This window comes from Mycobacterium sp., from assembly GCF_036273375.1.
GTDB lineage: Bacteria > Actinomycetota > Actinomycetes > Mycobacteriales > Mycobacteriaceae > Mycobacterium.
The window spans coordinates 1-54,496 of sequence record NZ_DASUHS010000092.1; the positions used below are offsets into that span (position 1 = coordinate 1).

General features: G+C 67.6%; 60 protein-coding genes and 1 riboswitch (1 of these 61 cut by a window edge). Of the genes, 35 read left to right on the forward strand and 25 right to left on the reverse strand.

What is annotated here, in order from left to right:
- From VFW69_RS08115 to pspM, 4 genes are all read left to right on the forward strand, one after another.
- The coding region (locus VFW69_RS08115; protein ID WP_526499965.1) for a CDP-alcohol phosphatidyltransferase family protein at positions 1-371 on the forward strand (371 nt) is incomplete at its 5' end.
- A 115-nt stretch (positions 372-486) separates the two neighbouring features.
- Positions 487-813 (forward strand): transcriptional regulator ClgR, encoded by a 327-nt coding sequence (gene clgR / locus VFW69_RS08120; RefSeq protein WP_067350162.1) that lies wholly within the window; start codon positions 487-489, stop codon positions 811-813.
- Positions 814-947: 134 nt separating this feature from the next.
- Entirely contained in the window at positions 948-1,775 is an 828-nt protein-coding gene (pspA, locus tag VFW69_RS08125; protein ID WP_526499967.1) for a phage shock protein PspA, read from the forward strand.
- A gap of 10 nt (positions 1,776-1,785) precedes the next feature.
- On the forward strand, positions 1,786-2,589 hold the full coding sequence (gene pspM / locus VFW69_RS08130; protein WP_526499969.1) for a phage shock envelope stress response protein PspM: 804 nt from the start codon (positions 1,786-1,788) through the stop codon (positions 2,587-2,589).
- 48 nt (positions 2,590-2,637) lie between these two features.
- Here pspM and VFW69_RS08135 read toward each other — a convergent pair whose 3' ends face one another.
- Entirely contained in the window at positions 2,638-3,069 is a 432-nt protein-coding gene (locus VFW69_RS08135; RefSeq protein ID WP_526499971.1) for a limonene-1,2-epoxide hydrolase family protein, read from the reverse strand.
- Positions 3,070-3,119: 50 nt separating this feature from the next.
- Between VFW69_RS08135 and VFW69_RS08140 the strand changes: the two genes are divergently transcribed.
- Genes VFW69_RS08140 through VFW69_RS08150 form a run of 3 tightly spaced genes read left to right on the forward strand, consistent with a single transcriptional unit; the run spans position 3,120 to position 4,849 of the window.
- Positions 3,120-4,286, forward strand: coding sequence for a glycosyltransferase (locus tag VFW69_RS08140; RefSeq protein ID WP_526499973.1), 1,167 nt, complete (start codon positions 3,120-3,122; stop codon positions 4,284-4,286).
- A gap of 47 nt (positions 4,287-4,333) precedes the next feature.
- Positions 4,334-4,606: a hypothetical protein gene (locus VFW69_RS08145; protein ID WP_526499975.1), complete on the forward strand. Its 273-nt coding sequence runs from the start codon at positions 4,334-4,336 to the stop codon at positions 4,604-4,606.
- A 48-nt stretch (positions 4,607-4,654) separates the two neighbouring features.
- The gene (locus tag VFW69_RS08150; protein WP_526499977.1) at positions 4,655-4,849 is read left to right on the forward strand and encodes a DUF3046 domain-containing protein; all 195 of its coding nucleotides are present in this window, start codon (positions 4,655-4,657) and stop codon (positions 4,847-4,849) included.
- Between the two features lie 10 nt (positions 4,850-4,859).
- Here the strand turns inward: VFW69_RS08150 and VFW69_RS08155 are convergent, their stop codons facing one another.
- Both VFW69_RS08155 and VFW69_RS08160 read right to left on the reverse strand, forming a co-directional pair.
- The gene (locus VFW69_RS08155; protein ID WP_526499979.1) at positions 4,860-5,486 is read right to left on the reverse strand and encodes a flavodoxin family protein; all 627 of its coding nucleotides are present in this window, start codon (positions 5,484-5,486) and stop codon (positions 4,860-4,862) included.
- 58 nt (positions 5,487-5,544) lie between these two features.
- Positions 5,545-6,210 carry a (2Fe-2S)-binding protein gene (locus tag VFW69_RS08160; protein ID WP_526499981.1) on the reverse strand — a complete coding sequence of 222 codons (666 nt, stop codon included), beginning with the start codon at positions 6,208-6,210 and terminating at the stop codon, positions 5,545-5,547.
- A gap of 54 nt (positions 6,211-6,264) precedes the next feature.
- Positions 6,265-6,409: riboswitch (cobalamin riboswitch) on the reverse strand.
- Between the two features lie 165 nt (positions 6,410-6,574).
- On the opposite strand from VFW69_RS08160, the gene recA reads away from it, so the two are divergent.
- The 4 genes from recA (at position 6,575) to VFW69_RS08180 (ending at position 10,325) form a co-directional block, all read left to right on the forward strand.
- Positions 6,575-7,615, forward strand: a complete 1,041-nt coding sequence (recA, locus tag VFW69_RS08165) for a recombinase RecA (RefSeq protein WP_526499983.1) — start codon at positions 6,575-6,577, stop codon at positions 7,613-7,615.
- Positions 7,581-8,102 carry a recombination regulator RecX gene (gene recX / locus VFW69_RS08170; protein WP_526499985.1) on the forward strand — a complete coding sequence of 174 codons (522 nt, stop codon included), beginning with the start codon at positions 7,581-7,583 and terminating at the stop codon, positions 8,100-8,102. Before recA ends, recX begins: the two co-directional genes overlap by 35 nt.
- A gap of 61 nt (positions 8,103-8,163) precedes the next feature.
- Positions 8,164-9,696: a tRNA (N6-isopentenyl adenosine(37)-C2)-methylthiotransferase MiaB gene (gene miaB / locus VFW69_RS08175; protein ID WP_526500140.1), complete on the forward strand. Its 1,533-nt coding sequence runs from the start codon at positions 8,164-8,166 to the stop codon at positions 9,694-9,696.
- Between the two features lie 8 nt (positions 9,697-9,704).
- The gene (locus VFW69_RS08180; RefSeq protein ID WP_526500142.1) at positions 9,705-10,325 is read left to right on the forward strand and encodes an Rv2732c family membrane protein; all 621 of its coding nucleotides are present in this window, start codon (positions 9,705-9,707) and stop codon (positions 10,323-10,325) included.
- Between the two features lie 6 nt (positions 10,326-10,331).
- Here VFW69_RS08180 and VFW69_RS08185 read toward each other — a convergent pair whose 3' ends face one another.
- Entirely contained in the window at positions 10,332-11,660 is a 1,329-nt protein-coding gene (locus VFW69_RS08185; RefSeq protein WP_526499987.1) for a DUF349 domain-containing protein, read from the reverse strand.
- A 614-nt stretch (positions 11,661-12,274) separates the two neighbouring features.
- Between VFW69_RS08185 and VFW69_RS08190 the strand changes: the two genes are divergently transcribed.
- From VFW69_RS08190 to VFW69_RS08220, 7 genes are all read left to right on the forward strand, one after another.
- Complete coding sequence (locus tag VFW69_RS08190; protein ID WP_526499989.1) at positions 12,275-13,252, forward strand: DMT family transporter; 978 nt, start codon at positions 12,275-12,277, stop codon at positions 13,250-13,252.
- A 75-nt stretch (positions 13,253-13,327) separates the two neighbouring features.
- Positions 13,328-14,020 (forward strand): class III extradiol ring-cleavage dioxygenase family protein, encoded by a 693-nt coding sequence (locus VFW69_RS08195; RefSeq protein ID WP_526499991.1) that lies wholly within the window; start codon positions 13,328-13,330, stop codon positions 14,018-14,020.
- Between the two features lie 8 nt (positions 14,021-14,028).
- Positions 14,029-14,988: a tRNA (adenosine(37)-N6)-dimethylallyltransferase MiaA gene (gene miaA / locus VFW69_RS08200; RefSeq protein ID WP_526500144.1), complete on the forward strand. Its 960-nt coding sequence runs from the start codon at positions 14,029-14,031 to the stop codon at positions 14,986-14,988.
- Between the two features lie 4 nt (positions 14,989-14,992).
- Positions 14,993-15,865, forward strand: a complete 873-nt coding sequence (dapF, locus tag VFW69_RS08205) for a diaminopimelate epimerase (RefSeq protein ID WP_526499993.1) — start codon at positions 14,993-14,995, stop codon at positions 15,863-15,865.
- 46 nt (positions 15,866-15,911) lie between these two features.
- Positions 15,912-17,351: a GTPase HflX gene (hflX, locus tag VFW69_RS08210; RefSeq protein ID WP_526499995.1), complete on the forward strand. Its 1,440-nt coding sequence runs from the start codon at positions 15,912-15,914 to the stop codon at positions 17,349-17,351.
- A gap of 143 nt (positions 17,352-17,494) precedes the next feature.
- Positions 17,495-18,655 carry an acyl-CoA dehydrogenase family protein gene (locus tag VFW69_RS08215; protein ID WP_526499997.1) on the forward strand — a complete coding sequence of 387 codons (1,161 nt, stop codon included), beginning with the start codon at positions 17,495-17,497 and terminating at the stop codon, positions 18,653-18,655.
- Positions 18,656-19,314: 659 nt separating this feature from the next.
- Positions 19,315-21,483, forward strand: coding sequence for an LGFP repeat-containing protein (locus tag VFW69_RS08220; RefSeq protein WP_526499999.1), 2,169 nt, complete (start codon positions 19,315-19,317; stop codon positions 21,481-21,483).
- Positions 21,484-21,500: 17 nt separating this feature from the next.
- Here VFW69_RS08220 and lexA read toward each other — a convergent pair whose 3' ends face one another.
- The gene (gene lexA / locus VFW69_RS08225; RefSeq protein WP_526500001.1) at positions 21,501-22,199 is read right to left on the reverse strand and encodes a transcriptional repressor LexA; all 699 of its coding nucleotides are present in this window, start codon (positions 22,197-22,199) and stop codon (positions 21,501-21,503) included.
- Between the two features lie 291 nt (positions 22,200-22,490).
- Between lexA and VFW69_RS08230 the strand changes: the two genes are divergently transcribed.
- The 3 genes from VFW69_RS08230 to VFW69_RS08240 all read left to right on the forward strand — a co-directional run bounded on the left by VFW69_RS08230 (position 22,491) and on the right by VFW69_RS08240 (position 24,138).
- Positions 22,491-22,985, forward strand: a complete 495-nt coding sequence (locus tag VFW69_RS08230) for a LysM peptidoglycan-binding domain-containing protein (protein WP_526500003.1) — start codon at positions 22,491-22,493, stop codon at positions 22,983-22,985.
- 148 nt (positions 22,986-23,133) lie between these two features.
- Complete coding sequence (gene nrdR, locus VFW69_RS08235) at positions 23,134-23,598, forward strand: transcriptional regulator NrdR (RefSeq protein WP_526500005.1); 465 nt, start codon at positions 23,134-23,136, stop codon at positions 23,596-23,598.
- 54 nt (positions 23,599-23,652) lie between these two features.
- Positions 23,653-24,138 (forward strand): peroxynitrite isomerase, encoded by a 486-nt coding sequence (locus tag VFW69_RS08240; protein WP_526500007.1) that lies wholly within the window; start codon positions 23,653-23,655, stop codon positions 24,136-24,138.
- Positions 24,139-24,159: 21 nt separating this feature from the next.
- Here the strand turns inward: VFW69_RS08240 and VFW69_RS08245 are convergent, their stop codons facing one another.
- From VFW69_RS08245 to VFW69_RS08255, 3 genes are all read right to left on the reverse strand, one after another.
- Positions 24,160-24,846 carry a PhzF family protein gene (locus VFW69_RS08245; protein WP_526500009.1) on the reverse strand — a complete coding sequence of 229 codons (687 nt, stop codon included), beginning with the start codon at positions 24,844-24,846 and terminating at the stop codon, positions 24,160-24,162.
- A 45-nt stretch (positions 24,847-24,891) separates the two neighbouring features.
- A complete protein-coding gene (locus VFW69_RS08250; RefSeq protein WP_526500011.1) occupies positions 24,892-25,923 on the reverse strand; it encodes an alpha/beta fold hydrolase in 1,032 nt (343 codons plus the stop codon).
- 64 nt (positions 25,924-25,987) lie between these two features.
- On the reverse strand, positions 25,988-26,959 hold the full coding sequence (locus VFW69_RS08255) for a proteasome assembly chaperone family protein (RefSeq protein WP_526500013.1): 972 nt from the start codon (positions 26,957-26,959) through the stop codon (positions 25,988-25,990).
- A 231-nt stretch (positions 26,960-27,190) separates the two neighbouring features.
- Between VFW69_RS08255 and VFW69_RS08260 the strand changes: the two genes are divergently transcribed.
- Positions 27,191-28,027, forward strand: coding sequence for a trypsin-like serine peptidase (locus tag VFW69_RS08260; protein ID WP_526500015.1), 837 nt, complete (start codon positions 27,191-27,193; stop codon positions 28,025-28,027).
- Between the two features lie 51 nt (positions 28,028-28,078).
- Here the strand turns inward: VFW69_RS08260 and sthA are convergent, their stop codons facing one another.
- Positions 28,079-29,494, reverse strand: coding sequence for a Si-specific NAD(P)(+) transhydrogenase (sthA, locus tag VFW69_RS08265; protein ID WP_526500017.1), 1,416 nt, complete (start codon positions 29,492-29,494; stop codon positions 28,079-28,081).
- Positions 29,495-29,607: 113 nt separating this feature from the next.
- Here sthA and VFW69_RS08270 point away from each other — a divergent pair, with 113 nt between their 5' ends.
- Complete coding sequence (locus VFW69_RS08270; RefSeq protein WP_526500019.1) at positions 29,608-30,666, forward strand: DUF4192 family protein; 1,059 nt, start codon at positions 29,608-29,610, stop codon at positions 30,664-30,666.
- 20 nt (positions 30,667-30,686) lie between these two features.
- Here VFW69_RS08270 and VFW69_RS08275 read toward each other — a convergent pair whose 3' ends face one another.
- The 3 genes from VFW69_RS08275 to VFW69_RS08285 all read right to left on the reverse strand — a co-directional run bounded on the left by VFW69_RS08275 (position 30,687) and on the right by VFW69_RS08285 (position 33,051).
- Complete coding sequence (locus VFW69_RS08275) at positions 30,687-31,376, reverse strand: iron-dependent transcriptional repressor DtxR (RefSeq protein WP_526500021.1); 690 nt, start codon at positions 31,374-31,376, stop codon at positions 30,687-30,689.
- A gap of 130 nt (positions 31,377-31,506) precedes the next feature.
- A complete protein-coding gene (sigB, locus tag VFW69_RS08280) occupies positions 31,507-32,466 on the reverse strand; it encodes a sigma-70 family RNA polymerase sigma factor SigB (protein WP_526500023.1) in 960 nt (319 codons plus the stop codon).
- Between the two features lie 168 nt (positions 32,467-32,634).
- The gene (locus VFW69_RS08285; RefSeq protein WP_526500025.1) at positions 32,635-33,051 is read right to left on the reverse strand and encodes a DUF3099 domain-containing protein; all 417 of its coding nucleotides are present in this window, start codon (positions 33,049-33,051) and stop codon (positions 32,635-32,637) included.
- Positions 33,052-33,127: 76 nt separating this feature from the next.
- Between VFW69_RS08285 and VFW69_RS08290 the strand changes: the two genes are divergently transcribed.
- On the forward strand, positions 33,128-33,367 hold the full coding sequence (locus VFW69_RS08290) for a DUF3039 domain-containing protein (protein WP_064879665.1): 240 nt from the start codon (positions 33,128-33,130) through the stop codon (positions 33,365-33,367).
- On the opposite strand, the gene VFW69_RS08295 is transcribed toward VFW69_RS08290, so the two are convergent.
- Entirely contained in the window at positions 33,368-34,372 is a 1,005-nt protein-coding gene (locus VFW69_RS08295) for a YhjD/YihY/BrkB family envelope integrity protein (protein WP_526500028.1), read from the reverse strand.
- Between the two features lie 66 nt (positions 34,373-34,438).
- Positions 34,439-34,624, reverse strand: coding sequence for a DUF7455 domain-containing protein (locus VFW69_RS08300; protein ID WP_067346704.1), 186 nt, complete (start codon positions 34,622-34,624; stop codon positions 34,439-34,441).
- A gap of 132 nt (positions 34,625-34,756) precedes the next feature.
- Between VFW69_RS08300 and VFW69_RS08305 the strand changes: the two genes are divergently transcribed.
- On the forward strand, positions 34,757-35,128 hold the full coding sequence (locus VFW69_RS08305; protein WP_526500030.1) for a DUF952 domain-containing protein: 372 nt from the start codon (positions 34,757-34,759) through the stop codon (positions 35,126-35,128).
- On the opposite strand, the gene VFW69_RS08310 is transcribed toward VFW69_RS08305, so the two are convergent.
- The 3 genes from VFW69_RS08310 to ppgK form a co-directional block, all read right to left on the reverse strand.
- Positions 35,071-35,490 carry a RidA family protein gene (locus VFW69_RS08310; RefSeq protein ID WP_526500032.1) on the reverse strand — a complete coding sequence of 140 codons (420 nt, stop codon included), beginning with the start codon at positions 35,488-35,490 and terminating at the stop codon, positions 35,071-35,073. The two genes, VFW69_RS08305 and VFW69_RS08310, sit on opposite strands and share 58 nt — an antisense overlap.
- A 136-nt stretch (positions 35,491-35,626) precedes the next feature.
- Positions 35,627-37,165 carry an RNA polymerase sigma factor gene (locus tag VFW69_RS08315; RefSeq protein WP_526500034.1) on the reverse strand — a complete coding sequence of 513 codons (1,539 nt, stop codon included), beginning with the start codon at positions 37,163-37,165 and terminating at the stop codon, positions 35,627-35,629.
- A gap of 176 nt (positions 37,166-37,341) precedes the next feature.
- Complete coding sequence (gene ppgK, locus VFW69_RS08320; protein WP_526500036.1) at positions 37,342-38,151, reverse strand: polyphosphate--glucose phosphotransferase; 810 nt, start codon at positions 38,149-38,151, stop codon at positions 37,342-37,344.
- Between the two features lie 101 nt (positions 38,152-38,252).
- Here ppgK and VFW69_RS08325 point away from each other — a divergent pair, with 101 nt between their 5' ends.
- Entirely contained in the window at positions 38,253-39,122 is an 870-nt protein-coding gene (locus tag VFW69_RS08325; protein ID WP_526500038.1) for an inositol monophosphatase family protein, read from the forward strand.
- Positions 39,123-39,131: 9 nt separating this feature from the next.
- On the opposite strand, the gene cei is transcribed toward VFW69_RS08325, so the two are convergent.
- Positions 39,132-39,782: an envelope integrity protein Cei gene (cei, locus tag VFW69_RS08330; protein WP_526500040.1), complete on the reverse strand. Its 651-nt coding sequence runs from the start codon at positions 39,780-39,782 to the stop codon at positions 39,132-39,134.
- Between the two features lie 181 nt (positions 39,783-39,963).
- On the opposite strand from cei, the gene VFW69_RS08335 reads away from it, so the two are divergent.
- The gene (locus VFW69_RS08335) at positions 39,964-40,266 is read left to right on the forward strand and encodes a DUF4193 domain-containing protein (RefSeq protein WP_036468275.1); all 303 of its coding nucleotides are present in this window, start codon (positions 39,964-39,966) and stop codon (positions 40,264-40,266) included.
- A gap of 9 nt (positions 40,267-40,275) precedes the next feature.
- Here the strand turns inward: VFW69_RS08335 and VFW69_RS08340 are convergent, their stop codons facing one another.
- Complete coding sequence (locus VFW69_RS08340) at positions 40,276-40,761, reverse strand: DUF3093 family protein (protein WP_526500044.1); 486 nt, start codon at positions 40,759-40,761, stop codon at positions 40,276-40,278.
- A gap of 25 nt (positions 40,762-40,786) precedes the next feature.
- Here VFW69_RS08340 and dut point away from each other — a divergent pair, with 25 nt between their 5' ends.
- Both dut and VFW69_RS08350 read left to right on the forward strand, forming a co-directional pair.
- The gene (dut, locus tag VFW69_RS08345) at positions 40,787-41,251 is read left to right on the forward strand and encodes a dUTP diphosphatase (protein WP_499980912.1); all 465 of its coding nucleotides are present in this window, start codon (positions 40,787-40,789) and stop codon (positions 41,249-41,251) included.
- On the forward strand, positions 41,248-42,024 hold the full coding sequence (locus tag VFW69_RS08350) for a DUF3710 domain-containing protein (RefSeq protein WP_526500046.1): 777 nt from the start codon (positions 41,248-41,250) through the stop codon (positions 42,022-42,024). The genes dut and VFW69_RS08350 overlap by 4 nt, the downstream gene beginning before the upstream one ends.
- 4 nt (positions 42,025-42,028) lie before the next feature.
- On the opposite strand, the gene VFW69_RS08355 is transcribed toward VFW69_RS08350, so the two are convergent.
- On the reverse strand, positions 42,029-42,727 hold the full coding sequence (locus VFW69_RS08355) for an alpha/beta hydrolase (RefSeq protein ID WP_526500048.1): 699 nt from the start codon (positions 42,725-42,727) through the stop codon (positions 42,029-42,031).
- A 139-nt stretch (positions 42,728-42,866) separates the two neighbouring features.
- Here VFW69_RS08355 and VFW69_RS08360 point away from each other — a divergent pair, with 139 nt between their 5' ends.
- The gene (locus tag VFW69_RS08360; protein ID WP_526500050.1) at positions 42,867-43,235 is read left to right on the forward strand and encodes an OB-fold nucleic acid binding domain-containing protein; all 369 of its coding nucleotides are present in this window, start codon (positions 42,867-42,869) and stop codon (positions 43,233-43,235) included.
- Between the two features lie 53 nt (positions 43,236-43,288).
- Entirely contained in the window at positions 43,289-43,945 is a 657-nt protein-coding gene (locus VFW69_RS08365) for a DUF3159 domain-containing protein (protein WP_526500146.1), read from the forward strand.
- On the opposite strand, the gene VFW69_RS08370 is transcribed toward VFW69_RS08365, so the two are convergent.
- Positions 43,946-44,623 (reverse strand): potassium channel family protein, encoded by a 678-nt coding sequence (locus tag VFW69_RS08370; RefSeq protein WP_526500052.1) that lies wholly within the window; start codon positions 44,621-44,623, stop codon positions 43,946-43,948.
- Between the two features lie 48 nt (positions 44,624-44,671).
- Positions 44,672-45,337, reverse strand: coding sequence for a potassium channel family protein (locus VFW69_RS08375; protein WP_112710436.1), 666 nt, complete (start codon positions 45,335-45,337; stop codon positions 44,672-44,674).
- A gap of 127 nt (positions 45,338-45,464) precedes the next feature.
- On the opposite strand from VFW69_RS08375, the gene VFW69_RS08380 reads away from it, so the two are divergent.
- The 4 genes from VFW69_RS08380 to dxs all read left to right on the forward strand — a co-directional run bounded on the left by VFW69_RS08380 (position 45,465) and on the right by dxs (position 52,356).
- Positions 45,465-47,459 carry an amino acid permease gene (locus VFW69_RS08380; protein WP_526500055.1) on the forward strand — a complete coding sequence of 665 codons (1,995 nt, stop codon included), beginning with the start codon at positions 45,465-45,467 and terminating at the stop codon, positions 47,457-47,459.
- 41 nt (positions 47,460-47,500) lie between these two features.
- Positions 47,501-48,679, forward strand: a complete 1,179-nt coding sequence (locus VFW69_RS08385; RefSeq protein ID WP_526500057.1) for a class I SAM-dependent RNA methyltransferase — start codon at positions 47,501-47,503, stop codon at positions 48,677-48,679.
- A gap of 227 nt (positions 48,680-48,906) precedes the next feature.
- A complete protein-coding gene (locus tag VFW69_RS08390; protein ID WP_526500059.1) occupies positions 48,907-50,379 on the forward strand; it encodes a cation:proton antiporter domain-containing protein in 1,473 nt (490 codons plus the stop codon).
- 51 nt (positions 50,380-50,430) lie between these two features.
- Positions 50,431-52,356: a 1-deoxy-D-xylulose-5-phosphate synthase gene (gene dxs, locus VFW69_RS08395; RefSeq protein ID WP_526500061.1), complete on the forward strand. Its 1,926-nt coding sequence runs from the start codon at positions 50,431-50,433 to the stop codon at positions 52,354-52,356.
- A 53-nt stretch (positions 52,357-52,409) separates the two neighbouring features.
- Here the strand turns inward: dxs and VFW69_RS08400 are convergent, their stop codons facing one another.
- The 3 genes from VFW69_RS08400 to VFW69_RS08410 all read right to left on the reverse strand — a co-directional run.
- A complete protein-coding gene (locus tag VFW69_RS08400; protein WP_526500063.1) occupies positions 52,410-53,711 on the reverse strand; it encodes an HRDC domain-containing protein in 1,302 nt (433 codons plus the stop codon).
- 1 nt (position 53,712) lies between these two features.
- Entirely contained in the window at positions 53,713-54,336 is a 624-nt protein-coding gene (locus VFW69_RS08405; protein WP_526500148.1) for a DUF3000 family protein, read from the reverse strand.
- 132 nt (positions 54,337-54,468) lie between these two features.
- A protein-coding gene (locus VFW69_RS08410; protein ID WP_526500065.1) for an enoyl-CoA hydratase/isomerase family protein crosses the window boundary here: on the reverse strand, positions 54,469-54,496 show its 3' portion. Its footprint extends 782 nt past the window's final position; 28 of the gene's 810 nt are visible here — the last part of the coding sequence; its start codon lies beyond the right edge, outside the window; the stop codon is at positions 54,469-54,471.

The window sequence follows — 54,496 nt, forward strand, 5'->3', positions numbered from 1 at the left end:
GCATGGCGACCGAATTCGGCGCGTTCGTCGATCCGATCGCGGACAAGACGCTGGTGGGGTCGGCGCTGATCGGGCTCTCGATGCTCGGTGAACTGCCGTGGTGGGTCACGGTGCTGATCCTGGCCCGCGAATTCGGGGTCACCGTGCTGCGGCTGGCCGTCATTCGGCGCGGCGTCATTCCGGCAAGCTGGGGCGGCAAACTCAAGACCGTCGTGCAGGTGTTGGCCATCGGATTGTTCGTCCTGCCCCTGGCGGGGCCGTTCCGGGTGGCCGCGGCGGTCGTGATGGGTGCGGCGATCGTGCTGACCGTTATCACGGGTATCGACTACGTCGTCTCGACCGTCCGGGAAATGCGCCGCACGCCCGGCTGATTCCGGCGCACCAATCGGGAACCAGACCACCGCCGTCGGCGTTCACCTAGTGAGCACCTGCCGGAGGCAAGCTGAGTACGTGCCGCGCAGGGCCGACTGGACGAAGGAGGGCGGGATGCCGCCATTGGTGCGCGAGGTCATCGGCGACGTGCTGCGCGAGGCCCGCACGACACAGGGCAGGACGCTGCGCGAGGTGTCCGATTCGGCGCGGGTGAGCCTCGGATACCTGTCCGAGGTGGAGCGCGGCCGCAAGGAGCCGTCCAGCGAGCTGCTGAACGCGATCTGCGACGCGCTGGACGTCCCGTTGTCGTCGGTTCTCACCCACGCCGGCGAGCGCATGGCCAGCGAGGAGCGGGCGGCCGTCGGCGCGCCCGCGGACGGGGCTGCCAGCACCAGCATCAAGGTCGTCATCCCGCCGGTGGCGTCGTTGGCGCTGGCCTGAGCGCCGGAGACCGATCCCGCCTAAGGGGTGGGGCGATCGGCGCCGACCCGTTAAATTGAGCGACAGGCGCAGAGCCCGTTCAGACCCATCCGGGGACGATCCGGATCCTCAAGAAGCGAAGGTGGAGCTAACTCATGGCCAATCCGTTCGTCAAGGCGTGGAAGTACCTCGCGGCACTGTTCAACGCCAAGATCGACGAGCACGCAGACCCCAAAGTGCAGATCCAGCAGGCCATCGAGGAAGCGCAACGCACGCATCAGGCGCTTACCCAGCAGGCCGCGCAGGTCATAGGCAATCAGCGCCAACTGGAGATGCGGCTCAACCGTCAGCTGGCGGACATCGAAAAGCTGCAGGTCAACGTGCGCCAGGCGTTGACGCTGGCCGACCAGGCCACCGCGGCCGGTGACGCCGCCAAGGCCACCGAGTACAACAACGCCGCCGAGGCGTTCGCCGCCCAGCTGGTCACTGGCGAGCAAAGCGTCGAAGACCTCAAAACACTGCACGACCAGGCGCTGAACGCGGCGGCACAGGCCAAGAAGGCCGTCGAGCAGAACTCCATGGTGCTGCAGCAGAAGATCGCCGAGCGCACCAAGCTGCTCAGCCAGCTCGAGCAGGCCAAGATGCAGGAGCAGGTGAGCGCTTCGCTGCAGTCGATGAGCGATCTCGCCGCCCCCGGCAACGTCCCCAGCCTCGACGAGGTGCGCGACAAGATCGAGCGGCGGTATGCCAACGCGATCGGAGCCGCCGAGCTCGCGCAGGGTTCGGTGCAGGGCCGGATGCTCGAGGTCGAACAGGCCGGCGTCCAGATGGCCGGCCATTCCCGGCTGGAGCAGATTCGCGCCTCGATGCGTGGTGAGGCCCTGCCGGCCGGCGGGACACCGGCCGGGGGGAGCACGCCCGCCACCCCTGCGCCCGCGGAAAGTGCAGGCGGCTCGGTCACCGAGAAGCCGCTTGGCCAGTAGTCGGAGTGTCGTGGCGGTGAAAGCGACACAGCCCTGGCGCGCGCTGCTGCACCGCGGGCTGGCCACCGCGGCCGACCTTTCCGACGTGGTGGCCCGCAGGATCAGCGCCGTCGCGGATCCGCGCGCACGCCAGCTGCGTCGCCGGCGCCGCGCGCTTCGGTGGGGCCTGATCTTCAGCGCCGGGTGTGTGTTCTGGGCGGCGGTGACGATGCTGCTCGCGGCCTGGGGATGGTTCGCATTGCTGCTGGAAGTCACAGGAGGCGTCGCGGTTTTGATGGCCATCCCGGCGACGCTGTTGCTGCTTCGCTATCGCTGGCTGCGGTCCGAGCCGTTGCCGACACCCCGGACCGCCGGGGTGCGCCGGCTGCCGCCGCCGGGTTCGGCGGCGCGCCCGGCGATGTACGCGCTGGGTGCGTCGGAGCGCGGATTTTCGTCGTTGGTGGCCGTGATGGAGCGGGGCGCGATGTTGCCGGTCGCCGAGATCCGCGACCTGACCGCGGCGGCCACCAGGACCTCGGCGGCCATGGCGTCCACCGCCGCGCAGGTGGTGTCGATGGAGCGGGCGGCGCAGGCCAGCGAGGAATCACGGTCGTATCTGGTGCCCACCATCAACGCGTTCACCGCACAGCTCAGCGCCGGCGTCCGCCAATACAACGAAATGGTCACCGCGGCAGCGCAATTGGTGTCCTCGGCGAACGGCGACGGATCCGCCGCGTCGCAGCAGTATCGCGCCGAGTTGGCCGGTGCGACGGATCGCCTGGTCGGTTGGGCGCAGGCGTTCGACGAGCTCGGCGGCTTGCGCGGGACGGGCTAGGCGTCGGGCCTTTCGCCCGGCTCACCGCGTCTCCCGCGGATCACATTGCTAGAAGGTCGCTTTGAGCGACGGCAGCAGCAGCGCCGCCAGACCCCGCGCGGTCGCCTTGAGCATGTCGAAGAAGTCGAAGTAGTCCCGCCACAATGTGATTCGCCCGTTATCGACCTCGAACACGCCGCACACCCAGAACTGCAGGCGCAGCGGTCCGAAGATCAGCGCGTCGGTGCGTTCGGTGAGCACCGCGCCGCCGTCGGCCGCGATGCGATGGATCTTCACCTCGAAGGCGGCGCGGCCCTCCATCTGGCGAAACAGCTTCATGGCCCTGGCCCGGCCGTGGATGGTGGGCAGGCCGACGTTTTCGTAGACGAGATCGTCGGCCAGGGCGGCCTCGGCGGCGGCGTAATCCGCGTCCTGCAGGGCGTACAGGAATCCTTCGACCGTACGGGTGTTCGCAACGGTTGTGCCAGTTAGCTCGGTCATCTTGCCAGCGTAGGCGCGTGGCAATCGGGCGCTGTGGCAGGGTGAGCACGATGCGTGTCGCCGTGGTCGCCGGGCCCGATCCCGGGCATTCGTTCCCGGCCATTGCGCTGTGCCGGCGCTTCGCCGAGGCCGGCGATGAGCCCACGTTGTTCACCGGCGCCGAATGGCTCGACACCGCCCGGGGTGCCGGCATCGACGCCGTCGCGCTGGACGGGCTGGCGGCCACCGACGACGACATCGACGCCGGGGCCAGAATCCACCGTCGCGCCGCGCGGATGGCCGTGCTCAACGTGCCCGCGCTGCGCGAACTGGCGCCCGACCTGGTGGTGTCGGACGTCATCACCGCCGGCGGCGGCATGGCCGCCGAACTGCTGGGCATCCCGTGGATCGAACTCAACCCGCATCCGCTGTACCTGCCGTCGAAAGGACTGCCGCCGCTAGGCAGTGGGCTGGCACCGGGCACCGGCATCCGGGGTCGGCTGCGCGACGCCACGATGCGCGCGCTGACGGCGCGATCCGTGCGCACGGGCCTGCATCAGCGCGCGGACTCGCGCGTCGAGATCGGACTGCCGGCGCGCGATCCCGGGCCGCTGCGGCGACTGATCGCGACGCTGCCCGCGCTGGAAGTTCCCCGCCCCGACTGGCCCGCCGAGGCCGTCGTCGTCGGGCCGTTGCACTTCGAGCCGACCGACCGGATCCTCGAGGTCCCGGCCGGCTCGGGACCGGTGGTGGTCATTGCGCCGTCGACGGCCGTGATCGGGACCGAGGGCCTCGCCGAGGTCGCGTTGGCATGTTTGACGCCGGGGGAGACCCTGCCGGCGGGATCGCGCCTGTTGGTGTCGCGGCTGGACGGACCGGAACTGACGGTGCCGCCGTGGGCGACGGTCGGGCTGGGACGTCAGGACGAGTTGTTGGCGCATGCCGACCTGGTGATCTGCGGCGGCGGACACGGCATGGTGGCCAAGACGCTGCTGGCCGGCGTGCCGCTGGTGGTGGTGCCCGGCGGTGGCGACCAGTGGGAGATCGCCAACAGGGTGCTGCGCCAGGGCAGCGCGCGGCTGATCCGCCCGCTGACCGCCGACGCGCTGGTGACCGCCGTCGACGAGGTGCTGTCGTCGCCCCGCTACCGGGCGGCGGCGCAGACGGCCGCCGCCGGCATCGCCGACGTCGCCGATCCGGTCCGGGTGTGCCGCGACGCGCTCGCGGTGGCCGGATGATCCGCTGCGCCGTGCCGGCCGACTTATGCTTTCGCGGGAGGCACTCGATGAGGCTCATCACGACAATCGCCGCCGGCGCCCTGCTGGCGGGGGCGCTGGCCGGCGCGGCCGTCGCGAACGCCGACAGCCCCGAGGAACAGCAGGCATGCCAGTTGATGGACGATCCGGTCGCCGCCCAACAGGGACTCGCGCCGGCCGAATACGCCTTCATGCAGTTGCGCGCCACCATGTCGGCCCAACGCGCGCGTGACGTGATGTCGATTGCGGTGCAGGAGGACTGCCCCAACCACATCATCGACCTGCCGGCCAGCTGGAGGTAGCGGGCTTCGGCGGTGTCTGATGCACGCGGGCTGGGTATGTTGACTGGCGTGCGGCTAACGGAGTTTCACGAGCGGGTGGTCCTGCGCTTTGGCACCACCTACGGGTCCTCGGTCCTGGTGGATCACGTGCTGACCCGCTTCGACGGACGCACGGCTGCTCAAGCCATCGAGGCGGGAATCGAGCCCCGCGATGTCTGGCGGGCGTTGTGCGTGGACTTCGACGTGCCCCGGGAACAGTGGTGAGCGCAACGCACTACTCGTATGCCGGGTACGTGTTCTGCCGCAACACCGTGGCCAGGTGTACGGCATTGCGGACCGCGTTGCTGGTAGCGGATGCGACAGCATCCGGCACGTCGTCGAGGTCGGTGTAGTCCGTGCCCTGCATGGCCTCGCCGTTCCAATAGGTACATCCCTGCGCGGCGATCGAGAATCCAATGTCATTGAGCGCCTGAAACAGATCGGCGACGATCTTGTGCGCGCCGTCCTCGTTGCCCACGACCGCGGCCAGGGCCACCCTGCCCACCATCCGCGGCCTTCCCGCGTCGTCCGTGTCGGACAGCTCGGCGTCGAGGCGCTCCAGGACGCGCTGCGCCACGCTGGACATGTGACCGACCCAGGTGGGCGTCGACACAACGACGATGTCGGCCGCCTTGATTTTGTTCAACAGCGCCGGCCACTCATCACCGGGCCCCATGTCGGCTTCAACACCCGGCAGCAGGTTCAGGTCGACGCACCGCACCTTCTCACCCTCGACGCCCGCGCTTCGCAGCTGATCGAGCAACTGGTCGGCGAGCAGCTCGCTGCTGGACTGCGCCGGACTCTTCTTCAATGAGCAGACCAAGGCGATGGCGCGTACGGATTGCGTTGTGGCTGAGGACATGCTGGCCAGATACCCTGACACGACGACACCAAACGACGCCCGCTTCGTCCGCTCGGCCCTACCGCCGCGTCCGGTGCAGTCCGCAGTCGCCACATAAAGTGCCCCCGGGCAGACGATAGAAAAGACAGCAGCTGCGACGCCTGAAGGCCAGCTGCGGGCCGCTGAGGACACCTGATCCGGCCATCACGCCGGTGTCCAGCAGCAACCGGGTCGTCTGCACAATCGCCGGCTGCAGGTCTGGGCGCGCCGAAAGCAGCGCCTGCGCGGCTCCGACCAGCGCGGAGGCGACGTTGCCCGCGAGCAGGGCGGGTGCCAGCTTGACCGGTAGGGCGGCGGCGAGCGGCCGCATGTGTTCGGTCACCACGATGCGATACAGCACCTCGGGTACTGGCGAGGTGACGGGTTCTCCGACGGGTTGGGGCAGCCGTAGTTGTGGGCCGCCATCGGCGCGTTGCAGGTCTTGAAGGTCGGGCAGTACGCCGTGACCGATTGCGCACGCGAGCATCGGTGACCACAGCCGGGTGGCGTGGCCGAGGTGAACCAGCGAGGCGCCGATCCGCAGGTCGTTCGTGCGGTAGCGCCGGACGGTGGCGTCGATCAGGTCGGCGCAGCCGTCGGTGTAGGACCGTCCGACCGGACGCCATCCCATCGCGTCACCACCCACGGCTAGCGCGAAAAAGCCACCGTAGGAAGCTATTTCGGCTAGCTCGGTGGAGATGTCCATTGTTTCGCGACCGCCTCTTGGGAAAATCCGCCCCAGTTGTCGTGAGCCCCTCTCATGAAGCAAGCGCCGACGGAAAATATCTGGCTCTCTCGGATGGGACATGCCCAGCGGAGATCACAGGGGCTGGACCGCATCGGATTCGCACCGGTTTCCTCAGGCTCGCCCGGTGAAGGGAAGCCCCATCGACGCCTTTCGGTAGCCGATGCTGCCACAGAGGTGGCGCGCGGCGTGTCGAACTTGAATCGAACACCTGTTCGGCTACTGTGGTGAATGTTCGGCCAGTCAACTTGTCGGTGGCCTTCTCTAGTGTCACCGACAACCGACCGATACCGGTCAGACGAACACCGACTATAGGAGAGGCACCATGGCGCAAGCCCCCGACCGCGAGAAGGCTCTCGAACTGGCGATGGCCCAGATCGAAAAGAGCTACGGCAAAGGCTCAGTGATGCGTCTGGGCGACGAGACGCGTCAGCCGATCTCGATCATCCCGACCGGATCCATCGCACTGGACGTGGCCCTGGGCATCGGCGGGCTGCCCCGCGGCCGGGTCGTGGAGATCTACGGCCCGGAATCCTCGGGTAAGACCACCGTCGCCCTGCACGCGGTGGCCAACGCCCAGGCCGCCGGCGGCGTCGCCGCCTTCATCGACGCAGAGCACGCCCTGGACCCGGAGTACGCCAAGAAGCTCGGCGTGGACACCGACTCCCTGCTGGTCAGCCAGCCTGACACGGGGGAGCAGGCCCTCGAGATCGCCGACATGCTGATCCGCTCCGGCGCCCTGGACATCCTGGTCATCGACTCGGTGGCCGCGCTGGTGCCACGCGCCGAGCTCGAAGGCGAGATGGGCGACAGCCACGTCGGACTGCAGGCCCGGCTGATGAGCCAGGCCCTGCGGAAAATGACTGGCGCGCTGAATAATTCGGGCACCACCGCGATCTTCATCAATCAGCTGCGCGAGAAGATCGGGGTGATGTTCGGCAGCCCCGAAACCACAACGGGTGGAAAGGCTTTGAAGTTCTACGCGTCGGTGCGCATGGACGTGCGCCGGATCGAGACGCTCAAGGACGGCACCAACGCAGTCGGTAACCGGACCCGGGTCAAGATCGTCAAGAACAAGGTGGCGCCGCCCTTCAAGCAGGCCGAGTTCGACATCCTCTACGGCCAGGGGATCAGCCGGCAGGGCTCGCTGATCGACATGGGTGTGGAGCAGGGCTTCATTCGCAAGTCCGGTTCCTGGTTCACCTATGAAGGTGAGCAGCTCGGCCAGGGCAAGGAGAACGCCCGCACCTTCTTGATGGAAAACGACGAAGTCGCCAACGAGATCGAGAAGAAGATCAAGGAAAAGCTCGGTATTGGCGCGGTCATGACCGATGACGACGTCCTGCCCGCCCCCGTCGATTTCTGAGCCCTCCCGCGAAGAGCAGGCGCGGGCGCTGTGCCTGCGCCTGCTCACCGCGAGAGCGCGTACCCGGGCCGAGCTCCACGGCCAGCTGGCCAAACGCGGCTATCCCGACGACGTCAGTGAGCGGGTACTCGACCGGTTGGCCTCCGTCGGCTTGATCGACGACGCCGACTTCGCCCAGCAGTGGGTGCAGTCCCGCCGGGCGAACGCCGGGAAAAGCAAGCGTGCCTTGGCCGCCGAGCTGCACACCAAGGGTGTCGACAACGACGTGATCACCTCGGCGCTGGCCGGGATCGACGCCGGCGCCGAACGGGACCGGGCCGAGCAGTTGGTCCGGTCCAAGCTGCGCCGGGAGACCCTGAACGGCGACGACGCGCGGGTGACTCGCAGGCTGGTGGGAATGCTGGCGCGCCGTGGTTACGGCCAGAACTTGGCGTGCGAGGTCGTTTTCGCCGAGTTGGCCGCCGAGCGGGAGCGCCGCCGGGTCTAGGCCCTTGACGTGCGGTTTCCCGTGCGCCGACCCGTCGCCGTACCATGGCCCCGTGACTTCGATGGTGGCGCGCGACGCCGGGCCCGCAGACGCGGCGGCCCACGCCGTGTCCGCGCGTACCTACCAAGTCCGCACCTACGGCTGCCAGATGAACGTGCACGACTCGGAGCGGTTGGCGGGTCTGCTGGAAGCGGCCGGGTATCAGCGGGCCGCCGCGGGCGTCGACGCCGACGTGGTGGTGTTCAACACCTGCGCCGTCCGGGAGAACGCAGACAACAAGCTCTACGGCAACCTCAGCCACCTAGCTCCGCGCAAGCGCGGCAATCCCGAGATGCAGATCGCCGTCGGCGGCTGCCTGGCCCAAAAAGACCGGGACGCGTTGCTGCGCAAGGCACCCTGGGTGGACGTCATCTTCGGCACCCACAACATCGGGTCGCTGCCCACACTGCTGGAGCGCGCCCGGCACAACAAGGTCGCCCAGGTGGAAATCGCCGAGGCGCTGCGGGAGTTCCCGTCGTCACTGCCCAGCGCACGCGAATCCGCTTATGCCGCTTGGGTTTCCATCTCAGTCGGGTGCAACAACAGTTGCACGTTCTGCATCGTCCCGTCGTTGCGGGGCAAAGAGGTTGACCGCAGTCCGGACGACATCCTGGCCGAGGTCACCTCGCTGGTCGACGACGGCGTGCTCGAGGTCACGCTGCTGGGCCAGAACGTCAACGCCTATGGGGTGTCCTTCGCCGACCCGGCCCTACCCCGCGACCGCGGAGCCTTCGCCCGCCTGCTGCGGGCCTGCGGCGACATCGACGGGCTGGAACGGGTGCGGTTCACCTCGCCGCATCCGGCCGAATTCACCGACGACGTCATCGAGGCCATGGCGCAGACGCCGAATGTCTGCCCCGCCCTGCACATGCCGCTGCAGTCCGGATCCGACCGGGTGCTGCGCGCGATGCGACGGTCTTACCGCGCCGAGCGCTACCTCGGCATCATCGACCGCGTCCGGGCCGCCATGCCGCACGCCGCCATCACCACCGACCTGATCGTCGGTTTTCCCGGAGAGACCGAAGAGGACTTCGCCGCCACGCTCGACGTGGTGCGCCGGGCCCGGTTCTCGGCCGCGTTCACCTTCCAGTACTCCAAGCGCCCCGGCACCCCGGCCGCCGACCTCGACGGGCAGATACCGAAAGCCGTTGTGCAGGAACGCTATGACCGACTGATCGAACTGCAGGAGGCGATCTCGCTGGAGGGTAACCAGGCCCTCATCGGGCAGACCGTCGAACTGCTGGTCGCCACGGGCGAAGGACGCAAGGACAGCCGCACCGCGCGGATGACCGGGCGGGCCCGCGACGGCCGGTTGGTGCACTTCGCCGTCGATACACCCGCCGACACCCCGGTGCGCCCCGGGGACCTCATCACCACGGTGGTCACCGAGGCCGCACCTCATCACCTCATCGCTGACGCGGGGATCGTCACGCATCGTCGCACCCGAGCGGGCGATGCGCAGGCCGCCGGGCAGCGTCCGCGCGGCATCGGCCTCGGCATGCCCGCCGTCGGGCCGCCCGTCGGCCCGCCCGAATCCCTTGGATGTGTGCTGTGAAAAAAGAGATGAACAACGACGACATACAGTTCGGCGCCCTGCGGACCGAGATCGAGGCCGCCGAACGCCGGGTGGCACGCGGAATCGACCCCGGCCCACGGGCCTTCTTCGTGTCCATCCTGGTGTTCGTGCTGCTAGCGTCCTTCATCCTGCCGCACACCGGTGACGTGCGCGGTTGGGACGTGCTGTTCGGTAGCCACCACGCCGGCGCGGCCGCCGTCGCCCTGCCGTCGCGGGTGTTCGCCTGGCTGGCACTGGTGTTCGGGGTGGGCTTCTCGATGCTGGCGCTGGTGACGCGGCGCTGGGCGCTGGCCTGGGTTGCGTTGGCCGGCACGGCCATTGCGGGCGCCGCGGGCATGCTGGCGATCTGGTCGCGTCAGACCGTTTCCGCGGGGCACCCGGGGCCGGGCTGGGGCCTGATCGTCGCCTGGCTCACCGTGCTCGTGCTCATCTACCACTGGGCCCGCGTGGTCTGGTCGCGCACCATCGTGCAGCTCGCCGCCGAGGATCAGCGGCGCCGCGTCGCGGCGGCGCAGCAGTCGATCACCCTGCTGGACGGTCTGGACAACATGGCCGGGCCCTTAGCCTCGGAGACCCGCGACGACCCCGGCACCACCAGAGGGGTCTGAGCGCCGCTAGGGCTTGCGGGCCAGGGCCTCGACGGCCGCCCGCGCCCACTGTCGCCACTGCTCGGCGTTGGCTTTGGCCTCTTCGGCCTCCTTGGTCCGTCCGGCCGCCGCGGCTTTCTGAGCCTGCTGTTCGTATTGCTCGGCGCGGGCCTGGAATTGCTCGGCCCGAGCCTGCGCCTGCGGGTCAGACCAGCCCGCGTCGCCGGCGTCGCGCACCTTCTTCTCGACCGCGCGCAGCCGCCGCTCCAACTCGGCGGACCGCTCGCGCGGGACTTTGCCGATCGCGTCCCACTTCTCGGTGATCGTGCGCAGCGCCGCGCGGGCGGCGTCGTGGTTGCTGGTGTCCAGCCTCTCCGCCTCGGCCAACAACGCCTCTTTGGCGGTCGCATTGGCGCGGAACTCCGCGTCCTTTTCCGCCGTCACCGCGTTGCGCGCGGTGAAGAACACGTCCTGGGCGGCCTTGAAACGCCGCCACAGGGCGTCGTCGACCTCCCGGCTCGCCCGCCCGGCCGCCTTCCACTCGGTGAGCAGCTTGCGGAATTCGGCACTGGTCGCAGTCCAGTCGGTCGAGTCGGACAGCGCTTCGGCCCGCTCGCACAGGTGTTCCTTGGCCTGGCGGATCCCCGAGCGCTCCCGGTCCAGTTCGGCGAAATGCGATCCGCGCCGCCGGTTGAAGGTCTCCCGGGCCGCGGAGTAGCGCTTCCACAACGCGTCGTCGACCTTGCGGTCCACCCCGCTGATCGTCTTCCACTCGTCGAGGATCGCGCGGAACCGGTCGCCCGCGGCCTTCCACTGCGTCGCGTTGACGGCCAACTCCTCGGCCTCCGCGGCCAGCGCCTCCTTGCGGGCGGTCTGGGTGGCCCGATGCTCTTCGCGCCGGGAGCGCTCCGCGGCGATGGCCGCCTCGGCGTGTTCGGCGATGGTGGTCAACCGGGCCGCCAGCGCGTCGATATCGCCCAGCACTGCCGTCGTCGGCAACGTCTCGGTCAGCTCGGCCGCATGAGCCTTGATCTTGCGCGCGTCACCGGTCCCGGAGACCAGGCGCTCCTCCATCAGGGTGACCTCGGTGGCCAGGTCATCGAAGCGACGGCCGAAGTGGGAAAACGCCGCCTCTCGATCGCCGGCCTGCCAGGAGCCGACGACGCGCTCGCCGGCGGAGCTGATCAGCCATACCGTGCCGTCGTCGTCCACGCGCCCGAACTGGTGCGGATTGCTGGGCGGCGGCATTACCAGGGGGTGAGCGGTGGTGGGCCGCGGTGTCGGCCGGGGACCGGGACGTGGTCCCGGACGCGGCGCGGGCCGAGCTGAATCGTCGCGAGGCTCGTCAGCCGTCATGCGCTCGTCACTACCCTTTCGCAACCCTTCCGCGCGGTCCGTGTCCCGCGCGCCTGCCGCGCGTAGCGGCACCGTTTCCTGCGTCTGCCGGATGCCCGTGGCCGGGTTCTCCCAACAGGTGCTTAACAGTATTCAAGCAGCTTGCTCTGGCACGCGCCGCCACCTTGGGATTCCCACCGGCCCCGACGGCAGCACGGCAGCGTCGCGGTGTTCGGGCGGGCGAGTGCCGTCGTGCTACCGCGTCACCGCATCGGAGTTCGTCGAACCCTCGTGCGCGTTGTCTTAGGGCCGCATCCAATGAACCTGCCGACGCCTCGCCGGAGGATCAGGGCGATGTTGTGACGGTGATCCCGTCGCGCGCGGTGGGCGAGGCGTGAGAAGGGCTGGCAGCGCGGGGGCTTAGCCGGCGCTCACAGCAACCTGTGCGGTTCTCTTAGAGTTACCCCACGCGTTACATAGATTCCTGAAGTACTAGTTGAACGGTTACCTGCGGCGCTATTAGCAACGTGTTGAACGTCATAGATTTGTAGTTGAACTGAACGCGAATTGTGCGTGTATTTGCTTGCGCCACGGGGAAAGCTGGGTCGGACGGTCGTGAGGCGGAGGGGTCGGTCATGTCGAAAGTTGATGTAGCGGCGTTGATTGCTTTGTGCGCTGCGCTGGCATCGGCGGTCGGCGACGTGATCCGTCAGCGCTCCGCGCACGAGATCACCGACAAGCAGGTCGGCCACCTGGAATTGTTCCGCATGTCGCTCCGGGACACCCGGTGGTGGCTGGGCGGCCTGGCCGCAATCACCAACTACAGCCTGCAGGCCGCCGCCCTGGCCTGGGGCTCGGTGGTGCTGGTGACCTCTTTGCAGGTAGCGGCCCTGTTGTTCGCCCTGCCCATCTACGCGCGTCTGGCCCACCATCGGGTGAAGCCACGGGAGTGGATGTGGGCGCTCATCTTGGCCGCCGCCCTAGCGGTGGTCATCATCGTCGGCGACCCGGCAGCAGGCCATCAGCGTGCGCCGCTGCACACCTGGATGATCGTCGCCGTGGTCATGGTACCGCTGCTGGTGGCCTGCGTGGTGGCCGCGCGACTGCGGGCCGGCAGCCCGTTGGCGGCTGTGCTGCTCGCGGTGGTGGCGGGCTCCTCGCTGGCGCTGTTCGCAGTGCTGACCAAGGGCATCGTGGAGATGTCCGAGCACAGCCTGGTGGGCGTGCTGACGTCGTGGGAGTTCGTGCCGTGGCTGTTGGTGGCTCTGGCCGGGATGATCTTCCAGCAGTCGGCTTTCCGCGCCGGCACGCTGACCGCGTCGTTGCCGACGATGACGGTGGCCAAGCCGGTGGTCGCCGGCCTGCTTGGGGTGCTGGTGCTGGGCGAGACGCTGAACGCCAGCGGCCCGAAGGCCTTCGTGCTGATCGGGGCGGTGGCGGTGGTGATCATCTCGACGATCGCACTGGCCCGCGGCGAGGCCGCCACCTTGGATCAGGCCGAACGTGGCTCGGGTGATGCCCCGCGGAAAGCGCGGCGCCGCCGTGCCGCCGAAGGCGATGACCTCGGCCCCTTCACCGGCCGGCTGGTGGTGGCGGACACCTCGGGGCGGTGACGTCCAGCGCGCGGACGGTCCCGGGCAACGCGAACTGATGCCGGGCCGCGGGCGCGGTCACGTTAGTTTGGTGGCGTGCTGAGCGCGATTGCGATCGTCCCGTCGGCGCCGGTCCTCGTCCCCGAGCTCGCCGGAGCGGCCGTCGCCGAGGTGGCCGACCTGGCCGCGGCGACGCTTGCCGCGGCCGCCCTGCTGCCCGACCGCTGGGTGGCGATCGGGACGGGGCCCGACGATGGCGTGCTGGGTCCTGACGCGGTGGGCACCTTCGCGGGTTTCGGCGTGGACGTACGCGTCCGGCTTTCCCCGCACGCCGACGAAGCCGCCCCGCCGGCTGCGTTTCCGGTCTGCGCGCTGCTGGCCGGCTGGGTGCGCGGCCAGGCGCAGCCGCTGGCCAACGCGCAGGTCCGGATCTACCGCACCGACCACGAAGCCGACGCCGCACTGAGCCTCGGCAAACATCTGCGCGCAGAGATCGACCAGCTGGCCGAGCCGGTCGGGGTGCTGGTCGTCGCCGACGGCGCGCACACGCTGACACCGGCCGCCCCCGGCGGATACGACCCGGACAACGCCGACGCGCAAGAGGCGCTGGACGACGCCCTGGCCGTCGGCGATATCGCCGCGCTGCGCCGTCTGCCACGCCAGATCCTGGGGCGGGTCGCATTTCAGGTGCTGGCCGGGCTGGCCGAGCCCGGACCCCGATCGGCCAAGGAGCTGTACCGCGGAGCGCCCTACGGGGTGGGCTACTTCGCCGGCGCCTGGCAGTTGTGACGGCCGCCGTGCGCCCCCTGGCGATCATCGGCCCAACCGGCACCGGCAAGTCGCAGTTGGCCCTCGACTTTGCAGAACGGGTCGAACGCCTGGGCGTCCGCGTGGAGATCGTCAACGCCGACGCGATGCAGCTCTATCGCGGCATGGACATCGGCACCGCCAAGCTGCCCGTCGACGCCCGCCGCGGCATCCCGCATCACCAGCTCGATGTCCTCGACGTAACCGAGACCGCGACGGTCGCCCGCTATCAGGGCGCCGCCGCCGCCGACGTCGAAGCGATCGCGGCCCGGGGTGCGCTGCCGATCATCGTGGGCGGCTCCATGCTCTACGTCCAGTCGCTGCTCGACGATTGGTCGTTTCCCGCCACCGATCCCGCGGTGCGCGCGCGCTGGGAGCAGCGGCTCGCCGAGATCGGGTTGGGCGAGCTGCGCGCCGAGCTGGCCCGTCGCGATCCCGCCGCGGCCGCGTCCATCCTGCCCACCGATGCCCGCCGCACGGTGCGGGCCCTGGAAGTGGTCGAGCTGACCGGTCAGCCGTTCTCCGCCTCTGCGCCGCAGATCGGCGCCCCCAGGTGGGACACCGCGATCGTCGGGCTGGACTGCGATACATCACTTCTCGACGAGCGGCTGGCCCGGCGCACCGACACCATGTTCGACCGGGGCCTGGTCGGCGAGGTGGTCGCGCTGCTGGACAAGGGCTTGCGCGACGGGGTCACCGCCTCGCGCGCACTGGGCTACGCCCAAGTGCTGACGGCGCTGGATGGGAGCGGTCCGACGGGCCCCAGCGCGGATCAACTGCGGGACGCGCGCGAGCAGACCTTCTTCGGCACCCGACGCTACGTCCGGCGCCAGCGGTCCTGGTTTCGCCGGGATCACCGTGTGCAGTGGCTCGATGTCGGCGCGGCGACCCCGGCCCAGCGCGCCGCAGCCGTCGACGCCGCCGTGCGGGCGTGGCGCCACGTATCCTGAGCAGGTGAATTTCGCGAAGGGCCACGGCACCCAGAACGACTTCGTGGTGCTGCCGGACCCGCAGGCCGAGCTGAGCCTGACCGAGTCGCGGGTGGCCGCGCTCTGCGACCGGCGCCGCGGGCTGGGCGCCGACGGGGTGCTGCGCGTCACCACCGCCGGTGCGGCGCTGTCTGCCGGCCTGCTCGACCGGGTGCCCGACGGAGTGGGCGTCGGTGACTGGTACATGGACTACCGCAACGCCGACGGGTCCGTCGCCCAGATGTGCGGCAACGGCGTGCGGGTCTTCGCGCACTACCTGCGCGCCAGCGGCATGGAATCCCGCGACGAATTCGTGGTCGGGTCGCCGGCCGGTCCGCGGCCGGTCGCGGTGCATCGCGTCGATGCGACCACCGCCGATATCAGCGTCGACATGGGCAAGGCCAACACAGTGGGCCCGGGCGAAGCGGTCGTGGGTGGCCGGCGGTTCTGGGGTCTGGCGGTCGATGTGGGCAATCCTCACCTGGCCTGCGTGGACCCACACCTGACGCGCGAGGCGCTGGCGGCGTTGGACGTGGCCGCGCCGGTGAGCTTCGATCCCGCCCAATTCCCCGACGGGGTGAATGTCGAGATCCTCACCGCACCGGCCGATGGGACGGTGCACATGCGCGTGCATGAGCGGGGGGTGGGCGAAACGCGCTCGTGCGGCACCGGAACGGTCGCGGCCGCGGTCGCCGCGCTGGCCGGTGCCGGTGCGGCCACCGGCACACTGACCGTTCTCGTGCCCGGCGGCGAGGTCGTCGTCACCATCACCGATGCCACCAGCTTCCTGCGAGGACCGTCCATACTGGTAGCCCAAGGAGAACTCAGCGAGGAATGGTGGCGCGAACAGCAGCGTTAAATCAGGTGCGCGGCAGCGTTTTCGCGTGCATCATCTTTTATTGCCTATGACAGAACCTGAATTTCGTGAACATGCTCCGGCAATCTCGGAGCCCAGCACGGGCGAACTCGCCCTCGAAGATCGGTCGGCGCTGCGTCGCGTCGCCGGCCTGTCGACCGAACTCACCGACGTCTCGGAAGTCGAATACCGCCAGCTTCGGCTCGAGCGTGTCGTCCTGGTGGGCGTCTGGACCGACGGCACCGCCGCGGACAGCGAGGCCAGCATGGCCGAGCTCGCCGCCCTGGCCGAGACCGCCGGCTCCGAGGTGCTCGAGGGGTTGATCCAGCGCCGTGACAAACCCGACCCGTCGACCTACATCGGTTCGGGTAAGGCCGCCGAACTACGCGAAGTGGTGCTGGCGACTGGTGCCGACACCGTCATCTGCGACGGTGAGCTGTCCCCGGCGCAGCTGACGGCACTGGAAAAGGCGGTGAAAGTCAAGGTCATCGACCGCACCGCATTGATCCTCGACATCTTCGCCCAGCACGCCACCAGCCGGGAGGGTAAGGCGCAGGTCGCGTTGGCCCAGATGGAATACATGCTGCCGCGGCTGCGCGGCTGGGGTGAGTCGATGTCGCGGCAGGCCGGTGGCCGTGCCGGTGGCAGCGGGGGAGGCGTGGGCCTGCGCGGTCCCGGTGAAACCAAGATCGAGACCGACCGGCGGCGCATCCGCGAGCGCATGGCCAAGCTGCGCCGCGAGATCAAGGACATGAAGCAGGTCCGCGACACCCAGCGCAGCCGGCGGGTACACAGCGACTTGCCCGCGATCGCCATCGTCGGCTACACCAACGCCGGCAAGTCGAGCCTGCTCAACGCGCTGACCGGGGCCGGGGTACTGGTACAGGACGCGTTGTTCGCCACCCTGGAACCCACCACCCGCCGTTCCGAGTTCGATGACGGCCGGCCGTTCGTGCTCACCGACACCGTCGGATTCGTCCGGCACCTGCCCACCCAACTGGTCGAAGCCTTCCGCTCCACGCTGGAAGAGGTCGTCGACGCCGATCTGTTGGTACACGTCGTCGACGGCTCCGACGTCAACCCGCTGGCGCAGATCAACGCGGTCCGCCAGGTGGTCTCCGAAGTCGTCGCCGACTACGGGACGGACCACGATGGCGACGCGCCCCAGGAGCTGCTGGTGGTGAACAAGGTCGACGCCGCAAGCGATTTGACGCTGGCCAAGCTTCGTCATGCCCTGCCGGGCGCCATATTCGTGTCCGCGCACACCGGCGACGGAATCGACGCCCTGCGCCGTCGGATCGCCGAGCTCGCGATTCCCGCCGACACCGCCGTCGACGTGGTGATCCCATACCACCGCGGCGACCTGGTGGCCCGCCTGCACGCCGATGGGCGCGTCCAGGAGGAGGAGCACAACGCCGAGGGCACCCGCATCAGGGCCCGGGTTTCGCTGGCCCTGGCCGGCCGGCTGCGCGAGTTCTCCGCGCGCTGAACGCGCATTGCCCCCAGGGAATTCGTGCGGCGCGGGACCGCCCGAGCCCCTCGAGGCGGCGGTAGGCGACCCCGCCGGCTGCCTACCAACCGTCCGGTTGGTATATCTTGGGCTGCAGTAATCCCAGTCGCCGGAGGTCTTCCATGAGCAGCGCCATTAAATACCAGCGCACTCTTTTCGAGTCAGAGCACGACCTGTTCCGTGAGTCCTACCGGGGCTTTCTCGAGCGCCACGTCGCGCCCTACCACGACGAGTGGGAGAAAGAGAAGATCGTCGACCGCGGTGTGTGGCTCGAGGCCGGCAAGCAAGGCTTCCTCGGCATGGCGGTGCCCGAAGAGTACGGCGGCGGCGGCAACCCCGACTTCCGGTACAACGCGATCATCACCGAGGAGACCACCGCCGGCCGCTACAGTGGCATCGGCTTCGGCCTGCACAACGACATCGTGGCGCCCTACCTGTTGGCCCTCGCCAGCGAGGAGCAGAAGCAGCGGTGGCTGCCGAAATTCTGCACCGGAGAGCTGATTACGGCGATCGCGATGACCGAGCCGGGAACAGGTAGCGACCTGCAGGGCATCAAGACCCGTGCGGTCAAGCACGGCGACCACTACGTGCTCAACGGCTCAAAGACGTTTATCACCAACGGAATCAACTCCGACCTGGTGCTCGTGGTCGCGCAGACCGACCCGGAAAAGGGCTCTCAGGGTTTCTCGCTGCTCGCCGTGGAGCGTGGCATGGAGGGCTTCGAGCGCGGGCGCCACCTGGACAAGATCGGGCTCGACGCCCAGGACACGGCCGAGCTGTCGTTCACCGACGTCAAGGTGCCGGCCGAAAACCTGCTGGGCCAGGAGGGCATGGGATTCATCTACCTCATGCAGAACCTGCCGCAGGAACGCATTTCGATCGCGATCATGGCCGCCGCGGCCATGGAGCAGGTGCTCGAGCAGACCTTGCAGTACACCAAGGAGCGCAAGGCATTTGGCAAGCCGATCGGCAGCTTCCAGAACAGCCGCTTCGTGCTAGCCGAGCTGGCGACGGAGGCAACCGTGGTCCGCATGATGGTCGACGAGTTCCTCCGCCTGCACCTGGACCACAAGCTGACGGCCGAGCAGGCCGCCATGGCCAAGTGGTACTGCACCGAAAAGCAGGTGTATCTGATCGACCGCTGCCTGCAGCTGCACGGTGGTTACGGCTACATGCGTGAATATCCCGTCGCTCGTGCCTATCTGGATGCCCGGGTGCAAACCATCTACGGCGGCACGACCGAGATCATGAAGGAAATCATCGGCCGCAGCCTCGACGTATAGCGTTTCGTTTGCTGGATCGCGGTCCACGATCGCGAACTCCCCGCGGACGATATTGGCGCAGGAATGTCCGGCAGTCGCTGGACGCGACGGACATTGGTCTGTTGGCTCGCACGGCTATTGCCGATGCGCGACAAACTGACCGGTGCGCGCGATTGGTCCGTCGCGCGGGGTCGAGCGTGAATGCGCCGATTGCTCGCGTACCGTCGGCGCATGTGTTTCGGGTGTGCCGACCGCATCATCACGCATAGTCAGGCCCGCGATCGCGCCGCCGGCGCATGCGCCTCGCGCGATCGCGGCCGGCGCAATTCCGCTGTGCGAGTCGGTAGTCCGGCGTCGTTACTCGATTTTGCGTTCCCGCCGCCTTTGCGTGCGATATCCGCAACACCGCGCGAACGGTGCCGCGGTGGATCGCGATTGGGCCAGCGGAAGGCATCATTTCGACATCGGTGTGGTATCCGTTTTTGTAAAATCCGTGATTTGACTTCGCATTTCTTGTTGGCTGGAGCAAAGTTATGCGAGCCCGACGACAAGGCTGATCGTGCGCGGGTCCATTTCCGGCGCAAGTACCGCCCGCTCGCCGGTTATGCAAATAAGGGCATAGCCGCAGAAAGAACCGTATCCGCCGGCTGGGAGGCTTGGTGAAGGTGCAGAGAGGTCACATGCGCAAGCTGATCGGAAGTGCGCTGGTCAGCTTGACGACCACTGCACTGGCCGCCGTATTGCTGGCCCCCACCGCGGTAGCGAGCCCGATAGGCGACGCCGAGGCGGCGATCATGGCCGCATGGGATAAGGCCGGCGGCGACACCTCACCGCTGGGCGCCCGCAAGGGCGACGTGTACCCCGTCGGGGATGGTTTCGCCCTGGACTTCGACGGCGGCAAGATGTTCTTCACCCCGGCCACCGGAGCCAAATTCGCCTACGGGCCTGCCCTGGACAAGTACGAGTCGCTGGGTGGGCCGGCCGGCAGCGATCTGGGCTTCCCGGCCATCGACGAAGTCCCGGGTCTCGCGGGTCCGGACAGCCGGGTGATCACCTTCTCGGCCAGCGACAAGCCGGTCATTTTCTGGACGCCCGAGCACGGCCCTCACGTGGTGCGCGGTGCCCTCAACACCGCCTGGGACAAGCTGGGCAGCTCGGGCGGAGTTCTCGGGGTACCGGTCGGCGACGAGACCTACAGCGGCGAGGTGTCGTCACAGAAGTTCAGCGGCGGCCAGGTGTCGTGGAATCGCCAGACGAAGCAGTTCACCACTGAACCGCCGGCGCTGGCCGACCAGCTCAAGGGCCTGCAGGTGGCGATCGATCCCACCGCGGCGATCAACACCGCTTGGCGTGCGGCCGGCGGAGCCACGGGACCCTTGGGCGCCAAGCAGGGCGGGCAATATCGGGTCGGCGGCGACGGAATCGCCCAGAACTTCGCCGGCGGCAAGGTGTTCTTCACCCCGGCCACCGGCGCGAACGCCGTCGAGAGCGACATCCTGGCCAAATACGAGTCACTGGGCGGACCGGTCGGCAGCGACCTGGGATTCCCCACCACCAACGAAACCGACGGCGGCATAGGGCCGTCCAGCCGTATCGCCACCTTCTCCGCGGCCGACAAGCCGGTCATCTTCTGGACGTCCGAGCACGGCGCGTTCGTCGTGCGTGGGGCGATGAAGACCGCGTGGGACAAGCTGCGGGCTCCGGCCGGAAAACTTGGTGCCCCGGCCGCCGACCAGGCCGTGACCGGCGACGTGATTTCGCAGCAGTTCACCGGCGGCAAGATTTCGTGGAACCGGGCGAAGAACACGTTCAGCACGGAACCGTCCAACCTGGCGCCGCTGCTTTCCGGCCTGCAGGTGTCGGGTCAGGACCAGCCGAGCAATTCGGCCACGCCGGCGCATCCAAAGAAGTCCGCCTGGCACTGGTGGTGGCTGTTGGCCGCGATTCCGGTGCTGGCGCTGCTCGTGCTGTTGGCATGGGTGATGTTCGTCTGGCGGCGGCGCCGGCCCGGGCACGAGGACGCCGCGGCCTACGCGCCCGGCCACGGTGGGAACTTCGGCTACGACGCCGACGAGCGCTGGGGACACGACGATTCCGACGTCAACGCCGAGTCGTTCGGGCTCGGCGCGCCGCGCCAGCCTGAACCTGAGGCCGGGCCGATCAGCTGGCAACGGCGGGTTCCGGCCGAAAGCGACTACGGCTTCGAGGAGGAGGACCCCGACGCCGTCGATACCGACTCGATCCCGGTCGTCTCCGAGCAGATGCTGTCGGAGGCCGACTATTCCGACGCCGGGGCCGACTACACCGACTACACCGACGCCGTTCCCGAGGTCGCCGAGCCCGAGACGGCGGACGACGCCGCCTACGTCGACGCCGACGATCCCGATGCCGGCTATGTGGAGGAGGCGTATCCGGACGACGAGTATCCCGACGTCGTCGTTCCCCACACCCCGACGGACACCGACGCCGTGGCCGACGCCGTGGAAACCGCTGAGCCAGAAGACGAATACATTGATCTCCCGGAACCGGACGTCGAGCCCGTAGCGGATACCGCGGTGGGAGCCGCCGTGGTCGCCGATGCTGTCGCGGCCGGGACTACGGTTCGAAGCGGTCGCCACGCCGCCGAGGACGCCTCGGAGAACGGCCTGGCTGGACCGGACGGGCGACCCACGATCCACCTGCCGCTCGATGACCCGTACCAGGCGCCCGACGGATACCCCATCAAGGCGAGTGCTCGTTACGGCTTGTATTACATGCCGAACAGCGACCTGTACCAGGACACGCTCGCCGAAATCTGGTTGTCAAGCGAAGAAGTCGCTCAGGCCAACGGCTTCACCAGGGCTGACTGACTTAGTCCGCTCTCGCGTCAGACCTTGCGAATGACCGTGACAACCTTGCCCAGCACACTCGCGTCGTTGCCCGGGATGGGGTCGAACGCGGGGTTATGCGGCATCAGCCACACCTGACCGCCGGCGCGTTTGAACGTCTTGACCGTGGCCTCGCCGTCGAGCATCGCCGCGACGATGTCGCCGTTGTCGGCGACGTTCTGCTGACGGACCACCACCCAGTCGCCGTCACAGATCGCGGCATCGACCATCGAGTCACCGACGACCTTGAGCAGGAAAAGCGTGCCTTCACCGACCAATTCGCGCGGCAGGGGAAAGACGTCTTCGACGGCCTCTTCGGCCAGGATGGGTCCGCCGGCCGCGATGCGCCCGAGCACCGGGACGAACGTGGGTTCCGGTAGGGCGTCCGAGCCGGCCACCTCGGTGGCGGGCGCCACCACGTCGGCATCGGCGCCGCGGACATCGACGGCTCGCGGGCGGTTCGGGTCGCGGCGCAGGTATCCCTTGCGCTCCAGCGTGCGCAGCTGGTGCGCCACCGATGATGTCGACGTCAGACCGACAGCGTCGCCGATCTCCCGGATGCTCGGCGGGTAGCCGCGGCTGGTGACCGAGACGCGGATGACATTCAGAATGGTGCGCTGCCGTTCGGTCAGCGAGGAAGCCACGGAGTGCAGCCGACCCTCGGGACCGGCCGATGAAGTGTCGTTGCTGTCGCCCATGGCACTGAATGTAGCCGTACCGAGAACAAGAATCAAACATGTGTTCGAGTGGCGTGTCGCACCTTTGGCTCGCCCGCGGAGAAGGCCCACAGCCGGGTGAATCACAAATGTGTAACTCTTCGAAATATCGGGTATTTATGCCTCGTGACAGTGATAGAGGCCGACGAACTTGTCGGTGGTGTGATCTAGCGTTTGCTCGTGCGACACGCTTCGCTCAAATGTTCGGTTTCGAACATACAGGCGATTAGTGTCGAACACACGAGCGAGAGCTAGTTGACCGGAGGAACGAAGATGACAGTCATCCACACGCCTGCGCCGCGTATCAGCAGTCTTCGGCGCCCGATCAATGGACCCGTCCAGGGTGCTCGCTACGGACGGGACGGGCTGGCCCGGTCCCGCCGGCCCGCGCCATCGCGGCCGACGAGTGCGGCCACGCGCTACTACGGCACCGGGGTGGCAATGTCCGTCGCTCCGCACCGCAGGCGCGCCACCACCTGGGCGTCGACCATCGGACTGGCGCTGGCCGCCGGGGCGATCACCCTGTGGCTGGGTCTCGTCGCAAATGTCGGCCAGGTGCTCAACGGCGACTCCACGAACTCGGCGGCCAACGTTCCCGACCGGCTCGCCGTCGTCCGCGTCGATGCGGGGGAGTCGCTTCAGGACTTCGCGCACCGGGTGGCGCCCGACGCGCCGACCACCCAGGTCGCCGACCGCATCCGCGAACTCAACGATCTACACTCGCCCAATTTGATGGCGGGCCAGACCCTGATCGCTCCGGTCGGTTGAGCAGCGTTGTGCGATAACGGCTCCGGACTGACAATTCCCGGACGCCAGTGCCGAGTCCGCACGCCGGCGGCTCCATTAGCAGTGCAGGTCAGCGCGCGGGTACGCTCAAAGTCCTGCAGTACCTTGTCGGCGCGATGAAGGAGCGGTCATGCACTGTCCGTTCTGTCGCCATCCCGATTCGCGCGTGATCGATTCGCGCGAAACCGATGAAGGGCAGGCGATCCGGCGCCGCCGATCCTGTCCCGAATGCGGACGACGTTTCACCACCGTGGAGACCGCGGTCCTCGCAGTGGTCAAGCGCAGCGGCGTCACCGAACCGTTCAGCAGGGAGAAGGTCATCAGCGGCGTCCGCCGGGCCTGCCAGGGGCGCCAGGTGGATGACGATGCGCTGAACCTGCTGGCCCAGCAGGTCGAAGACACCGTGCGCGCCGCGGCCTCGCCGGAGATTCCCAGTCACGAGGTCGGCTTGGCCATTCTGGGGCCGCTGCGCGACCTGGACGAGGTGGCATACCTACGGTTCGCCTCCGTCTATCGGTCCTTCGAGTCCGCGGACGATTTCGAACGCGAGATCCAAGCGCTACGCGATCACCGCGGAGTAACAACCCCAGGCTGAGGATCGCAGCTTCCTCCGAATTGCCCGGCTCCTCAGCGGGCTAGGCTCGGCTTCATGCCCACTGACTTGCATCCCGACCTTGCGGCGCTGGCCCCGCTCCTTGGGACCTGGGCCGGCCAGGGTGCGGGTAAGTACCCGACGATCCCGCCCTTCGACTATCTCGAAGAAGTCGTGTTCGCCCATGTCGGTAAGCCGTTTCTGGCCTACGGGCAGAAAACCAAGGCGGTAGCCGACGGCAAGCCGTTGCATGCCGAAACCGGTTATCTTCGCGTGCCACAACCGGGGCGCGTCGAACTGGTCCTGGCGCATCCCAGCGGAATCACCGAAATCGAGGTCGGCACCTATTCGGTCAGCGGTGACCTCATCGAAATGCAGATGTCGACCACGGCGGTCGGGTTGACGCCCAGCGCCAAAGAGGTGACCGCGCTTGGCCGTTCGTTTCGCATCGACGGCGACGAGCTCTCTTACACGGTGCAGATGGGTGCGGTCGGGCAACCGCTGCAGGACCACCTCGACGCGGTCCTACACCGGCAGCGCTGAGCCCTCACTCATCGGCCGTCGTCAGTCGAGGTGTCGCACACCGCCATTGACGACCCGCCCTGCCACCCCGACCCAGCCCTCGGCACTCCACGTCGTGTCGATGACGGAGCCCTTGCCCTGGGTGATCCGCAGGCTCTGGCTCAGGTAATCGGTGATCCGCATCGCCGCCGAACCGGTCGCCTCGTCCTCGACCACACCGAGGTTTGCGGCGAACATGCGCGCCCGCAGCGACCCGGCCGCCCGGTCGGTCCAGGCCCACAGGTAGTGCGCGGTGTCGTCGGGATAGTCCGCCGGATCGGCGGCGAGAACCTCGTCGGTCGAAGTGAACTCGTGCAGGGCGAAGTCGGGCGCCCATTCCGCGCGAGCGCTTATGCTGGCGCGGTCGTCGTCGTAACCCACCTGCACAATCCCGGCCCGCACCTGCAGCGTCTTGATCGGCGAACCGTTCTCGCGCAGCCACCATGTCGCGCCGACAGTCGGGTGCGCGGCGAACGGCAGCTCGGTTCGCGGCGTGTAGATGGTGGCGTGCGCGCTGGTGGAGCCGGGGGCCGGGAGGTCAACGAAAATCGTCTCGCTGTAGCCCAATTGGGTTGCCAGCCGCTGTCGGTGCGCTAGCTCGACCTGGCCGGCATCCACCACGCCCAGCGGATTACCGAAGTTGCCGTCCGAATCGGTGAACACCCGTAACACCGTCACGCCGATCCCCATGGGCCGACTGTACGGCGCCGCGCCGGACCGCATCGCTCGAGGTGATCAGGTGGCGCTGCGTTCGTCGGAACCCATGGCGTTCAGCACGGCGACGCGAGTGGGAGCGGGGCCCGAGACGGCCTGCTCGCCGCCGCCGGTGCGCAGCAGTTCGCGAAGGCTGGCCTGGTCGTATTCGGCGGGGTCGGTGGAATCGATGAAGCGCTCGACGACGTCGATGAAGCGGGCTGGGTCGTCGTGAAAGGGGAAGTGGCCGGAGCCTTCGAAGATTTCGAGACGGGAGCCGGGCATCGCGGCATGCGCCATCCAAGCGTGCCGAACCGGAACCACCACATCCTTTGTGCCCCAGATGATCTGCACCGGGATGGCTTCGGTCAAATAACATCGGTCGAGCATGGTGACGATCTGCCCCCGCCAATCCACCACCGCGCGCAGCGTCCGGCTGAACGCCGCGGACGCCGTCGGTTCGGGCAGGTCGTCGAGGATGCGCAGCACGTTGGGCAGATCGCGGCCCAGCCCGCTGCTGCCCAGCGCCATGCCCAGGACGCGTCCCATGACCTGAACCGCCGGCAGCACCAGCGGCAACCGCAGCAGGGCGATCGCCTCGCTGCCCATCGGCAGCGAGGCCCAGCGCAGGACGAAGTTGACGTCCTTGGTCACGCCGCCGGCCCCGACCAGGATCAGCCGTTCCACCAAATGCGGGAATTGGTAGGCGAATTGCATAGCCACACCGCCACCCAGCGAGTGACCGACGATGGTGACCCGCTCGATGTCGAGCACGCTGAGCAGGTCACGCATCCCGTTTGCATACGCCGCGATCGAGTAGTCGGCGCGCGGCTTGTCGGATTGCCCGTGGCCGAGCAGATCCGGGGCGATCACCGTGAAACGCTGGGCGAGCTTGGCCTGCACGGTATTCCAGGTGGTGGAATTGTCGCCGATGCCGTGGATCAACAGAATCGCCGGCCCGGATCCGGCGATACGATAGGCCCGCCTGTAACCGTGGATGGTGCGGAACTCGAGTTTGGGTGCGGTCACCTCACGCACCGGGCGGAGCGTGGGATTGCGCTTCCGCTCGGTCATATCGCCAACCTTGGTGTCGGGCCGGGCTAAGGGCGGTCTGGCTGGGGCGTCAAAACGAAATGGGTCAGGCTTTATCGTCGTCGTCGTACTTCTTCTCCGCCTGCTGGGCCAGAAATCGCTCAAACTCTGCGCCCAGCTCATCGCCGCTAGGCAGATCCTCGTCGCGAGCTAGTAACGATCTGTTCTCCTGAGCGTCGATGAAGGCATCGTACTGGCGCTCCAGCGCGGCCACCACTTGAGCGACCTCGGCGCTCGCTTCCACCTGCTCGTCGATCTTGGCCCGAATCACCTCGGCCGCTTCGGTTAACGCGGTCAGCGGTAGTTCCAGTGACGCGGTCTTGGCGACCTGATCGAGCAACGCCTGCGCGGCGGCCGGGTAATCGGTCTGCGTGAGGTAATGGGGGACGTGCACGGTGTAGCCGATGACCTCGTGACCGTGCTGGCCCATCCGGTATTCCAGCAGGTTGGACGCGCTGCCCGGCACCTGGATCTCGGAGATCCACGGCTGGAAGTTGGCGATCAACTCCGGGTTGTTCGAGTGTGCCGTCATAGTGGTCGGCCGGGTGTGCGGTACCGCCATCGGGACCGTCCCCAGGCCGATGGTCTGGCGCACGCCGAGGCGTTCGGCCAACAGCCGCACCGCGGTGATGAACCGCTCCCACTTGAGATCCGGTTCCATGCCGGCCAGCAACAGGAACGGCGTGCCGATCGTGTCGCGCATCGCGTACAGGCTCAGCTCGGGATCCTCGTAGTGGGTGAAGTGATCGGTCTTGAACGTCATCAGTGGCCGCCGCGAGCGGTAGTCCAGCAGTTCGTCGATCGCGAAGGATGCGACCAGCTCGGTGTCCAGCACCGCCTTGAGATGCGCGGCCGCCAGCTTGATGGCATGACCGGCGTCGGAAAAACCTTCCAGGGCATGCACCAGCACGGGGCCGCGGCCGTCGGACGTCGACAACTGCGGCGCCGGCAACTCGAGCTCGTACATGCCAGCCTGCCCTGGCTGGTACTGATCACCTGGGTCCTGATGGTGAGCCATCTCCGATCGCCTCCTCTCCAGGGTCTCTTCAGGGTGCCTTACCAAGTGTCCCCCGAATCAGGCGGCACCAACATCTATCAGCGAACTTCGCGTTCACGCTGTTAGCTGGAACGGGATAATTCTCACTTGTAATCCGCAAACGACATCTCGGGGGTCGCCCGCGGATGCGCCCCGGCAACCCCTTGACGCACCGCGATGTGTGGGAGTCGGCTTGCCGCCCACCGGTCAGGCATGATGAAGGCGATGCGAATTCGGATGCTGATGCTCTGCTCGGTGGTGGGGGTGGCGACGTCGCTGACGTCGTGTCACCGTCCGGTCGAGCATGTTTCGGGTGCTCCGGTGTCCGCCCCGCGCGTCGGCGGCCCGGTGCAGCGGCTCAGCCAGCCCGAGCAGAAGGCCATCGCGGGTCCGGTCGAGCCGGATCGGCGCATCGGGGCTATTTTCATCGACGGTGGCCCGCTGCACGTGTGCACCGGTTCGGTGGTGCATTCGACGGGCGGCAACCTGATCATGACCGCCGCGCACTGCCTGGCCGGAGCCTCGCTGATCACCTTCGTTCCCGGTTTCGCCGGTGGCGCCGCACCCGGTCCCGCCGACGTATGGAAGGCCGACGCGGTCTACCTCGATCCACGCTGGACGGCCAGCAAGGACCCGCACGCCGACTACGCCATCGCGCGGGTCAGCAACGAGGCCGGCGCTCCCGTCGAGTCCCGGGCCGGCCTGTCGCTGACGCTGGGCGAGACGCCTCCGCCGGGCAGCCGCGTCACCGTGCTGGGATATCCGGCCGGCGTGGGGGGTTCGCCCATTGGATGTCAGGCCAGCACGTCAGTCACCGACACCGGGTTCCCGGCCTTGGCCTGTGAGGGGCTGGTGGACGGCACCAGTGGTGCGCCCTGGGTCAGCGGCACCACGCTCATCGGGGTGATCGGCGGTCTCGAGCGGGGCGGTTGCGCCGCGAACATGTCGTACTCCGCGCCGTTCGACGCGCAAACCGCGGAGCTACTGGCCCGCGCCGAGGCCGGCGGGCCCGGCGATCCGATTCCGAACGACCTGCAGGATGCCTGTTAGTGGCGATCGCCAGCGCGGGGGAGCCGGGCGCAGCGGGTCGCCACCATCGGGTTAGTGGCGGAACTGGTTGAGCGCCCGAACCTTATTCATCACGTCGAGCGCTGCCACCTTGTAGGCCTCGGAGAATGTGGGGTAGTTGAACACCGCGTCCACCAGGTACTCCACGCTGCCGCCGCACCCCATCACAGCCTGCCCGATGTGCACCATCTCGGTGGCGCTGGTGCCGAAGATGTGCACGCCGAGCACCTTGAGGTCCTGGGTAGACACCAGCAGTTTGAGCATCCCGTAGGAGTCGCCGGCGATCTGGCCGCGGGCCAGCTCCCGGTACCTGGCCACGCCGACCTCGTAGGGGACTGAGTTCTTCGTCAGCTCCACCTCGGTGGCGCCGACGTAGGAGGCCTCGGGGATGGAGTAGATGCCGATGGGTTGCAGCTCGGTGATGCCGTCGGACGCCTCCCCGAACGCGTGGTAGGCGGCCAGGCGTCCCTGTTCCATCGACGTCGCGGCCAACGCGGGGAAGCCGATCACGTCGCCGACGGCATAGATGTGCGGCACCTTGGTCTGGAAGTTGTCGTCGACAAAAATCCGCCCTCGGTTGTCGGACTCCAGCTCGGCGTTCTGCAGATCGAGATGATCGGTCTGGCCTTGCCGCCCGGCCGAATACATCACCGTCTCCGCGGGAATCTGTTTGCCGCTGGCCAGGGTGGTCACGGTGCCCGCCGATCCGACGTCGACCGCGGTCACCTCCTCACCGAACCGGAACGTCACCGCCAGGTCGCGCAGGTGGAACTTCAGCGCCTCGACGACCTCCGGGTCGCAGAAGTCCAGCATGTCGTCGCGCTTCTCCACGACCGTGACCTTGGTGCCCAGTGCGGCGAACATCGAGGCGTACTCGATGCCGATCACGCCGGCCCCGACCACCACCATCGAGGTGGGCAGCGACTTGAGATCGAGGATCCCGTCGGAGTCGAGTACCCGGTGTTCGTCGAACTCGACGCCGGAGGGCCGCGCCGGCCGGGTGCCGGTGGCGATGACGATGTATTTGCCAGTGATGGTGATCTTTTCGCGCCGCGACGGGTCCTCGACCTCGATGGTGTGCGGGTCGACGAAACGCCCGTGGCCGATCAGCAGGTCGATGCGGTTGCGCATCAGCTGGTTGCGCACCACGTCGACTTCCTTGCCGATCACGTGCTGGGTACGGGCGAGCAGATCGGCCGGGGTGATCTTCTCCTTAACGCGATAGCTCGCGCCGTAGAGTTCGCGCTGGCTCATCCCGGTGAGGTACAGGACCGCCTCGCGCAACGTCTTCGACGGGATGGTGCCGGTCTGGACGCACACACCGCCGAGCATTTGGCCGCGTTCGACGACGGCGACCGACTTACCGAGCTTGGCCGACGCGATGGCGGCCTTCTGTCCGCCGGGCCCGGACCCGATGACCACCATGTCGTACTCTTGCGCCGAACTCATGGCTTAAACAGTAAGGCAGCACAACGCACAGTGCTGGGTTCATCCACAGGTCCGCTGCCGGGCCCGCGCACGTGCGCACCGGTTGACGGTGGCGGCCGTCAGCGTGGGTGCTCATGACGACGCATCGAGCAGACTTCGAACTTTCCCGCCCCGGCGCACTCATCGCCGCGCTGCCGGCCGTTCTCGGCTTCGTTCCCGAAAATTCATTGATATTAGTGTCTTTGGGCGACGGGAGACTCGGCTCGGTGATGCGCGTCGACCTCTCCGAGGAGCTTGTCGATCGGGCGGAGCACCTGGCGGAGGTCGCCGCCGCTGCGGCCCCCGAGGCCGTGATCGCGGTGATCGTCGACGCGGACGGGGCCTACTGTCCAAGTTGCAACGAGGAATACCGGCGGCTGTCGACGGCGCTCGCGGAAGCCTTGTCCCAGCACAACATTGAGCTGTGGGCCACGCATCTGGTCGACCAGGTGGCCCTGGGCGGCCGCTGGCATTGCGCCGAGGGCTGCGGGTCGAGCGGCCTGGTCGACGATCCCGCGGCCTCCCCGCTGGCGGCCGCGGCGGTGCTGGAAGGCAGACGGCTCTATCCGCGTCGTGCCGACCTGCAGGCGGTCATCGCGCCCGACGACCCTGCGCGCAGCGACGCTCTGGCCGACGCGGTCAGGCGGCAGGCCGCCCGGCGCCGGGCGGCGCATCGTGCGCACCCGGTCCGCTGCACCCGCGCCGACGTGGAGACGGCCATGTCCGCCGCCGCCCGGGTCGCGGCCGGGGAATCGCTGTCCGACACGGAGTTGGCGACGCTGGGCTGTGCACTGAGCGACGCGCAGGTGCGCGACATGCTGTACGCCCTTGCGGTCGGGGAGAGCGCCGGCGAAGTCGAATCGCTGTGGGCGCTGCTGGCGCGCACGTTGCCCTCGCCGTGGCGGGTCGAGGCGCTGGTGCTGATCGCGTTCAGCGCGTATACCCGCGGCGACGGACCGCTCGCCGGGGTGTCGCTGCAGGAGGCGCTGCGCTGTGAGCCCGACCATCGGATGGCCGGCATGCTGGACACCGCTTTGCAATCGGGCCTACGGCCCGAGGACGTCAGGGACCTGGCGCTGACCGGCTACCGCCTGGCCAGGCGGTTCGGCGTGCAGCTACCGCCGCGCCGGCCGTTCGGCCGCAGGGCGGGATAGGTGGGCAAGAACAGCGCGGGTTAGACCTTCTCGACCTTGACCGCGTGCGCCATCTCGTGCGGCAGGGTGACGTTCTCGTGGCCAGGAATGACGATGGTCACCCCGGCGGAGCTGGTCTCGACGGTGACGCGGGCGTTGGGGACGACGCCGGCGTCCTTCAGTCGTGAGATCAGGTCGATGTCGCCCTGGACATGTTCGGTCAGCTGGCGCACCACCACGGCCACGGGCGCACCCGCGGGCAACTCGGTCAGCCGGACCAGGGGACCGTCCTCGGACCAGGACTCGGGGCCCACGCCCAGGTCCAGCAGCCCGGGGATCGGGTTGCCGAAGGGCGAGGTGGTCGGGTTGTTGAGCACCTTCATCAGGCGCCGCTCGACGTCCTCGCTCATCACGTGCTCCCAGCGGCACGCCTCGGCGTGCACCTCTTCCCAGGGCAACCCGATGACGTCGACCAGCAATCGTTCGGCGAGGCGGTGCTTGCGCATCACGGAAATGGCCAGCGCGCGGCCCTTGTCGGTGAGCTCGAGGTGGCGGTCACCGGCCACGTGAAGTAAGCCGTCCCGCTCCATGCGCGACACGGTTTGGCTGACAGTCGGCCCGCTCTGATCGAGGCGTTCGGCGATGCGGGCACGCAGCGGCGTCACGCCCTCTTCTTCGAGGTCGTAAATGGTCCGCAGGTACATCTCGGTGGTGTCAACCAGGTCGTTCATTCAGCACCCTCCGTCGACGCTGAGTCTACTTGGCCAGCTGCGCGAATGGTTGTAACGCCTCCCAGGCAAGCAGTATGCCCGCCGCTGACGCGGCGGGCATACTGTCTGCTACCTAGCTTGGGGTGGGGCCTTAGCTCGCGTACGACCGTAGCCTGTCGGCGCGCTCCCCGTGTCGGAGTTTCGACATTACGTCCCGCTCGATTTGGCGGACCCGCTCGCGGGACAGGCCGAACAGCTTTCCGATCTGGTCCAGCGTGCGCGGCTGCCCGTCGTCCAGGCCGAAACGCAACCGGATCACCTGGTGCTCACGCTCGTCCAGAGTGGCCAGCACGCTGCGGATGTCGGTGTGCAACAGCTCGGCGATCACCGCATTCTCGGCCGACATCGCTTCAGCGTCCTCGATGAAGTCGCCCAGCGGGGCTTCTTCTTCGGAGCCGACCGGCATGTCCAGGCTTACCGGGTCGCGGCTGTGCTCGAGCAGGTCGTTGATCTTTTCGACCGGAATGCCGGACTCGGCGGCCAGCTCCTCGTCGGTGGCCTCGCGTCCCAGGTTCTGGTGCATCTCGCGCTTGATCCGTGCCAGCTTGTTGACCTGCTCCACCAGATGAACCGGCAGCCGGATGGTGCGGCTCTGGTCGGCCATGCCGCGGGTGATGGCCTGACGGATCCACCAGGTCGCATAGGTCGAGAACTTGAATCCCTTTGTGTAGTCGAACTTTTCCATCGCGCGGATCAGCCCGAGGTTGCCCTCCTGGATCAGGTCCAGCAATGGCATACCGCGACCGGTGTATCGCTTGGCCAGCGAGACCACCAGGCGCAGGTTCGCTTCCAGCAGGTGACGGCGCGCCGCCTGACCATCGCGAACCAAGGCCTGCAGATCGCGTTTACGGTTCTCCCCAAGGCGCTTACGCGTTCCAAGCAGGTGTTCGGCATAAAGCCCGGCTTCGATGCGCTTGGCGAGTTCGACTTCACCGGCCGCATTGAGAAGTGCCGTCTTGCCGATTCCGTTCAGATATACGCGCACTAGGTCCGCTGCGGGGCTTTGAGCATCCAGATCGCCGTCAAATCTGCTTGTGCTGGCGTTCGCCATAGCGACCTCCCGTTCGGCTTTGTTCTGTCATGGTGTTCAACGACAGATCAGCTCTGAGAGTTCCCGGCGATTCCGTATCTCACACGTGTTGACGTGCAGAAATGTGCCGCAGACCTGAGAATGTCCTGAGAAGTCCGCCGTCGGCGGCACCTTCAGGGAAAACGACGGCTAGCCGTGATCGATTCCGTCGCGCGCGCCCGTCGGCCACTCCGGCTCGGGGTGTCGCGGAGCCTCGAGCGCGGGATGTTCGGCCCGGGGGAACAGGGGGGTGCGCTGGCGGGCATGGTCGAATCGGCGGGGCTCGTCGGCGCCGCGCGGCGGCCGATCGTTGGCGATCAGCACGGCCATCCAAGGCAACGGGATTGACAGCGCCACGATCGCCAGGGAGATCAGCCCGTTGTGCCACGCGCCGTAGGCGACCGCGGCCAGGATGAGCGCCGGAATCCGGAAAGCCATCAAGGTCAGGTATTTCCGCACCCGCGCACGGTGCTGCTCCTCATACGAGGTCGCGGCGGCGGTGATGAGCACTGGGCGGCTTTTGTTGCCGTCAAAGTCATCGAACCCCGGATCGGAGCCGTGCTTCATTTCTCCACTGTCCCACAACTCACCGATTCCGGCTCGGCCGGTTTCAGGGCCTGCGGGGCAGTGCACAATGTCAGGTATGCAGACCCAAACGATCGAACGCACCGAGACCGACGAACGCGTCGACGACGGGACCGGCAGCGACACACCGAAGTACTTCCACTACGTCAAGAAGGACAAGATCGCTGAGAGCGCGGTGATGGGCAACCACGTTGTCGCGCTGTGCGGCGAGGTGTTTCCCGTCACCAAGGCGGCCAAGCCGGGCTCACCGGTCTGCCCGGACTGCAAGCAGATCTACGACCGGATGAAGAAGGGCTGATCAGCCGGGCGGCTCCGCCGGCGCGACGTCGCGTTGCGCGGTGATGGGATTTGTCGTCACGGGGTTCGATAGCGTGCCAGCCGCCTTCGCCAGCCCGGGCGAACGCGACAGAAGCCAGCTGCGTAGCCGGTGGGCATGCGTCCGGGGCGCGGGGAATTCTTCCTGAATGGCGGCGTTGAGTTCGGCGCCGATCATGATCGCGAAGCCGCCGAAGAACGAGAAGAGCAAGAACGCGATGGGTGTGGAGAGCGCACCGTAGGTGTAGCCGGTGCTGGTGATCCACTGCAGGTAGATCCGCAGGCCCAAGGTGGCAATGACGAACACCGCGGTGGCCAGCGCCGCGCCGAAGATCAGGCGATGCGTCGGGAGCGGTTCCGGCAGCGACACCCGATACAAGATCACAACCCCGAACATCAAGACCAGGATCAACGCTGGGTAGTAGCCGTAGCGCAGCACGTTTGCCAGGCTGACCGGAATATGCTCACCGATCTTGCGCGGACCCAGGACGACCAATGGCGCGGTCGTAACAACGACGACCAACCCCACCACGTAGAGGAACAGCGCGAACAGACGCTGGCGCACCGGGTGGCGCAACGGCGTCTGGTCATGCGCCTCGACCACGGAGTCGACGAACGACGAGATCGCCGACGAACCCGCCCACAGCGAGATGATGAAACCCAGGGACACCACCTCGCCGCGGGCGTTGTTGGCGATGTCGCGGACGGTCGGCTCGATGATCTCGTTGACCACGCTGGGAGAAAACACGCTGTGCGCCGTCGAGATCAACTGACGCAGGATGCTGGGCAGTATGTCCGGGCCGAACAGCGGTGCCACGTAGGCCAAGGTGCCCAGCAGCCCGAGCAGCAGGGGCGGCAGTGACAACGCCGACCAAAAACCAGCCTGAGCCGACTCCGAGAAAATCGAGTCGTCCCAACTCTTAGAAAGAGTCCTCAGGCTGATTCGCCAAATGTGGTGGCGCGACGGTTTTGCGACCTGCTCGCTCATACCCGTCCAGCATTACCGAAGATTGCTCGCACCGCCCACATTGCCGATGGGCGAGTTCGGCGCGGGCTAGCTTTCGCTGATCTCCAGCACGGCGTCCAGCTCGGTCAGCTTCGCCTCGTGCTCGTTGGCATGATGCTGGCAGAAGAGAAGCTCTAGTCCTGAAGGCAGCTTGGCGCGAACACGAGCCGCAGCACCGCAGCGGTCGCAGCGGTCGGCTCGGGTCAGTTCTGGACTCGTCAGAGTTGCATTCATGGCTTCTCCGTTCTTGTACATTCACTTTCTCAGACGTATGGCGTTTTTGCCTTGTTCCCCGATCGTTATCGGGTGTGTCGTTTCTCACGACCTGGTCAGGTTTGGTTTAGGCGGTATCTAGGGTGTCCGGTTGTGACCTTCGCTCCTGACGTCCTGGTGCACCTGTGCGGAACCGAGGAGTGGGCGCGGGCCCGCCAGCGGGGCGGCATCCACCCGGACACCGCAAGCGGCGGCGACTTCATCCATCTGTCGGCGCCGGAGCAGGTGCACCTGCCGGCCAACCGTCTCTACCGCGGTCGCGGCGACCTGGTCCTGTTGCACATCGACCCGGGCCGGCTCGACGCGCCGGTGCGGTGGGAGCCGGGAGTACCAGCCGATCCGGAGTCGATGTTGTTCCCGCATCTGTACGGCCCGCTGCCGGTGGCCGCTGTGGTCCGGGTCACCGCCTATCCGCCGGCCGACGACGGCACCTTCGCGCCGATCACCGGCGGGCGGTCGACGTAGGCGTCGGCCTCGATCTCCACCAGCAGCTCGGGCGCGATCAGCGCCGAAACTTCGACCATGGTGGCTGCGGGGCGTATCGCGCCGAAAATTTGCTCGTGCACGGCTCCCACTTCGCGCCAGCGTGAGATGTCGGTGACGTAGATGCGGGTGCGCACCACGTCGGTGAGCGCGGCGCCAGCTTGGTGCAACGCAATCTCGATGCGGCGCAGAGCATCTCGTGCCTGAGCGGCGATGTCGCCGGGGGGGCCGATGCCGGTTGTTCCCGCCACTGCCACATACGGGCCAACCCGCACCGCGCGCGAATAACCGACCGCCGACTCGAAGGCGGATTCACCAGAGACCACTTTGCGGTTGGTTGACATGGGAGTCACCGTACGATGGCGGCGACGCCGGCGCAGCCGAATTCTCCGGTGGCAGCGTTTGTTTGACTACCAGCGCACGGCTGGCATCGAAACAGACTGCACGCCAACCATTCTGAAGTGACCGGCCGAATTCAGCTCAGTCGAGGTAGTCGCGCAGCACCTGGGAGCGGCTAGGGTGGCGCAGCTTCGACATCGTCTTGGACTCGATCTGGCGGATGCGCTCACGGGTTACGCCGTAAACCTGTCCGATCTCGTCCAGGGTGCGGGGCTGCCCGTCGGTGAGACCGAAACGCAGCCGTACCACGCCCGCCTCGCGCTCCGACAGCGTCTCCAGCACCGACTGCAGCTGGTCTTGGAGCAGCGTGAACGAGACCGCGTCCACGGCCACCACGGCCTCGCTGTCCTCGATGAAATCGCCCAACTGGCTGTCGCCCTCGTCGCCGATGGTCTGGTCCAACGAGATCGGCTCGCGGGCGTATTGCTGGATCTCGAGCACCTTTTCGGGCGTGATGTCCATTTCCTTGGCCAGCTCTTCGGGCGTGGGCTCGCGGCCCAGGTCCTGCAGCAGCTCGCGCTGGATACGGCCCAGCTTGTTGATCACCTCGACCATGTGCACCGGGATGCGGATGGTGCGGGCCTGGTCGGCCATGGCCCGGGTGATGGCCTGACGGATCCACCAGGTCGCGTATGTGGAGAACTTGTAACCCTTGGTGTAGTCGAACTTCTCGACCGCGCGGATCAGACCCAGGTTGCCCTCCTGGATCAGGTCCAAAAACGCCATGCCTCGGCCCGTGTAGCGCTTGGCCAGCGACACCACCAGTCGCAAGTTGGCTTCCAGCAGATGGTTCTTCGCGCGGTCGCCGTCGCGGCAGATCCACACCATGTCGCGACGCTGCGCGGCGGGCAGTTTGTCGCCGCGCTCGGTCAGCTCGGTCATCAGCTGCGTCGCGTATAGGCCGGCCTCGATCCGCTTGGCCAGCTCAACCTCTTCCTCGGCGTTGAGCAGCGCGACCTTACCGATCTGCTTGAGGTAGGCGCGAACCGAGTCTGCGGAGGCAGTCAGCTCGGCGTCCTTGCGGGCCTGCCGCAACGCCTCGGACTCGTCCTCGTCCCACACGAAATCGCCGGAGGCCTTGTCCTTTTCGCTGGGCTCGGTGATCTCCTCGTCGTCCTCTGCTGCAGCCTCGCCGGCCTTGACGGGCTTCGCGGCGGCTTCTACCTCGCCCTCGGCCTCGCCAGCCTCGGCCTCGCTCTCATCGGAGTCTTGGCCGTCGGACGCTACGTCGACCTCGAGGTCGTCGAGGCTGAGGTCGGTGTCGATGTCGAGGTCTTCGCCGGGTTCGCCCTCGAGGTCGGGTTCGTTGTCGAGTTCCTCGACGGCGCCGTCGGAATCGAGGGCATCGGGATCCGCCGGCCCGCCCTTGGCCGCTTTGGTTCCGCGCGCCGACGGCGCCTTGGCGCCGGCGCCCTTGGCCGCGGCGCGGGTCTTCTTGGGGTCGGCGGCCGCGTCGGCCTTGGACTTGGTGGACGGCGATGCTGTCTTGGCGGCCCGCTTCGCGGGCGCCGAGCCGTTGGCAGCCTTGGCCACCGGTCGCTTGGCGGGGGACGACGGAGACTTCGTGGCGGTGCGTTTCACCGGCCCATCCGTCGCCGGGCTTGCTTTCGTCGCTGCCACTTACACCCCTTCGTTTGGGCTCACTTTCGGTGGGTATTGGGCATGGTTAACCGAAAGTGTCTGCTATGTCGATGTCGGCGTTGGTATCAGCATGAGTAGTAGCACGCTGTCGGTTGGGCGTTCGCCGAGCACCATTGTAACGACAGTGCGCGGTACTACGGCTCTGCCGGGCAAAATCAGTGGGTCACGTCCGAGGTGGCGGCCATGGCCGCGCCGACGATCCCGGCGGTGTTGAGCAGGGCCGCGGCCACCACCGGGGTGCGGTTGGTCAGCAGCGGCACCCATTTATCGGCCTTGCGGCTGATTCCGCCGCCAGCGATAAACAGATCCGGCCACACGGCGTTTTCGATGCTCACCAGCACTCTGGTCACCTGCTTGGCCCACTTTTCGTAGGACCAGTCGTTCTTCTCCTTCACCGAGGACGCCGCCCGCTGTTCGGCCTCCTTGCCGCCGACCTCGAGATGGCCGAACTCGGTGTTGGGGATCAGCGTCCCGTTGTGAATCACCGCGGAGCCGATCCCGGTCCCGAAGGTCAACAACACCACCAGGCCCGACTGGCCTTTGCCCGCACCGTAATGCTCCTCGGCTAGCCCGGCCGCGTCGGCGTCGTTGAGGACGATGACGTCCTGACCGTTCAGCTCGGCGCTGATGATGTCGCGCGCGTTGGTGCCGATCCACGCCTTGTCCACGTTGGCCGCCGTCTGCACGACACCGTGCGTGACGACTCCGGGATAGGTCACTCCCAGCGGGCCGGCCCATCCGAAAGCGTTGACCACCTCAGCGATCGTCCTGGCCACCGCCGAGGGCGTCGCGGGTTGCGGGGTCAGCAGCTTGACCCGGTCGCCGATCAGCTGCCCGGTGTCCATGTCGACGATGCCGCCCTTGATGCCGCTGCCGCCGACGTCGATGCCGAATCCGCGACGCTGTGGCCTGCCGTCGCCGGCAGCGGTGCCCGGCGTATCCGTGATCGAGCCGGTGCTGGTCATCGAATCTCCTCGGCGTGACTGGGCTGTCCGCTCACCTTAGCGCCGCGACGCTGCGGCCCGTGGCGTCTGCGCGACCGCGGCGACTGTGATCCGATAGACCGGTGACCCCTTCCGATGACGAGCTCGTGCGGCTGCGCTCCGTCGCCGAAACCTTGGCCGCGGAGGCCGCCGCGTTCGTGAGGCGTCGGCGGGCAGAGGTTTTCGGCACCGACCCGGGCAGTGATGACAGTGGCGCCGTGCGATCGAAGAGCACCCCGACCGATCCGGTGACCGTCGTCGACACGGAAACGGAACGGCTGTTGCGCGACCGGCTGGCCGAATTACGGCCTGGGGACCCCATTCTCGGCGAGGAGGGCGGCGGGCCTGCCGATCCGTGCGGCGCGCCGGCCGGAGCGGTCACCTGGGTGCTCGATCCCATCGACGGCACAGTGAATTTCGTCTACGGCATCCCCGCCTACGCTGTGTCGGTCGGCGCACAGGTCAACGGCGAGTCGGTGGCCGGGGCGGTCGCCGACGTCGTCGGGAATCGGGTGTACTCGGCGGCGGTGGGCCTGGGTGCGCACGTCACCGACGACGAGGGGACGCAGCAACTGCAGAGCGCCGCTGTCGACGATTTGTCGATGGCGTTGCTGGGCACCGGTTTCGGCTATTCGCAGCAGCGCCGCGCGGCGCAGGCGGCGCTGCTGGCGCGCATGCTGCCGGTCGTCCGCGATGTTCGTCGCATCGGCTCGGCGGCACTAGATCTGTGCATGGTCGCCTCGGGCCGGCTCGACGCCTTCTACGAGCACGGTCTGCAGGTGTGGGATCGTGCCGCGGGTGCGCTGATCGCGGCGGAGGCGGGGGCCCGGGTGGTTCTGCCCGCGCCCGGCGTGACCGGGGCCGGCCTGGCGCTGGCCGCCGCGCCCGGAATCGCTGACGAACTGCTGGCCGTCCTGGAGCGCTTCAACGGCGTGGATCCGATTCTGGATTGACCGTCCGCGTCAGCAGCTGCTGGCGTGAATCTTGGCCAGCAGCGTGGGATCTGAGGGCTCGGTGGCGCCCGGACGCAGGGTGGCGAGCACGGCGTCGATGTCGTCGTTGTGGGCCAACGCGCTGAAGTCGGTGCCCAGGGAGAGGTCGACCGAGTCGTCGGCGCGGTTGTCGTTGAACAATTCGCTGCACGGCGCCACCAGCCACACGGCGGCCGCGGTGGCCTGCCCGGCGGTGCCGAAACGGATTTGGCCCTGACAGGTCAGTCTGGTGCCCGCGAAGAGGGGGTCGTTGGCGGCGGTCGGTTGCGCGAAGCCGAGGTCTTTCATGGCGCCCGCGACGTCGCCGGCCTGGCCGCCCCGGCCGCTGGCGTTGAGGACGCGAACTTTGGTGTCCGCGAGCTTGGCGGGCGTGACGTCCATCATGGCGCTGCGCGACACCTGCTCGCCGAGCTGGGCCGGTGCCGAGCCGACCGCCTGGGGCGGCGGATTGCACACCGCGGCCTCGTGCACCTTGGCGGGTCGCGTCAGGGCGATGATCCAGATCACGCCGGTGGCCACCGCGAGAACAGTCGCCACGACGATGGCGGGCCGGGGGTTGCGGCGCCGAAAAGGCCGACCGTGCTTGTCGAAAGCTGTACCCTCGGTGATTTGCGTGACCACAGCTGCACTCTAGCCGCACGCTAAACCCACTGTTCAGAGACGAGCGCAAGGGTAAAAATAGGGATGTGACGTAAATCACACCTCAATGGGCGGCGATACGGGCACGAATCATTTGGTGGATGCGTTCGACGCTGGTACAAAGCGATGCTTGGGTAACGAGGGCATGTGAGGGGATAGGGCAATGCCTACCGACTATGACGCTCCACGGCGCACCGAGACCGACGACGTTTCGGAGGACTCGCTGGAGGAGCTCAAAGCGCGACGGAACGAGGCGGCTTCGGCCGTCGTCGATGTCGACGAATCTGAATCCGCTGAGAACTTTGAACTGCCGGGTGCCGACCTGTCCGGTGAAGAACTGTCGGTGCGCGTAATTCCGAAGCAGGCCGACGAGTTCACCTGCTCGAGCTGTTTCCTGGTGCAACACCGCAGTCGACTGGCCAGCGAGAAGAACGGCGTGATGATCTGTACCGACTGCGCGGCCTGATCGCTGCACTCACCGTGTCAGGGCCGACAGCACCCGCTCGGGGTGACGGCAGCTCACCAGCCAGTACGGCGTCGGATCGTCCGGATCGTCGAGTACCGCCAGGATCATCGGCCCCACCCACGCCCTATGTAGGACGTACGCCGCCGGGTCTAGCTGGCGACCCAACGCAGCGGACTTGGCCGAGGGCGCTATCTGCGCGGACCGGGAGATCACGGTGACCGGCAGATGCGCCTGGCCGGCCCACAGCTGCACTTCGCCCGGCGCCGCCGGGTCTTCGGTGACCCGGATCTCGATGCGGCCCAGCCACAGCAACGCCGCGGCCGCCACCGCGAACAGCGTCGCGTACGGCCACCAGGCCGACTGGCGGGTGACGCCCATATTGAATTCGAACGCGATGATGCCCGCCAGCGCGAAGGCCGGTGGCCACCACCACCACGGAACCCACAATCGTTCGCGATACCGCACGTTGTGCGGCGCGACGCGCGTATCGGACACGCAGTCAAGGGTAGTCTTTGGCCCCGTGTCGACCAGTCTGGCCATCGTCCGTCTTGACCCCGAGCTTCCGTTGCCCGTCCGCGCCCACGAGGGCGACGCCGGGATCGATCTCTACAGCGCCGAAGACGTCAAACTGGAACCCGGGCGACGCGCGCTGGTGCGGACGGGGGTCGCGGTGGCCATCCCGTTCGGAATGGTCGGCTTGGTGCATCCACGGTCGGGACTGGCTGCGCGAGTTGGGCTTTCGATCGTCAACAGTCCGGGTACCATAGACGCGGGCTACCGCGGCGAGATCAAGGTTGCGCTGATCAACTTGGACCCGACCGAGCCGATCGTGGTGCACCGTGGCGACCGCATCGCCCAGTTGTTGGTGCAGCGAGTCGAATTAGTGGAGCTGGTCGAGGTGTCGTCGTTCGACGAGGCCGGGCTGGCCGAAACATCCCGTGGCGATGGCGGTCACGGTTCCTCCGGCGGACATGCGAGTTTGTGATGGCATTCGGTAAACGCACACCCAAAGACGACGAGGCCTCCGGGGCCGACACATCGGCCGCGGAAGAGGGCGCTGCCCGCGACGCCGACGAGCCGGCCCCCGAAGAACTCGAGGGCCCGTTCGACATCGAGGACTTCGACGACCCCGCAGTCGCCGAGCTGGCCCGGCTCGACCTTGGCTCGGTGCTGATTCCCACGCCGGAGGCCGGCCAGCTGCAGGTCGAGCTGACCGAAACCGGTGTGCCGAGCGCGGTCTGGGTCGTGACGCCGAACGGTCGTTTCACCATCGCCGCCTATGCCGCGCCCAAGACGGGTGGCCTGTGGCGTGAAGTGGCAGGCGAGCTCGCCGAATCGCTGCGCAACGACTCGGCCCAAGTCAGCATCAAGGACGGGCCGTGGGGTCGCGAAGTGGTGGGCACCGCCACCGGCGTGGTGCGCTTCATCGGTGTTGACGGCTACCGCTGGATGATCCGTTGCGTCATCAACGGCTCGCAGGAGACGATGGAAGCCCTGGAGCAGGAGGCGCGAGCGGCATTGGCAGACACCGTGGTTCGGCGCGGTGAGACGCCGCTTCCGGTGCGGACGCCGCTGACCGTGCAGCTACCCGAGCCGATGGCGCAGCAGCTGCGCGAAGCTGCCGCTGCCCAACAGGCCGCACAGCAGGACGACGCCCAACGGGTCGAAGGGCAACAGGCACCGCCCAACGAGCCGGCCGCGCGCCGCAGCGTCGACGGGTCGGCTATGCAACAGCTGCGCACCACCACCGGCGGCTGACCGGCTACAGGTCGGCCAGCGCGCTCAGACAGGCTGCGCCCAGGGCGGTGGGATCCACCCCGATCTGATCCAGCGTCACCGTCCGCAGCGCCGCACGCGGCGCTGCGGCGACCCAGTCGAGCCCGGCCTGCAACGGGTGGATCGGATCGTCGACCGCGGAGGCCACACCCAGCGGCACGGCCAGCCCGGCCAGCTCGTCGCAGCTCGGCGCGACATAGGCGGCCGCCTCTTCCATGGCGTCGGGCAGATGTGGCCACTGCGCGCCCCAAGACCGGGCCAGCTCGTCGGCCAGCCACGGCGGGCTGGAGGCCCGCATCTGGGTCGTGGCCGCCGCCAGCCCGTCGGTGCGCAACTGCGACGCGGAATACCGCGCCGCAAGGGCCGCGGGCGCCGCCCCGGGCGCGCCCGCCCATGCCGGCAGCGCGGCCAGCACCGCGACCACCCGGTCGGGATGGGCCAGCGCCCAGGCGGCCGCCACCGCGGCGCCGATCGAGACCCCGCCCACAGCGATCGGCTCGGCGCGCGCCGCGTCATCCAGCGCCGCCAGGTAGCCCTCGATCAACCGGTCGGGCCGCGGCGGCGGGGTCACCAGCAGCGCGCCGACCTCGGCTAAGGGGCGGGAAAATGCCCGGTGAACGTAGGCGTCGTCGGAGCCGGTGCCGGGCAACAACACCGTCGTGACACCGCGTAGATCGACCACCACCTCTAGATAGTGCCCCGCCGTTCACTCGCCCTCCAACACGACGTTTGAGTCGGTTGGCGCTTGGGGAACCAAGAGGTCTACGGTGTCCGTTGGCATAAATGGAAGCGTCGAGGCTTATCAGCATTTGTCAGGAGTGGCCATGGGGGCCCAAGGGTATCTGCGCCGGCTTACCCGTCGGTTGACGGAGGATCCGGAACAATTCGACTCGGAGGAGCTGTCCGACGAGGTCGCAAGCACCGGCGCGCAACGCGCGATCGACTGCGAGCGTGGCCAAGAGGTCACGATGGTGGGCACGCTGCGTAGCGTGGAGTGCAACGGCAGGGCTTGCGCCGGCGGAGTGCGTGCCGAATTGTTCGACGGCAGCGACACCGTCACGCTCGTATGGCTGGGACAACGCCGCATACCGGGCATCGACTCGGGCCGCACCCTGCGAGTGCGTGGGCGCCTCGGCAAGCTGGAGAACGGAACGAAGGCGATCTACAACCCGCATTACGAAATTCAGCGGTGATCGAGCCCGAAGATCTGGGGGCAACCCCGCGGGAGTCGGGTTCGTCGGAACACATGACCACTAACCGCATTAACCCGGAACGTCTGCTGGCTCAGGCAGGCGGGGTCAGCGGTGTCATCTATTCGTCGCTGCCGGTGGTTGTGTTCGTCATCGCCTCGAGCGTGTCGGGATTGGTTCCCGCGATCTCGGCCGCGCTGGGGGTGGCCGCACTGATCTTGGTGTGGCGGCTCATTCGCCGCGAATCCCCGCAGCCGGCGTTCTCCGGGTTCTTCGGCGTCGCGCTGTGCGCGCTGATCGCCTACGTGCTGGGGGAGTCGAAGGGCTACTTCCTGCTGGGCATCTGGATGTCGTTGGTGTGGGCGGTGGTCGTCACGGCGTCGGTGCTGATCCGCCGGCCAATGGTCGGCTACGCGTGGAGCTGGGCCACCGGGCGGGGCGACGGCTGGCGCGAGGTGCCCCGGGCCGTCTATGCGTTCGACATCGCGTCGGTGGGCTGGGTGCTGGTGTTCGCCGCCCGGTTCGTCGTTCAGGGTTTGCTCTACGACGCCGATCGGACCGGCTGGCTTGCCGTGGCGCGGATCGCGATGGGCTGGCCGCTGACCGTGCTCGCCGCGTTGGCGACCTACGCGGCGATCAAGTCGGCGCAACGGGCCATCGCCGCTGCCGCAGTCCCCTCGGTCGACGTCGAACCCGGCGCCGTCACCGACTGACTACTCGCCGGCCGGACTGTGGCTGCCCAGTAGCAGCTTCTGCAGGTCCTCTTCCGCCTCCGCGATGGCGACGAACAGCAGCTCGTCACCGCCCTCCAGCGGCTCGTCCTCCTCGGGAACGATAACCCGCGGGCCGCGCAGGATCGTCACCAGCGAGGTGTCCCGCGGCAGCTGCAGTTTGCGCACGGGCTTGCCGCCCCACGGGGTGTCGTCGGGCAGCGTGATCTCGACGAGGTTGGCCTGGCCCTTGCGGAATTCCATCAGCCGCACCAGATCTCCGACGGCGACGGCCTCTTCGATGAGCGACGCCAGCATGCGCGGCGTCGATACCGCCACGTCGACCCCCCAGGCGTCGGTGAACAGCCATTCGTTGCGGGGGTCGTTGACCCGGGCCACCACCCGGGGCACCGCGAACTCGGTTTTGGCCAATAGGCTCAGCACCACGTTGGCCTTGTCATCGCCGGTTGCGGCGACCACCACGTCGAACTCCTGCAGGTGCACCGACTCCAGCAAGCTCAGTTCGCACGCATCGCCCAGCCGCCAGTGCGCGGCGGGGATGGCGTCGACGTCGACGTGATCGGGGTTGCGTTCGATCAGCGTCACATCGTGCCCGTTGCCGATGAGTTCGCGGGTGACCGAGCGGCCGACCGCGCCGGCGCCGGCAACAGCTACTTTCATGCGCGTACCTTCATGCGCGCCGCTCCTTAAGCCAGTCGCTGGAATTCATCACAGGTCTTCGCTGGGTGGTAACGCGGCGATGGCCACCGCCTCGGCGGCGCGGCCGGAGATCGCGGCGACGTACACCTGGTCGCCGGCTTGGATAACCGATTTGGGCTCCGGCAACACGCCGGCCCCGAAACGGATCAGGAAGGCGACCCGGGCGCCGGTTGCCTGCTCGAGATCGGTGACCCGATGCCCGATCCAGTCCTCGTGCAGGACGACCTCGGACACGGCGACGGTGCCGGTCGGATCGCGCCACTTGGCCGTCTCGGACTCGCGCAGCAGCGCGTTCAGCAGGCGGTCGGTGGTCCAGGGCACGGTCGCGATGGTGGGAATGCCCAGACGCTCGTAGACCTCGGCGCGCTTGGCGTCGTAGATGCGCGCCACGACCCGCTTGACGCCGAACGTCTCCCGGGCCAGCCGCGCCGAGATGATGTTGGAGTTGTCGCCAGACGAGACTGCGGCGAACGCGTCCGCTTCCTCGATACGTGCCCTCAGCAGTACATCTCGGTCGAATCCCTGCCCCAGGACGCGCTCGCCGGCGTATTCCGGGCTGAGCCGGTTGAAGGCGGTGCTGTCCCGGTCGATCACCGCGACGTCGTGACCGATGCGCGAGAGCCCGTCGGCGACCGAAGAACCGACCCGCCCGCAGCCCATCACCACTACTCGCAACTTGAGGTCCTCTCGGCCCGCGTCCTGCGCCCTTCACCGGCAACCCACGTCGGCCAGCCGTTTCGGTCGGCGAACATTCTCCTACGAACGCTACCGCCAAACCCGTCTGGGCTTACTCTTGGCTCTCGTGTCCAAACTTTCAACCGCCACCCGTCGGTTGCTTATCGGTCGGCCGTTTCGCAGCGACCGGCTGAGTCACACGCTGCTGCCCAAGCGGATCGCCTTGCCGGTGTTCGCCTCCGACGCGCTGTCCTCGGTTGCGTATGCGCCCGAGGAGGTCTTCCTGATGCTGTCGGTAGCCGGGGTGACGGCATACGCGCTGACGCCGTGGATCGGGCTCGCGGTGGCCGCGGTGATGCTGGTGGTGGTGGCCAGCTACCGGCAGAACGTCCATGCCTACCCATCCGGCGGCGGTGACTACGAGGTGGTCACCACCAATCTCGGCGACACCGCCGGCCTCGTGGTCGCCAGCGCCCTGATGGTGGATTACGTTCTCACCGTTGCGGTTTCGACAGCCTCGGCGATGGCGAACATCGGCTCGGCGATTCCGCTCGTGGCCCAGCACAAGGTGTACTTCTGTGTGGTGTCCATCCTGCTGGTGATGGCGCTGAATCTGCGTGGGGTGCGCGAATCCGGGTTGGCTTTCGCGGTGCCGACGTATGCGTTCATCATCGGTGTGTTGGCGATGATCGGCTGGGGCCTGTTCCGGATCTTCGTGCTGGACAATCCGCTGCGGGCCGAGTCCGCCGGTTTCCAGATGCGCGCCGAGCACGGCCAAATCGTCGGTTTCGCCTTGGCATTCCTGGTAGCGCGATCGTTTTCTTCGGGATGCGCGGCGCTGACGGGTGTCGAGGCGATCAGCAACGGGGTGCCGGCGTTCCAGAAACCTAAGTCGCGCAACGCGGCGACCACCCTGCTGATGCTGGGCGGTATCGCGGTGACGCTGTTGATGGGCATCATCGTGCTGGCCCAGAAGATCGGCGTTCAGCTGGTCGAGGATCCCGCGACCCAACTGGACGGTGCGCCAAAGGGTTACTACCAGAAGACTCTGGTCACACAGCTGGCGCAGACGGTGTTCGGCAGCTTCCACATCGGTTTCCTGCTGATCGCCACGGTGACCGCGTTGATCCTGGTGCTGGCGGCCAACACGGCGTTCAACGGGTTTCCGGTGCTCGGCTCGATCTTGGCGCAGCACAGCTATCTGCCGCGCCAATTGCACACCCGCGGAGACCGATTGGCGTTCTCCAACGGAATCTTGTTTTTGTCCGGGGCGGCGCTGCTGGCGATCATCGCGTTCCGTGGTGAGGTTACCGCGCTGATTCAGCTGTACATCGTCGGCGTGTTCATTTCGTTCACGCTGAGTCAGATCGGCATGGTCCGGCACTGGACCCGGTTGCTGCGCACCGAGACCGATCCGCGCGCGCGGCGCAAGATGATGCGCTCGCGCGTGGTCAACGCGGTCGGATTGCTGTCCACCGGCGCGGTGCTGTTGGTGGTGCTGGTGACCAAGTTCGCAGCCGGGGCTTGGATCGCCTTATTCGCGATGGGCCTCCTGTTCGGCATCATGAAAATGATTCACCGGCACTACAACACCGTGAACCGCGAATTGGCGGAGCAGGCCGCCGCCCAGGATGACGTGGTGCTGCCCAGCCGCAATCACGCCGTGGTGCTTGTCTCCAAATTGCACCTGCCGACGTTGCGTGCGCTGGCCTACGCCAGGGCCACCCGCCCCGACGTCCTCGAGGCGGTGACGGTCAGTGTCGACGATGGGGAAACCCGCGATCTGGTGCACAAGTGGGAAGAAAGCGATATCAGCGTCCCGCTCAAGGTCATCGCCTCGCCGTATCGCGAAGTCACCCGTCCCGTCTTGGAATACGTCAAACGGGCCAGGGAAGAGTCGCCGCGCACCGTGGTGACGGTGTTCATTCCCGAGTATGTGGTGGGTCACTGGTGGGAGCAGGTGTTGCACAACCAGAGCGCTCTACGACTCAAGGGACGGCTGCTGTTCATGTCGGGCGTCATGGTGACTTCGGTTCCGTGGCAATTGAGTTCGTCGGAACGGCGCAGGGCCTTACAGCCGCACGTGGCGCCGGGTGATGCTCGTCGGGGAATCTTCGATTGACCCGCGAATCGACACGCGCGCGGCGTGCGGCGCCACCCCCGATGGGGGAGTTGACACTGACCACCGATGCCCCGGCCAACGGCGGCAGTTGCGTTGCGCACCACGAAGGCCGGGTGGTGTTTGTCCGCTACGCATTGCCCGGCGAGCGGGTTCGTGTCCGGGTCACCGCGGATCGCGGATCTTATTGGCACGCAGAGGTTATCGAGGTCATCGACCCGGCGGGCGGCCGCATCACATCGCTGTGCCCCATCGCCGGGGTTGGCGGCGCCGGCTGTTGCGACCTGGCGTTCGCCGCCCCCGAGGTGGCCCGCACGCTCAAGGCCGAAGTCGTGGCCAATCAGCTCGAGCGCCTCGGCGGGCATGCCTGGAGCGGAGAGGCCGAGCCGCTGGCGGATTCCGCGCCGACGGCGTGGCGCACCCGCGTTCGGCTCGGCGTGGGCCCCGACCGTCGCCCGGGCTTTCACCGATACCACAGCGAGGAATTGGTGACCGACTTGCGGTGTGCCCAGCTGCCTGCCGGGATGCTCGACGGGATCGCCGACATCGATTGGCCGCCGGCCGCCCAGCTGCACGTGGCCGTCGACGACGACGGCGTACGCCACGTGGTGCGCACCCTGCGGCAGGGCAGGCAGATTGCGACCAAGGTAGTCGAGGGTCGCTACGAGGCGGTGCAGCGCGTGGCGGGGCGAAGCTGGCAGGTGCCGGTGACCGCCTTCTGGCAGGCGCACCGCAATGCGGCGGACGTGTACAGCCAGCTGGTCGCCGACTGGGCGCAGCTCGGCGCCGGGATGCGTGCGTGGGATCTATACGGCGGCGCAGGCGTTTTCGCGGCGGTACTCGGCGATGCGGTCGGACACTCCGGGCGCGTGCTCAGTGTCGACACCTCGCGCGCCTCGACCCGGGCCGCCCGGGCCACGCTGGCCGATCTGACCCAGGTGCACGTTGTCACCGACTCGGTGCGCCGCGCGCTGGCGGCTCAGCGAGGGCGCGCGGACGTGGCGGTGCTGGATCCGCCGCGGGCGGGGGCCGGGCGCGAGGTCATCGATCTGCTGGCCGCCGCCGATGTCCCGCGGGTGGTGCACATCGGTTGTGAGGCAGCATCGTTCGCGCGCGACATCGGGATCTACCTCGGCCACGGCTATGCCGTCGAGAAGATCAAGGTGTTCGACGCGTTCCCGCTGACGCACCACACCGAATGCGTCGCGCTGCTGACCCGTTAGGGAGTTTCTGGCGGCGATGGACGCTGCGGCACGACACCGCAATTCCGCGCGGGTGAATCTGATGACCGGTTAGACTGCGTCGCGGTGTGCCGGGAAGTCTGGTCGGCGATGTCGTTGTCGACCGATCGAAAGGCGCGCGTGCTTACCAGCAAACAACGGGCCGTGACTGGCGAGGCATGTCGATTGCGTGCGCGGTACGTGCTCACCGGTACTCGATTGCTGCCATCGTGAACGAAACTCTTCGTTACGCGCTGTTCGTCTTGTTCTCCAGTGCAGTCGGTTTGGTTGCGGTGTTGGCGAATCGACTAACCGAGCGGGTCAAGATCCCCGTGGCACTACTCGTGTTGGTCGGAGCCGCCGTCGCGGTGCACGCGATGCCCGCGGTGCAGCCTCCGTCCGAGCGCATCGTGGAACGGGTGATCACCATCGCGTTGGTGTTGGTGTTGTTCGACGGCGGCATGCACATCGGGCCTTCGCGATTCCGGGCCGCAGCCGTCCCGATCCTGTCGGTGGGCGTCGTGGGCACCGCCCTCACCGCAGCAGGGGCGGCACTAGTGCTGCACTACATATGCGGAATCAGCTGGTTTCCCGCGATGCTTGTGGCCACAGCCGTGGCTCCGACCGATCCGGCCGTGGTTTTCTCTGTTCTGGGCAAACGCGAGATCAGTGGCCGCAGCGGCACCATCCTGGAAGGCGAGTCAGGTGCCAACGATCCGGTCGGCATCTCCTTGATGTCCAGCCTGATCGCCGCCGGCGGTCTTAGCGCGGCCGGGTTCGCCAGCGTGGGAACACAATTCGTTCTACAGATGGCGGTCGGCCTGGCCGTCGGGGTGCTTGGCGGTCGTGTCCTACTCGTCTTCATGCGCCGGGTCGCGTTGCCCAGCGAAGGTCTCTACTCGTTACGAACGCTGGCATCCTGCCTGATGTTGTACGGCATTGCCACGCTCGCGCACGGCTCGGGATTTTTGGCCGTGTTCGTAGCCGGCATCGTGATCGGCGACGCTCGCGCGCCCTACAAGCCGGAGATCAAGCGATTCCACGCCGCCCTGGCCGGTCTGGCGGAAATCGTCGCCTTTGCCGTCCTGGGTTTGACGGTCGACCTCAATGTCCTTGGCCATCCCGATGTATGGGTTTGCGGGCTCGTCCTCGCTGTGGCCCTGACAGTGCTGATCCGTCCGTTGGCGGTGGGCTCGTGCCTCGTTCCTGTCCGATTGCGGCGAAACGAACGCGCCTTCGTTCTTTTCGCCGGGCTCAAGGGTGCAGTGCCGATCCTGCTGGGCGAGTTCCTGCGGGCTGCTCACCTCGCCGACGCCGAACGTCTGTACGGCATCGTGGTCATCGTCGTCGTCTTCTCAGTGCTGGTGCAGGGCAGTTCTGTGCCTGGTGTCGCCCGACTGTTGCACCTGCCCATGCGCACCGTGGAGACTCGGCCATGGCAGATAGGTGTGCGACTCGCCGACGAACCGCAAGGGGTCCATCGCTTCAGCGTCGCGACCGGCTCTGCTGCCGAGCGGTGCACAGTCGAGAGTCTCGGTGACCGTGTCGGTGACATCTGGGTGAGCATCGTGGTCCGCACCACTGGCCTGGTGCCGGTGCGGGGCGACACCGAACTCGAGGCCGGGGACGAGGTCGTCATCCTGGCAGATCCCGAACTTCATGACACCCTGGCCGAACTGTTCGGCCCCGCGCAAGCGCGGTGAACGCCCGCCACGTCCCCAGCTGTTCTCGCGGGCGCTGCGTAGACTGACTGGATGCTGGAACAGATCCGCGGGCCCGCTGATCTGCAGCACCTTTCCCAACATGAACTCCGCGAACTGGCCGCCGAGATTCGCGAGTTCCTGATTCACAAGGTCGCTGCCACCGGGGGACACCTGGGGCCCAATCTGGGCGTGGTGGAGCTGACGCTCGCCCTGCACCGGGTGTTCGATTCACCCCACGATCCGATCATCTTCGACACCGGTCATCAGGCCTACGTCCACAAGATGCTGACGGGCCGCTCCCTCGAGTTCGAGAGCCTGCGCAAGAAGGGTGGGCTGTCCGGTTATCCGTCGCGTGCGGAGAGCGAGCACGACTGGGTCGAGTCCAGCCACGCCAGCGCGTCGTTGTCCTACGCCGACGGCCTGGCCAAGGCCTTCGAACTGAGTGGGCATCGCAATCGCCACGTGGTCGCGGTGGTCGGCGACGGCGCGCTCACCGGCGGCATGTGCTGGGAGGCGCTGAACAACATCGCCGCTTCCGGCCGCCCGGTCATCATCGTGGTCAACGACAACGGCCGCAGCTATGCCCCGACGATCGGCGGTGTCGCCGACCATCTCGCCTCGCTGCGGCTGCAGCCGGCCTACGAGCAGGCCCTGGAGAAGGGCCGCGACGCGCTGCGCGCGCTACCGCTGGTCGGCAAGATCGCCTACCGCCTCATGCACAGCGTCAAGGCCGGCATCAAGGACTCGCTGTCACCGCAGCTGATGTTCACCGATCTGGGTCTGAAGTATGTGGGCCCGGTCGACGGGCACGACGAACGCGCGGTGGAGGCCGCGCTGCGGCACGCCCGCGGCTTCGGCCGCCCGGTGATCGTGCACGTAATGACCCGCAAGGGGATGGGCTTCGCCCCGGCCGAGGACGACGAAGCCGAGCAGATGCATTCCTGCGGCGTCATCGACCCGGTCACCGGACAGGCGACCAAGGTCGCCGGACCCGGCTGGACGGCGACGTTCTCCGACGCCCTCACCGGCTACGCCAGGAGGCGCCGCGACATCGTGGCCATCACCGCCGCCATGCCCGGCCCGACCGGGCTGACGCCGTTCGGACAGCAATTCCCGGACCGCTTGTTCGACGTCGGCATCGCCGAACAACACGCGATGACGTCGGCCGCCGGCCTTGCCATGGGGGGCATGCACCCGGTGGTGGCGATCTATTCGACGTTCCTGAACCGGGCCTTCGACCAGATCATGATGGACGTGGCGCTGCACAAGCTCCCGGTCACCATGGTGCTCGACCGGGCCGGCGTCACCGGTTCGGACGGCGCCAGCCACAACGGCATGTGGGACATGTCGATGCTGGGCATCGTGCCCGGCATGCGGGTGGCCGCACCCCGGGACGCCACCCGGTTGCGCGAGGAACTCGGCGAGGCGCTCGATGTCGACGACGGCCCGACGGCGCTGCGCTTCCCCAAAGGCGATGTGGGCGAGGACATCCCGGCGATCGAGCGCCGCGGATCGGGCATCTCGGGTGTCGACGTGCTCGCGGTCCCGGCCGGCGGGTGCAACCACGACGTGCTGCTGATCGGTGTCGGCGCGTTCGCGCCGATGGCGCTGGCGGTGGCCAGGCGACTACAGGACCAGGGGATCGGCGTCACGGTCATCGACCCGCGTTGGGTGCTGCCGGTTTCGCAGAGCGTTCTGGAACTGGCGGCCCAACACAAGCTCGTCGTCACGTGCGAGGACAACGGGGTCAACGGCGGGGTGGGCTCGGCGGTGTCCGCCGCCCTGCGCCACGCCGAGATCGACGTACCGTGCCGCGACGTCGGACTGCCGCAACAGTTCTACGAGCACGCCTCCCGCGGTGAGCTGCTGTCTGATCTGGCGCTGACCGACCAGGACGTGGCCCGCCGCATCACCGGCTGGGTCGCGGCGCTGGGCAGCGGCGTCACCGAAGCGGAGATCCGCGAGCACCTCGACTAAGTGGCGATCGCGAGCGCGGCGGAGTCGGGTGAAGCGGGTCGCCACCATCGGGTCTAGTCGTCCTCAGCGGGCGTGGGCGGCGCCTGCAGCGCCCGCGCCAGAGCGGGATCCACCAACTCCCGCTGCCAGGGCCGGGCCTGCCCGGCGAGCAGGAACGTCTCGACTGCGTCAAACGGGTCGGGTGCGGCCGTCCAGTCCCAGCACAGTCGTCGCACCAGGTCCGGTGAGACCAGATTCTCGGTGGGAACGTTGACCCGCTCGGAGACCTCCGACAGCGCCGAGCGCGCGGCCTCCAGCCGGGCGGCGGCCTCCGGTTTGCGCCTGCTCCACCGCGCCGGCGGCGGCGGACCATTCGGCGGCTCGCTGTCCCTGGGCGGGTTTTTGGATTGCCGGGCCTCGTCCAGCGCCGCCAGCCACGTCGCGGCGCTGCGCCGCTGGTTGCGCCCACCGAACACGGGCAAAGCGACGAGTTCCTCGACGGTCGTCGGGTTGGCCAGGGCGGCATCGATGATGGCCGAGTCGGGCAGGATGCGGCGCGGGGCGATGTCGCGGCGCTGGGCGATCCGGTCGCGCGTCAACCACAATTCGCGGACCGCGGCCAGGCCACGCTGATCGCGCACCCGATGGATGCCCGACGTGCGCCGCCACCGGTCCCGTCGCACCGCGGCCCCCGGATCTTTGAAATCCGCGTCGCGCAGGTAGTCGAATTCCTGTGCGGCCCAATCGGTTTTGCCCTGCCCGGCCAAGACGTCGGCGATCGCCGCGCGCAGCTCGATGAGCAGTTCCACATCCAGGGCGGCGTAGTTGAGCCAATCGGGGGGCAGGGGACGCTTGGACCAGTCGGCCGCGCCGTGGCCCTTGGCCAGGCCGAAGCCCAGCAGCCGCTCGACCATGGTCGCCAGGTTCACCCGTTCGAACCCGGCCAGCCGTCCGGCGAGTTCGGTGTCATACAGCGCCGGCGGCCGCATCCCAACCTCCGCCAAACAAGGCAGGTCCTGATCGGCGGAGTGCAGGATCCATTCGTCGTTGCTCAGTACCTCGGCCACCGGCTTCAGGGCCTCGAGCGGCTCGGCGCCGTGGCTCACCGGATCGATCAGCACGGTGCCGGAACCGGCCCGCCGGATCTGGATCAGATAGGCCCGGTTGGAGTAGCGAAAACCCGACGCCCGCTCGGCGTCCACCGCGAAGGGCCCGTGCCCGCGGTCCAGGCGCTGCGCGGCGGCCTCGATTTCGTGGACGCTCACCGAGATGGGTGGGACGCCTTCGGAAGGTTGCCCCAGGGGGGTAGGGGCGGAGTCGGCGCTGACGTCGCCGGGCGCGCTGCTGCCCGACCCGTCGGCCGACGGCTCGCCCATGCTAGGCGCGTGACCGCGAGCTCAGGTCGGTGACTCCCGCGGGTGGTAAGCCCGCGGCGTGCTCCAATACCTCGCAAAACGCCTCGACATGCCCACCGACCGCGGGTGACGTCGCGGTCCATGACGCGCGCAGCTCGAGCTGGTGGGCGCGCGGCGGCCCGGAGATGTCTCCGTAGCGCACCGACGTGGTGGCGGTGACGGTGCCGCCCAGGGCGACGACTTGCTCCATACGTGACTCCAGTGCCTCGACTAGCCAGCTCCACGCTACTTCGGGCAGCAGCGGGTCGACCGCCTCACTGGGGTCAAGGTCGGCCTGGATGTAGGCGACCATGCGGATGGTGCCGTCCCACGCGTCGGCCCCTTCCGGGTCGTACAGCAGGATCAACCGTCCGAAGGCATCGCCGTCGGACCGCTCGGGAATGATGTCGTGATCGGGATGTTTGACCTCGGCACCCAGGGCGTAACTGTGGGGAGCCAAGCGTTGCGGCGGCCGGATGGGACCCAACTCGATCTCCGACCGCACGACGACGGCGTTCATCGCCTCTACCGCCTCGCGGAATGGGGCCGGTTCGGATGAGGTCACTTGGCGCCGCTCCTGTTCATCCCGACCGTTCTGAGTCGTCACGGCACGGGTCACAGGGATCGACGGTAGACCTACAGCCCGACACGCCGCGACAGGCGCGCCGCGTTTCAAACCCGCCGCGACCAAGCCGTTACCAGGCCTCCACCAAAGCTATATGTGCAGCTCAGGCCGCGGTCAGCGGGTGAAACGCGCCTGGCGTTTC

What these genes read in the sequence shown, in the direction of transcription:
- clgR (WP_067350162.1), top strand. Translation starts at nt 487, where the DNA reads ATGCCGCCATTGGTGCGCGAGGTCATCGGCGACGTGCTGCGCGAGGCC.
- pspA (WP_526499967.1), top strand. Translation starts at nt 948, where the DNA reads ATGGCCAATCCGTTCGTCAAGGCGTGGAAGTACCTCGCGGCACTGTTC.
- VFW69_RS08135 (WP_526499971.1), bottom strand. Translation starts at nt 3,069, where the DNA reads ATGACCGAGCTAACTGGCACAACCGTTGCGAACACCCGTACGGTCGAA.
- VFW69_RS08140 (WP_526499973.1), top strand. Translation starts at nt 3,120, where the DNA reads ATGCGTGTCGCCGTGGTCGCCGGGCCCGATCCCGGGCATTCGTTCCCG.
- VFW69_RS08145 (WP_526499975.1), top strand. Translation starts at nt 4,334, where the DNA reads ATGAGGCTCATCACGACAATCGCCGCCGGCGCCCTGCTGGCGGGGGCG.
- VFW69_RS08155 (WP_526499979.1), bottom strand. Translation starts at nt 5,486, where the DNA reads ATGTCCTCAGCCACAACGCAATCCGTACGCGCCATCGCCTTGGTCTGC.
- VFW69_RS08160 (WP_526499981.1), bottom strand. Translation starts at nt 6,210, where the DNA reads ATGGACATCTCCACCGAGCTAGCCGAAATAGCTTCCTACGGTGGCTTT.
- recA (WP_526499983.1), top strand. Translation starts at nt 6,575, where the DNA reads ATGGCGCAAGCCCCCGACCGCGAGAAGGCTCTCGAACTGGCGATGGCC.
- recX (WP_526499985.1), top strand. Translation starts at nt 7,581, where the DNA reads ATGACGACGTCCTGCCCGCCCCCGTCGATTTCTGAGCCCTCCCGCGAA.
- miaB (WP_526500140.1), top strand. Translation starts at nt 8,164, where the DNA reads ATGGTGGCGCGCGACGCCGGGCCCGCAGACGCGGCGGCCCACGCCGTG.
- VFW69_RS08180 (WP_526500142.1), top strand. Translation starts at nt 9,705, where the DNA reads ATGAACAACGACGACATACAGTTCGGCGCCCTGCGGACCGAGATCGAG.
- VFW69_RS08185 (WP_526499987.1), bottom strand. Translation starts at nt 11,660, where the DNA reads ATGACGGCTGACGAGCCTCGCGACGATTCAGCTCGGCCCGCGCCGCGT.
- VFW69_RS08190 (WP_526499989.1), top strand. Translation starts at nt 12,275, where the DNA reads ATGTCGAAAGTTGATGTAGCGGCGTTGATTGCTTTGTGCGCTGCGCTG.
- hflX (WP_526499995.1), top strand. Translation starts at nt 15,912, where the DNA reads ATGACAGAACCTGAATTTCGTGAACATGCTCCGGCAATCTCGGAGCCC.
- VFW69_RS08215 (WP_526499997.1), top strand. Translation starts at nt 17,495, where the DNA reads ATGAGCAGCGCCATTAAATACCAGCGCACTCTTTTCGAGTCAGAGCAC.
- VFW69_RS08220 (WP_526499999.1), top strand. Translation starts at nt 19,315, where the DNA reads ATGCGCAAGCTGATCGGAAGTGCGCTGGTCAGCTTGACGACCACTGCA.
- lexA (WP_526500001.1), bottom strand. Translation starts at nt 22,199, where the DNA reads ATGGGCGACAGCAACGACACTTCATCGGCCGGTCCCGAGGGTCGGCTG.
- VFW69_RS08230 (WP_526500003.1), top strand. Translation starts at nt 22,491, where the DNA reads ATGACAGTCATCCACACGCCTGCGCCGCGTATCAGCAGTCTTCGGCGC.
- nrdR (WP_526500005.1), top strand. Translation starts at nt 23,134, where the DNA reads ATGCACTGTCCGTTCTGTCGCCATCCCGATTCGCGCGTGATCGATTCG.
- VFW69_RS08240 (WP_526500007.1), top strand. Translation starts at nt 23,653, where the DNA reads ATGCCCACTGACTTGCATCCCGACCTTGCGGCGCTGGCCCCGCTCCTT.
- VFW69_RS08245 (WP_526500009.1), bottom strand. Translation starts at nt 24,846, where the DNA reads ATGGGGATCGGCGTGACGGTGTTACGGGTGTTCACCGATTCGGACGGC.
- VFW69_RS08250 (WP_526500011.1), bottom strand. Translation starts at nt 25,923, where the DNA reads ATGACCGAGCGGAAGCGCAATCCCACGCTCCGCCCGGTGCGTGAGGTG.
- VFW69_RS08255 (WP_526500013.1), bottom strand. Translation starts at nt 26,959, where the DNA reads ATGGCTCACCATCAGGACCCAGGTGATCAGTACCAGCCAGGGCAGGCT.
- VFW69_RS08260 (WP_526500015.1), top strand. Translation starts at nt 27,191, where the DNA reads ATGATGAAGGCGATGCGAATTCGGATGCTGATGCTCTGCTCGGTGGTG.
- sthA (WP_526500017.1), bottom strand. Translation starts at nt 29,494, where the DNA reads ATGAGTTCGGCGCAAGAGTACGACATGGTGGTCATCGGGTCCGGGCCC.
- VFW69_RS08270 (WP_526500019.1), top strand. Translation starts at nt 29,608, where the DNA reads ATGACGACGCATCGAGCAGACTTCGAACTTTCCCGCCCCGGCGCACTC.
- VFW69_RS08275 (WP_526500021.1), bottom strand. Translation starts at nt 31,376, where the DNA reads ATGAACGACCTGGTTGACACCACCGAGATGTACCTGCGGACCATTTAC.
- sigB (WP_526500023.1), bottom strand. Translation starts at nt 32,466, where the DNA reads ATGGCGAACGCCAGCACAAGCAGATTTGACGGCGATCTGGATGCTCAA.
- VFW69_RS08285 (WP_526500025.1), bottom strand. Translation starts at nt 33,051, where the DNA reads ATGAAGCACGGCTCCGATCCGGGGTTCGATGACTTTGACGGCAACAAA.
- VFW69_RS08290 (WP_064879665.1), top strand. Translation starts at nt 33,128, where the DNA reads ATGCAGACCCAAACGATCGAACGCACCGAGACCGACGAACGCGTCGAC.
- VFW69_RS08295 (WP_526500028.1), bottom strand. Translation starts at nt 34,372, where the DNA reads ATGAGCGAGCAGGTCGCAAAACCGTCGCGCCACCACATTTGGCGAATC.
- VFW69_RS08300 (WP_067346704.1), bottom strand. Translation starts at nt 34,624, where the DNA reads ATGAATGCAACTCTGACGAGTCCAGAACTGACCCGAGCCGACCGCTGC.
- VFW69_RS08310 (WP_526500032.1), bottom strand. Translation starts at nt 35,490, where the DNA reads ATGTCAACCAACCGCAAAGTGGTCTCTGGTGAATCCGCCTTCGAGTCG.
- ppgK (WP_526500036.1), bottom strand. Translation starts at nt 38,151, where the DNA reads ATGACCAGCACCGGCTCGATCACGGATACGCCGGGCACCGCTGCCGGC.
- VFW69_RS08335 (WP_036468275.1), top strand. Translation starts at nt 39,964, where the DNA reads ATGCCTACCGACTATGACGCTCCACGGCGCACCGAGACCGACGACGTT.
- VFW69_RS08360 (WP_526500050.1), top strand. Translation starts at nt 42,867, where the DNA reads ATGGGGGCCCAAGGGTATCTGCGCCGGCTTACCCGTCGGTTGACGGAG.
- VFW69_RS08365 (WP_526500146.1), top strand. Translation starts at nt 43,289, where the DNA reads ATGACCACTAACCGCATTAACCCGGAACGTCTGCTGGCTCAGGCAGGC.
- VFW69_RS08370 (WP_526500052.1), bottom strand. Translation starts at nt 44,623, where the DNA reads ATGAAAGTAGCTGTTGCCGGCGCCGGCGCGGTCGGCCGCTCGGTCACC.
- VFW69_RS08385 (WP_526500057.1), top strand. Translation starts at nt 47,501, where the DNA reads ATGGGGGAGTTGACACTGACCACCGATGCCCCGGCCAACGGCGGCAGT.
- dxs (WP_526500061.1), top strand. Translation starts at nt 50,431, where the DNA reads ATGCTGGAACAGATCCGCGGGCCCGCTGATCTGCAGCACCTTTCCCAA.
- VFW69_RS08400 (WP_526500063.1), bottom strand. Translation starts at nt 53,711, where the DNA reads ATGGGCGAGCCGTCGGCCGACGGGTCGGGCAGCAGCGCGCCCGGCGAC.